A 50,093-nucleotide genomic window follows, 5' to 3' on the forward strand; every position below is an offset into this window, starting at 1 on the left:
GTTGTTAGCGATCGCTGGTTTTTGATCCTACCTCACCAAATCGCGTTGCTCCCGACGTGCTATTGGTGCAGTAGGATTTGATGTCAGAAACGGTGATTATATTGTCATTCAAGCGAAAGCAGTCATTTTATGTACAGGTGCTTGTGGCAGATTAGGATTACCTGCTTCCGGTTATCTCTACGGCACTTATGAAAATCCTACCAATGCTGGAGATGGCTATTCAATGGCTTATCATGCAGGTGCAGAACTTAGTAATATTGAATGCTTTCAAGTTAATCCTTTAATCAAAGATTACAACGGACCCGCCTGTGCCTATGTTGCTGGGCCTTTTGGCGCACATACTGCTAACGCCGAAGGAAATCGCTTCATTAGCTGTGACTATTGGAGTGGTCAAATGATGTTGGAAATCTGGAAAGAATTAAATTCTGGAAAAGGGCCAGTCCAATTGAAAATGACCCATCTTGATGAAGATACAATTGCAGAAATTGAATCCATACTTTGGGCGAATGAACGACCGAGTAGAGAACGCTTTCATCAAGGTAGAAATGAAGATTACCGCACCCACGGCGTAGAGATGCACATTTCTGAAATAGGCTTATGTAGCGGTCATAGTGCTTCTGGTGTGTGGGTAAATGAAAATGCTCAAACAACCATCCCAGGTTTATATGCAGCCGGAGACATGGCCAGCGTTCCCCATAATTATATGATTGGAGCATTTGTTTTTGGTCGCATAGCCGGAACTCATGCCATTGAATATATCCAAAATTTAGATTTTATAGAACCAGATATAGAGTTTTTAGAAACAGAAAAAGCTAGGATTTATGCACCTCTAACTCGTCCTAATGGTGTACCTCATACCCAAGTCGAATATAAATTAAGACGCTTAGTGAATGATTATCTGCAACCACCAAAAACAGGTAACAAAATTGATATTAGTTTGAAACATTTTGTTCAATATCAACAAACATTAGATGTAATGGGCGCTCGTGACCCCCATGAATTAATGCGTTGCATAGAAGTACATTTTATTCGAGATTGTGCAGAAATGGCAGCCAGAGCATCATTATATCGTCAAGAAACTCGTTGGGGACTTTATCATTACCGCTTAGATTACCCCGAAAAGAATGATGATGAGTGGTTTTGTCATGTCAACTTAAAGAAAGATGAATCAGGACAAATGATATTGTTTAAGCGTCCTGTAGATCCTTACATTGTGAATGTAAATTTACATCATGAAATTTATGATATAGCAGCGAGATAAAAATGAAATATTTATTTTGGGATTTTGATAATACACTAGGTTATCGTCAAGGAATGTGGAGTGAAACATTACATTCAATTTTAATATTGAATGGAATCCACAATATAGATTTAGAAGATATTCGACCATTATTGAAGAATCGCTTTCCTTGGCACTCGCCTGAAATTCCCCATAGTTTATTGTTTAATGAAAAAACATGGTGGGAATACATGAATGAATACTTTGCAGAAATATATGAGAGAGTAGGGATAAATAGAAATCAGGCAATAAAATATGCTTTCCAAGTCCAAAATGAATATAAGAATATTGAAAAATGGCATTTATATGATGATGTAATTCCTACTTTACAATATACAATCAAGAATAATTATAAAAATATAATTTTATCAAATCATATACCTGAGTTACACGAAATTATTAACGAATTAAATATTACAGAATACTTTGAAGAAATATATACGTCTGGAAAAATTGGACATGAAAAACCCAGCCTCAAATTTTATACTCATGTCATCAATGATTTAAAGATTGAAAAAACAGAATGTATAATGATAGGTGATAGCTACAATGCTGATATCGCTGGGGCATTACAGGCGGGTATACAAGCAATTTTAGTTAGAAAGCCTAATGATAAAAATTATAAACTTTATAGTCCAGATTTCAGAGAAATACTAAAAATAATTAGAACAGTTTCAACTATGGAAGAAAGCATTTTCGTGAATTAAAGAATTGAATGAGTTATAAAGCTATAATTTTCGATCTCGATAATACACTGTTAAATTTTGAAATATGTGAACGTCAAGCTATTCTTGGCGCCTTGGAAGCTTGTACAATATCTTTAGATTTAAATGGAATAAGTGAAAATGTTTTTCTTCAAGTCTTTGAAACTTAGAATTCCAAGTATTGGAGACAGCGAGATATCTTTTCTCCTGGTGAGCTAATCGAAATGTCTTATCGAAGTACACTTGCTCAATTAGATATACAAACAGATCAAATCAGCAATCTTAGTCAAAGTTTTTGGCATATTTTTAATCATTCTGTTGTAATGGAACCTGATATAAATGAAATGCTAACTGTTCTCGCACGCAATTATCGTTTGGCTGTAATTACGAACGGTTTTGTATCAGCACAACTACCGAGAATGCAAGCTGCTGGAATTGAGCATTTTTTTGAAGCAGTTGTAGTTTCTGAAGCAATTGGTTTTGCTAAACCATCTCCTGAGATATTCCATCATGCTTTATCTAGGTTAAATTTAACATCAGCAGAAGTTCTTTACGTTGGAGATTCTCTAAAGCACGACTATGTAGGAGCAACACAAGTCAAAATGGATTTTTGCTATTACAACCGAAAAAAACAAAATTTACTACAAGAAGTGCAACCAAAGTTTATGATAAGTGAACTCTTAAAGTTGCTGGAGTTGGTTAACTAACAGGCTTTTGATTTATTCATTTAAAGCTTAAATGGTTTTGTTTAAATTATTTTGAAGAGTTTTATCATAAATATGTCTATTTATAATTCAATTGGTCAACAATATTCCAAAACGCGCGTTCCTGATATCCGCATTGTCAATAAATTAATTGATTTACTCAATTTACCCAAAAATAGCATTATTGCTGATATTGGGGCTGGTACTGGTGGTTACAGCCTAGCGCTAGCTAATCAAGGATTTTTTGTTAATGCTATTGAACCTTCTTTGGTAATGCAAAAACAAGCATTAGAATATCCGCAAGTTAAGTGGTTCACTGGCTATGCAGAAAATTTACCTTTACCAGATAAGTCTGTTGATGGCGTTGTAAGTATCTTAGCAATTCATCACTTTACTCATCTCGAAAAAGCGTTTCAAGAAATGCAACGAATTATTAGAGATGGGACAATAGTTTTACTAAGTTTTGATATTAGATTAGCTAAGAAAATATGGCTTTATGATTATTTTCCGTTTTTGTGGGAAGATGCCTTACGATTTTTACCACTTAATGAACAGATAAACTTAATTCAGAGAAATACTAAAAGGCGTGTTGAAGCCATACCCCTTTTGTTACCATACGATTTATCTGATTTATTTGCAGCAGCAGCCTGGAGGCGACCAGAGTTATATCTTCAAACAGAAGTACGTGCGGGAATATCATCTTTTGCATTAGCAAATCAAGATTTAATTGAGCAAGGAGTACAGTTACTTACAGCAGATTTAAGTAGTGGGGAATGGACGAAAAAATATGGCGATATTCACAATTTGACAGAGATTGATATAGGCTATCGTTTTATCCGTGCAATGGTGGATAAGTAAATAATTGTAATTTAAAATTAAATTATGACAAAAAAAGTTACTGTAGGTGAGAAAATTAAAATTAGACAAGCTGATATTAAAGATGTAGAGAGAATTGCTAGTCTTTGCGAACAACTTGAATATTCTGTGACAAATCAACAAATAGAACAGCGCCTTACTAAAATTAAAAATAACGATGCTTATATTGTGTATGTTGCTACTCTAGAAGATGAATATGTAATTGGTTGGGCGCACGCTCATATTTGTGACTCAATAGTTATTTCGACTCCAGCAATTCTTTTGGGATTAGTTGTAGATAAAGATTATCGTCATAGTGGAATTGGACGTTTTTTGATGCAGCAAATTGAACAGTGGGCTTCTCTGGCTGGATGTGAGGGTGTTCTGGTACGTTCTAATATTAAACGTCAAGAGGCTCACTCGTTTTATGAAAAAATTGGTTATACGAATATCAAACAGTCGGTGACATTTTATAAAAAATTGCAACCTCGAGAGTAAATAATTTCAAAAATGATTACTGGAATTAACCACATTACTTTATCTGTCAGAGACTTAGAGGAATCTATTAATTTTTATACCAATGTGCTAGATTTTCGCTTACTAGCAAAATGGATGAAAGGTGCTTATCTTTCGGTTGGTGATATTTGGTTAGCATTAATTTTAGACCAGAAGGTTCGAGAAAGTCCTATACCTGAATATACCCATATTGGTCTGACTGTTTCTATTGAAGATTTTCCTATTCTTAGCCAACGCATTCAGCAATCAGGATCAAAAATTTGGCAAGAAAATAAAAGCGAAGGAGCTTCTTTATATTTCCTTGATCCGAATGATCATAAACTGGAAATTCATGCTTCTGATTTAAAAACCAGAATAAAAAGTGCTAAAGCATCTCCGTGGGAAGGGTTAGAATTTTTCATTTAAAGTTTATTAATTGAATTAGGGAGTAATAAATGTATGGCTTTAATCACACAAAGAATAGATGTTCCTGTCATCGTTGACGAATCAAAGTGTTTAGAAAAATGCACAGCTTGTATTGAAATTTGTCCCCTTGATGTATTAGCAAAAAATCCAGAAACAGGGAAAGCATATATGAAATATGATGAGTGCTGGTTTTGTCTCCCTTGTGAAAAAGAATGTCCCACCAATGCAATTACAGTACAAATTCCCTTTTTATTGCGATAGTTTTTCTTTTATCCTTTGTGACTCTGTGGTAAGATAATGAATGATGACCTCAAAAATTGGCTAGAAATGCTGCGATCGCCTGATGTAAATGACCGCTTAGTAGCTGTCAAAACCTTACAACATTTAGGCGATGAAGAAACAATAGATGCTTTAATTATCACTTTGAAAGATGAAAGTATCGCCGTACAAAAAATAGCGATCGCTGCCCTTTGGGAAATTGCCGATCCTGTGGCAATTCCTGCTTTAATTGAATGCCTCGGTTCAGCAGATACAAATATTCGCGCTGAAGCCGCATCAGCATTAAACGAGTTAGTTACACAAGACGAATTGTTACTTTTACTAAATAAACTCCAAAGTAATGATGTAAATATTCAATTAAATATTTTGGTGCTTTTGCGGAAGATACATGATATTCAATCTTTACCCGACATTTTACCATTTTTAGAATCAAAAAATCCTGAATTAAGAGAAGTAGCCGTTACGACACTGCGATATATCAATCAACTAGAAAAATGTCCGCAAGCTTTAAATTTAATCTTTGATGAGGAAGCAAATGTACGTCGTGCTGCTGCTTTAACTTTAGAACATTTACAAGATACACAAGTAATTACAATACTTGCTCAAGCACTTACAAATGATAGTGACTGGCAAGTTCGCCGTAATGCAGCCAAATCTCTGGCTATTCATGAAAATCAGCAAGCAATTTCAGCATTAGAAATAGCTTTAAATGATGAGCATTGGCAAGTACGCAAATCAGTAGCACAAGCTTTGCAAAAAATCCCAGATATTCAAGTTATGCCGAGATTAATTCAAGCATTAACAGATGAATATGCAGATGTCCGAAAAGAAGCTGCGATCGCACTTGGTAATTTAGCTCATCCTGATGTTATTAACCCACTGCAACAAGCTTTAGATGATCCTGACAAAGAAGTGTCCATCCAAGCGCAACGGGCAATTCAAAAGATTCAAAGAGATAGAATAGTCTCGATTGAGTAGTAAATAACTAAGGGAAAGGGCAATGAAAAATCCATTTCCTGGAATGAACCCGTATTTGGAACAGCCTGAACTTTGCTATCAAGTTCACAACCTTTAAAGACAGTGCGTAGGCGTAGCCAGCCGCAGGCATCGCCCAAAGAAGAAGCTTGGGTGAGAGGAGTTTTGCAGAGGTTCTAAATCGAAGCGATCATTCTTGGTAACTCAGTAATGCCCTGACTTTTCACGGCATGTGGAAAAGGCCATTTTGAGGGTTTTCCAAGCCCTGATTTTTCCGTTAGCTATTTTCATTAACTTAAAGCTATTGACAATTAGGCTGTGGAAAAGTCACGTTTTTTCGGGGCTTGAAGACTTCCCGTGAAAAGTCAGAGTAATGCCAACCCGATTAAAGATTTGCTAATTTCGCAATACAAATTCTTTACTCCAAATTATTAACCTGTGATCATCAGCAATATTTATTAGGTGGACTTTATCGACAAAACAACGATAATTTAAATTTAATTGCTGTGCTTCTTCTAAAACCTGCAAAAATTGAGCTAGATTTTTTGTAAATCTTCCTAACGTTAAATGGGGAATAAATGGTAAATTATTTACGTAATATTTAGCTAATATACCTGTATATAATTCATTGTGTAATTATATCATATCTACCTTTCCTTCTTTAACCATTAAAAACAGATATTCATCCCATGATTGTTGCAATCCTTTGAGACAAATAGGAAATGTTTTCCACTTACTCAAGATATTATCAATATGAATAATGAGATTGTTTTCATTAATAGACTCGATTATGGGAAATACAAGTGTAATATGTGGTTCTATTAAATAAACTTGTGGATCATATTTCTGCCTTATTTGATTGATATTCTTTGTGTTAATATTGGGGTAATGTACGATTGCGTAAGACATATTGATAAATTATTAAAGGTTATACAGCAAATTTCAACTTCTCTACTTCGCATAGCGTGTCGAAGACAGAGGCTACGCGAAGTAGAGGTACAGGAATTCCCTTTTAACATCCAGAAGATATGACTACAGCCCATCAGCAAGAAGTCGTCCAATTACTCAAACAGGTTATCGAACCTACCTTAAATAATGACATCCTTAGTTTAGGAATGGTACGAAACTTACGCATAGTTGATGACTATATTTACTTACGTTTATATATTGGTTCTCATCAGCACCAATTACAGCCAGAAATTCAATCTAAATTGTCATTTATATCTTGGTGTAAAAAAACTTATATTCAAATTTGTACAATTCCCGGTGTTAAAACAACTCTTGCAATTTCTAGTGGTAAAGGTGGTGTGGGCAAATCTACAACAGCCGTTAATATAGCCGCAGCTTTAAAATTACAAGGTGCAAAAGTAGGATTATTAGATGCTGATGTTTATGGCCCCAATGTTCCCCAGATGTTGGGTTTAGGAAAAGCTGATATTCAAGTGATTAATACTCCCACAGGTGATAAGTTTTTACCTTTAGAAGTTCAGGGAATAAAAATAATTTCAGTGGGTTTACTTGCAGAAGCAAATCGTCCTTTGGCATGGCGGGGGCCTGTATTGCATAAAATTATCACGCAATTTTTGCAAGATGTGGAATGGGGTGAATTAGATTATTTATTGATAGATTTACCTCCAGGTACAGGTGATGCTCAAATTACAATTATCCAAGAAAGCCCAATTTGTGGAGTCATTTTAGTGACAACTCCTCAACAAGTGGCTGTTGCAGATGTACGACGTAATATATATATGTTTCGCCAAGTGGGTGTTCCCGTCCTTGGTATCATTGAAAATATGAGTTATTTAATTTGCGGTGATTGTGGTTTACGCACACCGATTTTCGGTAGCGGTGGCGGCGAACAACTGGCGGCAGAATTACTTGCGCCTTTGTTGGGACAAATTCCCATTGATCCCCGCATTTGTAGCGGTAGTGATACTGGAAATCCGATTGTAATGAGTGAATACACTTCACCAGCAAGGGAGGTTTTTACACAAATAGCTATTTCATTAAATAGTACTTTTATGCTACACGATGAGTCAACGCGGCTTGACTAAGCTTAGTATTTTACTTTTTGGGGTGCAACTGCATTGCAATCAATGTACAGAATTTGTTTCCTCACATTGCCTATAACCTCAGCTACTTGCCTTGCTGCTTCTGTTGCGGCGGGGACTAGAACTTATAGCACTACATCAGATTCAATTACCAGTTCTGTGAGAGAACCTACATCTTGGATGTTGCCTGCGGCGGCTAATTGCCGAGTTCGTTGACTGCGATCATCTAGGGCGGCAATGGTCTTCAATCCATTTTGATTGAGAACAGATGCGTAGACGCGTTCGCAAAGCGTTGCCGCAGGCTAGCAGCTTGTCGTCAGACATCGCCTGCCCCATGTCACCTGGACTTAAAATACCAACAGTTTGGATTTGCATGGGAAAATTTATTTTTACCTGTATTCAGCTTTTAATTAATTCCCTGATTTTGGTGATTGAGTTATAAGGTAAACTACGGTAGTTTGATAAAATTACCGTAGTTAATCTAAGTAGGAACCTACCATACATCATTCTCTAGAAGCAAGCTAAAGACTGTATTTCTTCATTTATCATGCCGCCAAAGAAGATATTTTAAAGTTACTTACAAAAAATAAAACATGACTCATAAGCAATGGACAGAAGTTGATCGTTACATCACTGATTTGCTTGTGCCTCCTAATACTGTATTAAATGCTAGGGAGTGCGTCGTTTTCACGAATTGCTCAGTGCTGAAACGCCTGTGAGTGCCACAGCAATCCAGACTGTGGGTAGCAAAGGCTATGACGGTTTTGCGATCGCTGTTGTGACATCTGACAATTAGCAACCTTCTCCAAACTCCTTAACTAAGCCGTAGTTTCAATAAATCTATTCAAACCGAAATATGTCAGACATTGCTGATTTTTCTGCTTCTCAACTGTTATCGCTATATCGCGATCACCAGTTATCACCAGTTGCCGCAACCAAAGCTGCCCTAGAACGGATCAATACTTACAATAGCTCAGTTAACGCCTTTGCGATCATAGATGAAAACACTGCTCTGGCTGAAGCCCAAGCCTCAGAAGTGCGTTGGCTAAATGGAAATCCCCGTGGTTTAGTGGATGGTATACCTTTTACCGTCAAGGATTTACTATTAACCAAGGGTTTACCAACGCGCCGAGGGAGTAAAGCGACAATCTCCCATCAACCTTGGGAAGAAAATGCACCTGCGGTGGCTCGTCTGCGGGAACAAGGAGCAGTTTTATTAGGAAAAACCACAACCTCTGAATTTGGTTGGAAGGGTGTCACCGACAGTCCACTGACTGGTATCACCCGCAATCCTTGGAATACAGATTTGACTCCCGGAGGAAGTAGCGGTGGTGCTGCTGTTGCTGCTGCATTGGGCATGGGAACACTGCATCTCGGTACAGATGGTGGTGGATCGTCAAGAACACCGGCGGCGTTAACAGGTGTGTTTGGTTTAAAACCGACTTTTGGACGTGTTTCTGGCTACCCATCAGCCCATACTGGATCATTGTTTCATATTGGCGTTTTGGTTCGCACCGTCACTGATGCCGCACTCACATTAAATGTCATCGCCCATTCTGATGTGCGTGATTGGTATGCTTTACCAGATGACAAACAAGACTATACTTCTGATTTAGACAAGGGTGTAGCCGGATTGAGAATTGCTTACAGTCACAACTTTGGCTATGCTGAGGTTGATGCAGAAGTAGCTGCTTTAGTTAAAGCCGCAGTTGATGTCTTTGTTAAACTCGGTGCGATTGTCGAAGAAGTCGATCCAGGTTTTGTGAATCCTCGCCCTATTTTTCAAACCTTTTGGCAAGCTGGTGCAGCTAAGTTATTGCGTGGCTTTAGTCCAGAACAACAAGCTGTAATTGAAGAAGGTTTGCAAGCTACAGCCAAAGAAGGCGATCGCCTCACCTTAGTAGAATATCTCAGCGCCCAAGATGCCCGTGAAGCATTGGGACGTCAAATGCAAATATTTCATCAAAGCTATGACTTATTACTTACTCCCACCTTACCGATAGTTGCTTTTCCTGTTGGACAAAATCGGCCTCAATCATCTATTGATCATCAGCACCGAGATTGGACACCTTTTACATATCCTTTCAACCTTACACAACAACCTGCTGCATCTTTACCTTGTGGCTTCACCAAAAACGGTTTGCCTGTTGGTATACAAATTGTCGCTGCAAAATATAAAGATTTACTGGTATTGCAAGCAGCTAAAGCTTATGAAAGTGTTTTTCCTTTCATCATGCCGTTAGGAGCAAGTGATTGAGGCGAACAACGTAGTTTCCAATGTGTAATTCAATACCTCTGCCAATTTACTAGGGTTCAACGCCGATGGAAACGGGATGAATACGTCCATGATAAGTTAGCTAATCTTAAATATTTATTTATCGGAAATGCAAAAATACATCCATTTATGAGTTCCTACCTGGAATTAGGTGATATTACACCTATCGTAACAAATTTTCCTAAATTGGAAGTTTTGCAAATACGAGGTGGTTGATGTTTACATATCAGATATAAACCTTTACGACATGAATGTTTAAAAACCCTATTGATGTTTCAATAAATTATCTCTCTAGAAATCTGATTGAGGAATTATCTCAACTAGATTGTCAAGTAATTACAAATTCACAGGCTAACGACGAAAACGAGGAATCTGAATTTGGCGATCGCTATACCTGTTTATACGAATAAACAATACATTAGATAAAGTAGTTTTTAATTTTCAATGGTGCGTTATACCAATTCTCTAAAATAAGGCAACAAATGTAAGCAGGGATTGCCTTGCTGCATCTAACGTTTCTCAATTGCGTTAGCGAGTCCGCGAGCGTCATTGTGTAGCTTGCTTCTCGCTTTTGGCGAGTATTGCGAATTGCGAATTGGTATAACTGGATGTTTCCAAGTTTCTTGTTTACAATTTTCATACAGTTCTACAAATTTGCGCCGACCAACTTCACTTAACCAGACTTGCGTCCCACGAATTTTAAAATCTGCCAAAACATCCCATTGACCTTGATTGACTGAAGCCATTACTGTCATATCTACCAAAGGCACGCGGAAAATTTCAAGCAAATCCAGTGCTAACGGTGCAGCTTGCGTAGGCGCAGCCCGCCTTAAGCATTGCGGTTGATGGTAAAAACCTAAAGCAGCTTCTAAACCAACAACTAGAATACTGTTTATTACATCCTTGAGTAAAAGTGCATAGCCAAAACTCAGCAGTGGATTGAACTTATTTTTGGGTGGGCGGCGATTTCGATCGCTAAAGCGCAGTTATTTTAAGACTTCTGGTGAAATCAAACAGGGTAAAGCACCAAAATACAGCGCTGCTAAATTTCCTTCTAGCCCTAAAAGAGATTCCAAAGATTTAGCATTATGAACTTGTTTAAGAACAGCTTAAGTTGGGGATTCTGCATCTATACCTGAATCTACCCAGACGATAAATTGAGTGTCTGTGAGCAACTCCTGGTAATCTGGTCGAGCATTGGTAGGATCGCTAATTTCCTTCTTCTTAAATCGGCGGAATGTTCTGATTATGGTTGATTTTGTAGGTTGAGTGAGAAGGGTGATCGCTAACCTAGTTCCACAATGTCAGTAGATCGAAAAGTTTTCCAGAACCCTTACCAGCCGTTCATTTGAGTTTGGGAACACAATCTGCTGGAATCCTGCCGCAATCTACTTTTCAAGGAACGGGCGTTATAGGTGGGTTAAGAGTACAGTGTAAGCAATCGCGATTATCAGCCCCAAAACTCGGCTGAAACCCTGATGATTTCGTCAACTTACAAAAGTTTTCGATCTACTGAAGGAATGTTAAGCTGAAAATTATAGCGTAAACATTTACTCCTGTCTTAAAGGTGGTGAATTTAAGAAACCACTGCTAACAAAATATGATAAGTATTTATCTAGGATTTTAACATCCATTGGTGGACAAACAATTGCAGAATCTGCCAATCCATTGAGGGTATTCTGATAGTCATAATCAACTGTATTTTGATACAACTCCATGATTGTCAAAGAATTTTGATAGACTTTTTCAGACATCATCGATAAAAGCGGATGTAAAGCATTTTCCTGAGAGTGCCTGAAACTTGCAATTAGCTGATCTTTCCACTGAGTATATGGTAACTTCTTGAGTTGATAACCATAAGAACAAATAAACTCAAAAAGCTCGATGAGTCCAATATTTTGGTCTGGTGGGGGTACTATATGGAAAGCCTTTCCTAGAGATTCTTGCTTTTTGGATAAATGGACAATTGCTCTAGCTGCATAATCCACAGGAATCAATTCTTCTTTTTGATCTATGAGTTCAGGATAACTACCAAGCTGTATGCATCCTTTAATAATTCTAGGCACGTAAGAATCTTTTGTATGAGCAACACCTGTTTTGCTATGTCCCATGAGAAATCCTGTTCTGAAAATGCTAACAGGTATTCTTCTAGACTTGGCAACCCATACAAGATTTTCGGCTACCCATTTGGTTTGAGAATAGCCAAGATCCAGAGCAACATAGTCTTGACAAGACTCGATGTTGTCATCTTCGTAAACTACTTTTTGTCCTGTAAAATGGCTAATTGCACCAAAAACAGCAATGGTAGAAATGTAATGCATTGGTTTAATTTTGCCCATACAAGCTAATCTGAGAACTTCTTGAGTTCCGAGAACATTGGATTCTTTAATTACAGAGTATGGTTTAGCAAAATTGACTTGGGCAGCACTGTGATAAATAGCATCAATTTGCAGAGCCAGTTTTTCAAACTGGTTGCTAGGAAGACCCAAGTATGGCTGTTCTAAGTCTCCCGGAATCGCAATCACATGAGAGCTAAAATTTGGGTGATGGAGGGAATATTTTTCTAGGTTTTGTTGAATCTTTTCTAACCCTTCATGCTCGTTTGTGGAACGCACCAGGCAGTATATTTTTGCTTGAGTTTGATGTAGCAGTTCATCAAGTAAAAAAGCCCCCAAAAAGCCTGTAGCTCCTGTGAGAAAAACATGACGCAGTTCATTGACCTGAGCAACAGACCTTCCTTGGGCATTGATGGCGGGATCGAGTACTACCTCAGATTTTAGATCGATGGCACTGGTTAAAGCAGAAACGCCATCTCGACGCACTGTCTCTATTACCTGAGCCAGCGCTTCTATAGTGGATTTTTCAAACAAGCTTTTTAGAGGTAAATCTACTTGAAAGGTTTCTCTCACAAAAAAAATCAACTGAGATGCTAGTAGGGAATTACCGCCAAGGTCAAAGAAATTATCGTGAATCCCAACTTCTTTGATCGCCAGAACTCTGCTCCAAATTTCAGCCATTTGTTCCTCAATTGGAGTACGAGGTGCGACAAATGCTGCTTTCAAATCGCTTCTATCCATTTCAGGCTCTGGTAGACTGCGAATATCTATATTGCCGTTGTATATCCGCTTAGTTTGTCCATTGCCTAAGATTTGCCGATCGCCAGGGAATGTTAACAGGGGTAAGTTGGAAATTGTCTGGTCTGGGTTAGAGACAATACTCTGTATTAAAGTAGAAAAATGTTCCACCATCAGAGCGATCGTCTCAGCTTTAAATAGGTCAGTACTATATTCCAGGTTGCCCAATATCCCTGCTGCTGTCTCGCGCAGTTCGAGGTATAGATCGAACTTGGATGTCCCGTTATCAATTTCCAGACGGTTCATTGTCAATCCGGGAACAGTCAGCTTAGGCGTTGGGGTATTCTGAAGATTAAACATCACTGAAATCAGTGGATTTTGGTTGAAGTCCCGTTTGATCTGTAGAGCATCAACTAGCTTCTCAAACGGTAAGTCTTGGTGAGTATAACCCGATAAAGCTACTTCCCGGACTCGACCTAACAACTGCCGGAAACTTGGGGAGCCGGACAAGTTGGTTCGCAATACCAAAGTATTGAGCAAAAACCCAATTAGTCCTTCTAATTCAGAACGGTGGCGGTTGCTAATAGGAGCACCTACTAAAATGTCTTCTTGCCCTGTGTAGCGAAATAGGAGTGTCTGGAATGCTGCCAACAAGGTCATAAACAAGGTAGTACCCTCTTGGCGCGAGAAAACATGAAGGGCATCGGTTAGAGATTTGGGGATAACGACCGATTGACGCGCCCCCTGATATGTTGGCTCCAATGGTCGTGGATAATCGGTGGGCAATTCTAATATAGGTAGACTGCCGCTCAAATGTTGCTGCCAATAAGCAAGCTTATTATCTAAAATTTCACCTTGCAGCCACTGGCGTTGCCAAGCTGCAAAGTCAGCATACTGAATAGCTAAGTCAGGAAGGGGCGAAGGGTTGCCAGTGGAGAAAGCTTGATAGAGGACTGACAGTTCCTCGAACAAAAGATTTAAAGACCAATCATCACAAAGAATATGGTGCAGGTTGAGGAGGAATATATGTTCCTCTGAACTCAATTGCAGCAATGTTGTTCGCAGCAATGGCCCTTGAACTAAATCGAAAGGACGTTGGGCTTCTTCAAGGATGAGCTGGCGGACTTGAGATTCCTGGCCATCTGGAGACAGCCCTTGGAGGTTCACTACTAAGAGTTTGATGGGAAAAGTTGAGTGGATAACCTGTATGGGTTGTCCGTTCAAGCTCGAATATGTAGTTCGCAGGACTTCATGACGGTTGATAATTTCATTCAAACTCTGTTCTAATATTGTGGCGTTGAGTATACCTCTGAGGCGAAAGGCTTCCGGAACATTGTAAAAAGCATGGTTGGGTACTAACTGGTCAAGAAACCACAACCTTTCTTGCCCAAAGGAAAGTGGTAAATCGCGATGGCTACGCCCGCCGCAGGCATCGCGCCCAATGGATTGTATTGACACAACAGAATATCCTATGTCTTCCTGTTGTGCTTGTCTAATGCTGTCAGCTATTTCAGAGATGGTGGGCGCTTCAAAGAAATGCCGCATTGGTAATTCAACTTGAAAGATATCGCGGATACGGCAGAGGATCTGAAAGGCTAGTAAGGAATGTCCTCCCAACGCTAAGAAATTGTCATGAACGCCAATGTTTTTTAGACCCAATACATTAGACCAAATTTCTGCTACTCGTTTCTCAATAGGAGTGCGAGGAGCAACAAACTTCTCATTTGCATTCAAAGTTTGAACGGGTGCTGGGAGCGCCTTACGATCAACTTTTCCATTAGCTGTTAAGGGTAAAGCACTCAATTGCACAAAGCGAGAAGGGATCATGTAGTCAGGCAATTTCTGTTTAAGAAAACGGCGTAAATTACCAACATTCGTGTCTGATGATTCGGGCTTGAGAACTACGTAAGCTATTAGGCGTTGGTCACTAGGAGAAAATTCTTTAGCAATCACTACAACTTCTTGCACATCAGGATGTTGCCACAGTGCAGTTTCAATTTCTCCTAGCTCAATCCGGAAGCCGCGAATCTTTACTTGTTGGTCAATGCGCCCAATATACTCAATGTTGCCGTCTGGTAAGTAGCGAGCTAAGTCACCTGTTTTGTAGAGGTGTTGTTTTTTAACCATTTGCTTGGTGTCTCCACCAGGCTCACTAATGAATGGGTTGGGGATGAATCGTTGATCTGTCAGTTCTGGACGGTTGAGATAGCCTCTGGCTAGTCCCTCGCCGCCAATGTATAGTTCTCCAGAAACACCTGTGGGTACTATCTGCATTTGTTCGTCCAACAAAAGACAGTATGTGTTGGCGATCGGACGACCAATGGTCACGATGCTGTCACCTTTCTTCACCAAGGCAAACGTGGAATAGGTCGTATCTTCTGTAGGGCCGTATAGATTAAAGACTTTTTGAATATTGTCCAACGCATATATCTGCTGCACCAAACGATTTTGCAGAGGTTCACCTGCTAAGTTAACGGTGCGAACAGAAGCGGGTATACCTTGAATTCTCAGTAACTCTGCGATCGCAGATGGCACTGTATTGATTAAAGTGACTTCTTGAGCGGCAAGTAAGGTAGGTAAATACAAGGCATTTTCTGCCAAAATCACTTTACCACCCCAACTGAGGGGAACAAATATTTCAAAAACTGAGAGATCGAAGCAAATAGATGTTGCGGCCAGCACTCCAGCTAGATCCTCTGTTGTAAAAACTTCTCTTGCCCAATCCAACAGAGCGACTGTGCTGTGATGTTCAATAGCTACCCCTTTCGGTTTACCAGTCGAACCGGAGGTGTAAATGACATAAGACAGGTTTTTATCTGTAACTATACTGGTCAGATTCTCCTGGTTTTGTTGAGTAATTGCCTCCCTATCACTATCTAGACAAACTATATGGGCCTGATACTCTGGAAGCTTTGAAAGTAAATTTTGTTTTGTCAGTAGTATCGATAACTGTGAGTCCTTTAGCATTAAAGCTAGGCGCTCTGAAGGATAGGCTGGATCTAAGGGGACATAAGCTCCGCCTGCTTTGAGGATAGCTAATAGTCCAACAATCATTTCCAGCGATCGCTCCAGGAAAATGCCAACTAGAACCTCAGGTTTGACATTCAGGGTCTGTAGATAGTGCGCTAGTTGATTAGCTTGCTGGTTAAGTTCTTGATAAGAAACTTGTTTGTCTTCAAAAATGACCGCAATTTGCTCAGGTGTTTTTTCTACTTGATATTCAAACAACTGATGGATGCATATATCATTTACGTAAACTGCTGGATTTTCTTGCCATTCCAGAAGCAGTTGGTCTACTTCTATCTTGGGTAGACTGAGGTCTTGTTGAGAACTTTCAGTAGAATTTTTCATTACGAAACAGTATTTTTGAATCCTACTATTTTATTTGCAAATACTTAAAGTGGCTAGTCAAAATTCAAAGTTTACAGTGACTGTTATTTGTCATTATGAAAAAGTAAATTGTTATTGCCAAAAAAGACTGCGCAGCAAGATTTTTAAAAAATCTAAAATAGTAAGATTGGCAAAGTTTTCCTGACTCAAATAATATTTAACATTATTAGTTTTCGATCAGAAATGTTGAGTAGATTGCTATCAATTCAAAGCTTAGTTACTTAATATTATAACTAAACTGTTCAGTCTGGGTTTGGTGATAGGTTCTGTGACTTGAATCATAAAATGGTAGTCATTGCCACTTTATGCTTAGAAAACAGCCACTTTATCCTTTAAGTCAATACAGTTCAGTTAAGCATTTTTTCTTCTCTTTCTTCTCTTCCTTCTCTTCTCTACGAGAGGCTGCGCCCTAAGCGTTCGCGTAGCGTCTCGTAGAGAAGCTATGCCGCAGGCTTTACAAGACGCTGCGCGAATGCGTCCTACCCTGCGGGAAGCCGCTTTGCGTCTATGCGGTAGCCTCCGGCAAGCGGCTTTGCGTCTACTTTAAAAAAATTCACTTTGACAAAGAGTAAACCCTTAACCCAAGCGTATTGTCCTTTAAGTGACATTCACCTTTCCTAAAAAAGTGTAATGTTTCTACTTGGTATGAGTTTGGAGAAATGAAAAAAGTAGGCATTTCGTAAGAATTAATTGTTCAATAGATAGGGAGAACAATCTCAAATTCAGTTCCCTCAGTGGGCTGAGAACGCACAGTTAAAGTACCACGATGTTGTTGGATAATAGAGTAGCTAACAAATAACCCCAAACCTTGACCACGACCAACGGGCTTTGTGGTAAAAAACGGTTCAAAAATCCGCTCTTGCAGATTCACAGGAATCACACTATCTGTATTGGCGATCGCAATTCGTAACCATTCACGATCTATCACTCCAGTACGAATCCGAATTTCTGGGTATTTGCTGCTTTGGAGATTATCTCGAATCGCATCAATGGCATTGTTAATTATATTCAGGAAGACTTGATTCAACTGGCTAGGATAGCAAGTAACTAAAGGTAGATCGCCATACTCCTTAATGACGCGCACTTCGGGTTGATTTTCAGAAGCTTGTAAGCGATGTTGCAAAATTAACAGCGTGCTTTCAATACCACTGTGTAAATCTACAGCTTTGATTTCGGCTTCATCTAAGCGAGCAAAGTTGCGTAAACTCTGGACAATGTTGCTGATGCGCTCGCTACCAACCTTCATAGATTTTAAGGTTTGATTGGCATCTTCAAACAGAAAATCAAGCTCAATTTCTTCCTTCATCGCTTGAATAGCTGGATTAGGTTGGGGATATTCCTGCTGATAAAGTATCAGCAAACGCATCATATCTTGAATGTAATTTTCTGTATGGGTGAGATTACCCTTAATAAAATTAACTGGATTGTTAATTTCGTGAGCAATACCAGCTACCAATTGGCCGAGGGATGACATTTTTTCGCTATGAATTAATTGTCCTTGAGTTTGCTGCAATTTTTTCAAGGTCTGCTCTAAATCTTGGGCTTTTTGGTTGAGAGCTTGGGTTTTGTGTTCTACCTCTGCTTCTAGGGTGTAAGAATAGTTTTCGGTTTGTTGATACAGACGGGCATTTTCCACAGAGATAGCGGCTTGACTAGTTAGGAGTTGGAGAATCTCGATGCGATCGCTGGTAAAAGCGCCTAAAGTTAAGTTGTTCTCTAAGTACAAAATACCACTGAGTTTTCCTTGGCGACTAATGGGAGTACATAAAACAGATTTGGGCTGGTGAGTGATGATGTAGCGATCGTTGGCAAATTGCACTGAATCACTCAAGTCTTCAAATACAGCTGTCTCTTGAGTTCTTGCTACTGCATAAATCAAAGTTTGGGGAATTTCTGAGTATTGCTCCAGGGGAATTTCTAAAGTTTTTACCAGTTGTTGATCGGCTTGAGCTACAACTAACCATTGTTCCTCTTGGCGAAGAACTAAATGACCGATTTGTGCGCCGGCATTGGCGATTGTAATCTGCATCAAGGTTGCCAACAGTTTCTCTAATTCAATTTCTTGAGAGATGGCTTGTGCAGCTTTCATCACTGCTTGCAAATCTAAATATAAATTTTGGTTATTAGAGCTTTTAGTTACACTTCTCATTAAAGTTGAGGCGATGGTTAGCCCAGATGTGATGGCAAGATTAGTCGGTTGGAGAATGGCTGTTAGTAGTTGCGGATATTCTTGTTCTAAATGGGCGACTTTCGCCTTTGCACCCCAATGGGCGTAGCAGTAATAGGCTTCTTGGATATAGTCTGCGGCCATCTTCTCTTTGCCCCAAGCAAGGTAGAATTTGGCAGCCAGATCATTGCTGAGTGCTTCTTCTTGGATATAGCCGTTTTCTTTTGCCCCCTGAATGGCTTTTTCATAGTAGGTCATTGCGTCTAAATGACCCAAAATTTTTGCCCGCTCTGCTTCAACTAAATCGTATTTGTGTTGATGATTGGCAGGAGCGTGGAACGCCCACTGACTCATCAATTTCTGGTTTTCTGCAACTTTTTCTAGTGCCCATTGTTGCTCTGCCTCATTGCCATTTGAACAGGTAGCCAGCAGAGCGAGGGAGTAGTAGAAATTATGTTCCGCAAACTGCAAGAAGCCAACCATGTTTCCCCGGTATTTTTCGGCTTCTTTAGCATGGATGAGTGCCTGCTGATAGTCCTTAAAGATGAACAAAAGAATGGTCTTTGCCAGATGGAGCAGGAATAGAAGAGTTCCGTTTTGAGTTTCAATTAAAATCGGCAGCATTTTCCGCTCGTCGAAACTTTCCCCAACGAGTATTAGGGAATCTTCTGCTGCTCCCATCAAATTCAACACGAGCTGACCACAAATCTGCCCGAAGTAAATTTGATACTCTTGTTTGAATTTCAACAATAGATCGATGTATTTTTGCTGTTGCTGATTCACCTGCTCCAGTGTTTCACCAACGAAGAAAAGATAGTTACAGTAGGAGGTGGCATTGTAGCAGGCATACTCTACATCACCCACTTCTAATCCAACCTGAATAGCTTCACGTAGGGGAGCGATCGTTTTGCGAGCGGGTTCTTGCCAGTGCCGCACAAACACATCAAAAATGTTAATCACTTTTGCATACAATTTCCTGTCGTTGAAGCGCTCCAGCAATTTTAATCCTAATTGTCCAAACCGATAGCCTCTTTCAATTCCGGTTGGGCTACCACATAAAACCAGACCATAAAAGGTGTAGCCAAATGCCGAAAATGCCGAGTTGCCAAATTGAATCGATAGGTTCACTAGTGTGTAAGCAATCAGTGGTAACATATCTGGTTTAGCGTTCAGGCTGGGAGTGACCATTGCGATCGCAATTCGCATGGCTGCCAACTTGTGCGGATCGAGCATCTCTGGCAGGTTCATTAAATCCTCGATCGCTAACTCCAGTGGGGGTTCTTTAAAGAGCGGTTCACCCAAAAACTCCAGCACTTGTAGACAGATGTTGATCGCTGCCAGCATTTGATTTTGAGCAATGTAGAAATAGATCCTGATTTCATACATCTTGACCTTTTGCAGCAAATCCTGGGCGTGCTGAAGAACAATTTCTGAAAGCTGTTCTGCCTGCTCGAAATGGGCAGTCAGGTACTCAATTTCAGCCGCTTCTGTATGAAGGGCAAGGGTCAGGTCGTAATGATCTTCCCAACCGTTTTCTGGGAGCGCTGCCAATCCTGCTGTGAAGTATTTACTTGCCGTTTCATAGGCAGTTGCTGCCTTGGCTTTTTGTCCTGCTTGCAGGTTCATTTGAGCCAGTTCATTGCGTTGATCTCGATCCAATTCTTGCAACCTGGAGATTTCGTTACCATTTTGTGCATTCAACGATCCGGGAGAAGTGTTTTGAGCCGTCAATCTCAGACCGTAATTCAATTGATTGACAATTTCAAAAATTTTCCCTTCTCGCTCTGCTTCAGGCGTATTTGCCCACAGTTGTTGCCCAATTTTGAAGTGGGTAGACTGTTTTTGATCTTCTGGAATCAGACCATAGGCAGCTTGTTGGACGCGATCGTGCAAGAATTTATAAGGAACGACAATCTCACCACCGCGATCGATGTTGTCTGAGTTATTTGATTGGAAGAACTTATAGGTTTCACTAATGGGGAGAATCAGCCCTTCTTGTAACGCCGTCCATAGGTTGGTCGCCGTATCAATAGCTGATTTTTCAGAGACCATCGCCAAGGTATTCAAATCAAATTGGTTGCCAATACAAGCCGCCAGTTTCAAAACCTCCTGTGTCTCCATTGGAAGTTTCTGCAACTGCAATGCCATGAACTCTACCACTCCATCGGTCAATGCCAACTGCCGCACCGAAGCCAGGTCACATTGCCAGTAACCCAGCTCTGGCTGGAACTGAATCCAACTCTCCTCGTGCAGTGCTTTGAGAAACTGCATTGTAAAAAAGGGATTCCCTTTGGTTTTCTGATATACCAATTGTGTTAGGGGTTGAGCCAGTTCATTGGGACAACTTAACGTGTCTGCCACCAATTGATTCACCGTTATTTCCACCAAGGGTTCCAGGGTAATCGTATTGACGGTAGCTTGGGCTTGCTGAATCTGCTCCAGTGTCAGTATCAACGGATGAGTCGGAAAAACTTCATTATCTCGATAGGCACCCAGAATAAGTAAATATCCAGAACTGGCTTCACTCATCAATAATTGCAGTAAGTTCAGAGAAGCCGAATCTGCCCATTGCAAGTCATCTAGAAACATCACCAGAGGATGCTCAGGGGTGGTGAAAACCTGGATAAATTTCTGAAATAGCAAATTGAAACGATTTTGGACAGCACTACCAGATAGTTCTGGGACTGGGGGCTGTTGACCGATAATTCGCTCTAGTTCAGGAATCACATCAACGATCGCTTGTCCGTTTTCACCCACAGCCGCCAAAATTTTCGCTTTCCACGCCGCCAATTGAAAATTACTCTCACTCAGCAGTTGTCCCATCAAATCACGAAAGGCTTGCATAAAGGCACTGAACGGAATATTACGCTGGAACTGATCGTATTTGCCTTTGATGAAGTAACCGCGTTGTCTCACAATCGGTTTATGGACTTCATTGATCGCCGCAGTTTTACCGATCCCGGAAAATCCTGCTACTAGCATCATTTCTGAACTGCCATTAGCGACGCGCTCAAAAGCTTTGAGCAAGGTTGCAACTTCTGTTTCTCGCCCATAGAGTTTTTCGGGGATAATGAAGCGATCGCACACATCCCGTTGTCCCAGGACAAAAGTTTCTATTCTACCCGTTGCTTTCCATTGATTGAGACAGCATTCTAAGTCATGCTTCAAACCCAAGGCGCTCTGATACCGATCTTCGGCATTTTTCGCCATCAACTTCAATACTATCTCTGAGACGACCGCCGGAATTTGTAGATTAATGCTGTGTGGGGCAAGTGGGAGCTTGGCTAAATGACAGTGTAATAACTCCATTGGGTCATGGGACTCAAACGGTAATTGTCCGGTCAAAAGTTCGTACAATGTCACACCTAAAGCATAGAAGTCACTGCGGTAATCAATACCACGATTCATTCGTCCGGTTTGCTCTGGGGAAAGATAGGCAAGGGTTCCTTCCAAAACATTGGGATTTTGGATTTCCTGGTTTTCGCGCGGGAGGAGAGAGGCAATGCTGAAGTCAATCAGCTTGACTTGGTGCGATTCTGGATGAATCAGAATGTTAGCAGGTTTGATATCTTTGTGGATGACTCGATGCTGGCAGACATCATGGAGAATATCGGCAATTTGTCGGGCTATTTCTAAAATTTCCTGTAAAGATAGGGAATAATTTTGGGTATAATCCCGTAGGGAAATGCCGCCAAAGTCTTCCATCACTAAGGCATAGCTGTTACCGTATGCTTCTAGGCTTAATGGAGGGATTATGCCAGGAATGTTAAGATTTTTGGTAATTGTATACTGGTTACGAAACTGTAATAATTCGCTAAAGGTGGGGTAGTCTTGCCATAATAGTTTAATCACCACTGGACGCTGACTTGACTCCTGCACTGCTCGATAAACTATTGTCTGAGAACCTGCATAGAGCTGCTCAACAATGGCATAACCAGGGATATACGGCAATAGATTTGAATCGGGGATTGCTGCCAGTGTCGTCATAGCGTCAAGTTAAAATCTTTAGAAGAAGTTTATAATTTTAATATTTCCCAAAAATTTGGCAGAATAAACATTCCGTAACTTGTATACATAATTAATTAGCCACAATTAGGCAAGAATGCTACGAAATAACGGAATTCAATGCTGCTTGCACGAAGGTTGTCAATGACAGTTATATCAACAAGTATGCAAACAGTTAGGATGAGAGCAACAACCAAGTGCAGCAGTTCTAGCCCACATTGTACACCGTGAAGTGTCACAATCGGTAATTACTGAAATAAAAAGTCAAACAAGAATAAAATCAGACAAATACACCCAAAAGAGAGACTTGAGAAACCATGAATGCTAATGCTGGCAGATAAGCTTCAGCGGCAGTTCCTAAAGCTTCTAGAGTTTCACGTTGTACACCACCAATAGAAGTGCATACATAGCCAATACCAGACCACAGATCCGGCTGTCTGCTCTTCGAGAAAGTAGCGATCGTTTGTTAGATATGGGTGACATCACCAGCGTCTATCAACCAAATACTACGACCTAATTTTTGGTCAAAAATGCAACTAGTGTAGCCAAAGAAGTATTCGGGTCTTGGTTGACCATAGAGAAAGTCTTGCCAGTGAAGCATACCAGATTGAAAGTCATAGCCATTTGCGATCGCCCACACGCGTAAAGTTTAAAATAGCGATCGCATTGCCATAATCTACAGAGGAGAGTTTGTTGCTATTTTGGATGCACATACGGCGACGATAGAAGAAATTGGCTTATTGATGGGTAGGGGACACGCAGAGGATAAAATGCCAAGCCTTTATATCATCGGTGCTGCGAATGGTTCAGGAAAAACTACCGTTTCCATGAGTTTATTGCCGAAATTTTTAGACTGCTTTAAGTATGTGAATGCAGATGCAATCGCTGCTGGTTTATCCCCATTAAATCCAGAGTAGATGGCTATAGAAGCAGGAAGATTAATGCTTACACGCCTGCGGACGTTATCTAACTCTGGTAGTGATTTTGCTTTTGAAACCACATTAGCTTTAAAAGCACAAGGCGCACCTAGTCCTTATTCGCCATTAATTGCTAAAGGAGCACAGTTACCCGTTATTTTACCCCAAAGTTTAGCCCATGCAGGTATAATACTTGCGTTAATGACAGCCGTCCTCTTGTGGGTATTATTAGTGCGATCGCCTCTAGGATACCAAATTGCCGCCGTTGGTTTTAACCCCACAGCAGCCTATTATGCGCGGATTTCGGTCAAAAACACCATCATGTTAGTTATGGGGTTAGCAGGTGGTTTAGCCGGGTTGGCGGGTGCATCTGAGGTGATGGGGTTGAAGTACCGTTTATTTGAACAGGTGTCATCTGGTTATGGGTTTGATGCGATTGCTGCCTTAATTTTTGGTAGGTGGCATCCTTTAAGTAGTACTTTGGCTTGTTTTTTATTTGGTGCTACGGAAGCTTTACAGTTACGAATTCAAGCATTAGGCGTAAATATTCCTTATCAATTTTTAGTCATGTTACCATACGCGATCGCTCTATTTGCATTACTAGGATTAGCTGGTAAATCTATACCGCCGCAGGGGTTGGGTGTCCCTTACTCGCCAGAAAATCAGCAAGAAAATTAGGGGTCTAATTAGGAGTGATATCGTGTCCGGTTAAAGACTTATCATTAAGACTGCAAGGGGACAGTTTTTGCTGGGAGTAGGGAGAGAAAGGGTTTTCAGGTTTTTGCACAGATGCGGAAATTATAACTAATCAGCCGGACATGATATGATTCCCGAAAGTTACGCGGTCAGCCCCAACTCTTGGAGACGCTGTGCTTCGACTCCGCTCAACATAAATTCGCGTTGGGAGAAGTCAAAAGTCAGGCATTCACTCATTCAAAATTTAGAACCCTATAAATAAATTTAGTTGCTCTGCATCCAAATTAGCCGTTGCATAAATGCGGGATGAATTAGCGGCTGAAACTATTAATAATTCGATCAGAATATGGCGAAATCATCCCATCATTCAGCAACGCCCCAAATTATTTTTTGGTCATAATTTACCCAGTAGCTTAAAAGTAAGTCTGCGTGACATCAAACCAATCCCAATTACACATATACCGAATAGTATTGCCTTAGTTGTTGGTTCTGGAACTTTCTGCGGTGTCTGGAAGGAACCACTCAAAAAAGCTTGACCTCTCAAAGGAGCAGTTGGATCTTGATTGAGTGACTCAGTTTCATTAAAGTTAAATATGCCTGTAGCACCGCTAAACTTGCCTGCACCACCAGTGATCGTTATAGTACCAGAACCTACTAATTGGCGGTTGGTAAAGTCAAATGAAGCAGTAGCGCTACTGCTGCCAAATAATTTATCATCGCCACTGCCAAAAAACTCGTCTCTGCCGATTGGTAAGCCTTGCAAACCAAATTTTGCTGGGTCTTGAACGAACACAAGATTTCCAGTATCGGGGTCAACTCGGCTGTAGTTGTCTATGCTTAAAAAGTTAGTCAGACCATAGTCAGCATCAGGATTAAAGCCTGAGACAAACGCTTTTGATACGTCGGTTGATGGGATAGGTGTTAGAGTAACGTTTGTGTCATATACTACGTCGAATGGAAACGTAGTTTGGGCGATCGCTTTTGCCGTACTTGTACCCACGCTCACTAAAGAAAAAACTAGTGGAATAAGACACACCCGACTATATGATTGCAGTGCCATTTAGGAGCCTCCCGGATCAAAAAATATTAACTTTTACAACGAACAGAATCTTTATTTGCGAAAAGCCAGAGAGTAAGTTTTTTGGCGTGTAAACCAAAGAGGTGGAAAATTGAAATTTGATTTTTCAGCAGTTTTTCAAATATCATCTCATGCAATTCCACCGTTAACGCAGATATTTTACCCAGTTATCCATCGTGCTTCATCACTGACCATAAATGCTACCACATCAGCAATTTCTTTCTTATACGTCTTCCAGTTTAAAAAATTGGTGTCTGAAACCCTTGCTCTGCCTAGCTCAAAAAACTCAAAAACTTTATTAGGCGACAAATCTATTGTATTTGCCAACAAGTAAGCATTTTTTGATAGAGTGAAGTTTTGTCGAACGCTCTTCATCTCTATGTCGTCCCAGGTATCGCTCCCCCAATTGCTGCATCCAGACCTACCCTTCACGGCTCTTGCACCCATGCAGGATGTAACAAACCTCTGGTTTATGAAGGTGATTGCCCACTACGGCAGCCCTGACTACTTTTTCACCGAGTATTTCCGGGTGAATGATACCTCACGGCTCAATCGTAGCATTCTGACAGCAATCACCGAAAATGACACGGGTCGCCCTGTTTTTGCTCAAATGATTGGCGAAAGCATTCCAGATTTAGTAAGAACAGCGAAGGAACTCTGCAAGTATAATATTGCTGGAGTTGACTTGAACATGGGCTGTCCAGCACCTAGAATCTATCGTAAAAATGTTGGGGGTGGATTGCTGCTATTACCAGAAAAAGTGGATCGGATTTTGGGAGAACTGCGTTCTGCTGTGAACGATCGACCTTTGACAGTCAAGATGCGCTTAGGCTTTGAAAATACAGATAACTTTTACGAAATTCTAGATATGATCAATCGCCACAGCATTGATTTGCTGAGTTTGCATGGTCGCACTGTGAAAGATATGTACCACGGAGCAGTGAAATATGATTTGATCGCTGAAGCGGTGAAACGGGTTGATTGTCCAGTGCTTGCCAATGGCAATATCTACTCTGCGACAACTGCCCTGAAAGTGCTTTCTCAAACGGGCGCGGCGGGTGTGATGGTGGGACGCTGGGCGATCGGGAATCCTTGGCTTTTTAATCAAATTCGGCAGGCTTTGCGCTTCGAGACGATCACGCCCGTTCCTTTAGTAGAGGTACGCAACTATATTGATCGTTTATGGCAAACCCCTTATTCAGCAACTATGCCAGAGCGATCGCGCCTAGGCTACCTGAAAATGTTCCTCAACTACATTGCCCTAAGTGTTGACACTGAAGGTGATTTCCTGCGGCTGATGCGAAAGACGCAGACCGAGGTAGAAATGTTTAACCTCTGCGATCGTTTTCTCCTTGCTGATTTGACGAAAACTTTAGCCCTAACACCCTTAAAGAGCGTGTAACTGTGGACAACAAATCTGAGTGCGATCGCGTACTATTGAATTACCGATTTTCCCCAACTGGTTGATAATTCTATTTCCAGCAGTTCTGGTCATTAGATTTTAAATATGGGAAAGGGAACAGGGCATCTTGTACTTAGTAATCAAAGGGCATTATGCATTATTCGTATGGATTGATGCACTTGAGATGCTCACAGCCAAAAGCTTGAGTCATCATTGCAGATAGCTCTTGAGAAACTTGACTATCGAGGTTGAATTTGAGCATGATTTGGTCATAGGCTTGTCGTCCCTGCGCTATCAGCTTTGCCATTTGCTCAAACTCTACCCAAGTCAAATCACTCTCAACAAAAGCCTTAGCAAGGGTGATTACCAGTTCCTCATAATCATTGTCTTCCAGTTTTGTCATCATCCGGTGTTCTATGTGAAGCGAATCATCGAAACAGTAATACCAGGATTTCGGTTGCTGGTTAACTACCCTTCGGAAAAAATCCTGTTGTTTGGAGCGGTTAACAGCATGATCTCCTTCACTACATACCATTAAAATAGGAGCAGAAACACAGCCTTCAGCCTTTTCTAAAACCTCCTCTGCCAATTGAAGAAATATCCGTAATGCCTTAAGACAAAAACCCTTATAACCAAAATTACCAGATGCATCTTTGTTGAACCATTCAAAGTAAATTGGCAGAATTTTGATAAGTTGATCTAATAGTGAGTAACGACTAGCTAAATAAGGCGTGAACAATAAAGTGTGGTCAATCTCCTGGGGATGCTCTAAAGCTAACCAAGCAGCTAAAGTTCCACCTGTTGACAATCCACCAATTACAACTTGTTGACCTAGCGTTTTTGCAATCTGCAACCATTTGAGTAGAAATTGTTGATATATCTGAATATCTGTTGGTAGTGGTGGAGGATTTTGACGATTCCAGTTACCTGATCGTCCATGACCAGGTTGTAAAGGAATTAGAACGTTATATCCCTTGTTAAAGAAGGCTTTACCGAGCGGCTCGAACTGGTAAGGGCCTGCTGTAAAACCATGCAAAAACAAAAAAACTTTTGACGTTAAGTAAGGATGAATTAAAAATTTGGAACGACAGGCTTCGTTTTTAAGACCTAGTGTAGACTCTAATTGGTGAACTTGCTCCAGGATTTCTGCTGTATTTTGGATGCCAACTTTCATTTATTACTTATTATCTTTGCATATAATATATATATTTTACTTTATTAATTAAGTAGTTACTTGGGATCTAGCAGAGGATATATTTTTGAGTTAGCCTGTCAAAAGTGAAAAACTTTTTTAAAATTAGATGAGTTATTCAATCCAAACTAATTTTCCACAGCCAGTCTAGCAGATTTGACTGTTGGGATTGACTATCACTCCTGCCGAGCCAATTATTGTCCTACACCAACTCAACACTGAATGCTCCACTTAGAGGATATTGCCCTAGTTTTCCAAAACCTTTAACGAAGAGGCAGAGGGAAATGACCCCTGCCCTCTTCCCCTTGCCTGTTCATTCAAGACCTTTACTCCCAAAGAAATTTGTTGACAAATTTTGACCACTCACTTTTCGGATTGAAACTTTTAGCCGCACTCGGCTGTGGGTTGATTGCTGGAGTCTTCTTCGCTTTTTCGACCTTTGTAATGAACGCTCTTGCGCGAATAGCGCCGACACAGGGCATTGCTGCCATGCAATCTATCAATATCGCGGCGATCAATCCGTTGTTTATGACGGTGCTATTCGGAACGGCTGCGGCTTGCGTTTTTCTATTTATCTTCTCACTGTTAAGGTGGCATCAACCTAGTGCTGTCTACTTGCTCGTCGGCAGCCTGCTTTATCTCGTTGGCACGTTAGGCGTGACTATTGTTTTCAATGTGCCACTCAACGAGGCGCTGGCCAGAGTCGAGCCGGGTAGCCCCATCGAACTCTCTTTATGGTCTAGCTACCTTGCCAACTGGACAATATGGAATCATATTCGGACGGGGACGGCGCTTGCGGCTGCGGCATCATTCACTATCGCGCTCTGCGTAGTAACAAATTAAGTGATTGATATAGAGAGGTAGTTGTTAAATTGAATTTGTCTAATATTATGAATAAACAATGGGCTGTTAAACGACTTACAATCAATTTGACATCAAGTGGAGCAGACAAATTGGAAAAATACTGTTTAATGAATGGCAGACCAGCAACCGATGTGATCCGGGAATTAATTCGCTCTCTGCCAACTGAAAAAACACAAAATGCCGATTAGCAATTCATCAAATACTGAGTGAATTCCTGTTAAATGAAAAAGCTGCGGTTTAATAACCGTAGTTAATTAATTCAAGTATCGAATCGACTGTGAAACTTTGACTGCTTCTTGGGGAGTAATGTTACTGCAATTGGACAATTCTGGTATTACTCCCGTACCAACAAATCTGTAAAAGGGGCAATTTTGCTCCCCCAACCACTGCGATAGCAATGTTGGTTGTTTGGCATTACCGTATAATCCTTGCTCCAAAACGCTTTTTCCAAATATCGGAGAATTTATTGGGTAACTGCGCGACCCAGAAGGCAAGTCGCCAATACCACCAGACGTTGACTCAATCGCAAAGCATTTATCTGCACTTAAATTTTGGTAAACAACTAAATAACGCAAGCTGTCAACATTTTCGCGCCCAGCCGAGACTAATACTGTGTCGGCATTGAAATTTGAGGGTACGTAACTTGGTAATGCTACTTTTAACCCTAGCGAACGCAAAACTTTTAACTGAGTCGGTGTTAATTTTATGACCAAATTGGTTTGTGAAGGTTTGGGTTGAGCAATTACCGCAGCCATAGAAGCGATAATACAGGCAACAACGCAAGAAGAAGCAAGTTTAACTGGGTATTTCAATGTTTTCATAGTTAATAATTATACAAAAATGTTTTAGAAAGTGCGAATTCCTTGATATGTCAATATTGATAAGTAAACCCCATCCAAGTTGAAACCTATAGTTTTGTAAGAAATTGATGTAACCTAATTGAGAGGAAAAATTAGGTGAGTGGAAAGATGTTAAAAGTAGAGTGAATAGTTACAGATTTTAGTGCGAAGCAATGTACCAAACATCAGGTTAATTGCTAGGGCAAAGGAATCGATAAAAAGAAAATTTACAAAGCGACCAATCATTAGTCCCTCTTGAGCTATAGTTTTGCATCATTGTATCAAGTGATATTTGTTCTCTGACTACACATGCCACAATCTCTTTTCCTGAAATGCATGCATACCTTGCGATTTACTCTTCTCATGGCATTTTCAGTTTTATTTGGGAGCAATCCTTTCTACCCTTGGACAGTAGTACTGTCCAAGAGCCACCACCGTTTGTTTGAGAATTTATCAGAAAACAATAGCTCAAAAGTTTATACAGTAATATTTTCAGACTATCTTGCCTAAGAGTGTTAGCCTCGTAAACAAATTATGTTTGATTGTTGAACAAGAGATTCTATTGGCACAATCAGCACGCGCTCGTTGCGCCTTACCGCTTGAGCTTGCATTATGAATGCATCTTGCGGAGTAGGTTTCAAAACACACCTTAGTTAGAGTTTCTGTGCCAGATTGCCGTGATACTATACGGCTTATTCCTGTTGTTGCTTGTAGGAGACAATTATGGAAATCCCAGTGTTGATTACTGCTGAGTCTATCGATTGGAAGATATATTTATCCTCAAAACCCTAATGTTATAGGGAGGTAATAACAGGCTTCAACTAGATGATATCTCTGCATTTAATCGGGAAATGTTGAATCTGTTTGTACAATTCACCCCGACGGCATCTGACTCAGATTAATCAGCTTTGTTTGTAATTTGTGATTTCAACTCGTCATCAGCATTAGCGATCACTACGGTTCTGCATTCTAATATACAGCTTGATCTAAGGAAAAGATTAATTATGTCCAACTTCAAAATACTCTCTACTGGTTTAGTTGCGATCGCTTTATCTTTAGCGACTGGTTGCACACCAACTAATCAACAAAGTCAAAATACATCAGAAGCTCCACCGGCTCAGTCTGTGCAAACGACTGAGAGTCCATCACCAACTACATCATCAACTACATTACCAACTACATCACCAACTGCATCACCAGCTACACCAGGGCAAAATACCCTCAGTTCTTCAGACAGACAGTTCATGACTGAAGCCGCTCAAGGTGGTTTAGCAGAAGTTCAGTTAGGAAAAGTGGCATCACAACGTGGAGCTAGCGATGCAGTAAAACAGTATGGACAGCGTATGGTTCAAGATCATACTCAGGTAAACGATCAACTCAAACAGTTGGCGACTCAAAAAGGTGTGACGCTACCAACTACTCTAGATAGCAAAAATAAGCAAGTCGAGCAACGCTTATCTAAACTTTCTGATACTAAGTTTGATCGCCAATATATAAATCACATGCTTCAAGATCATGAAAAAGATGTTTCCGCATTTCAAACTGAAGCCCAACAGGGACAAGATCCAGACGTGAAAGCATTTGCGGCTCAAGTGCTACCAACCCTCCAAGAACACTTAAAACAGGTTCGCTCCCTTGCCAATCCTGGAAGTTCAACTAGCACGCCAACTCCAACTAGTACCCCGTAATAAGTAATCTGGCAAAATTATTTACACAAGGGCAATAGGCAATAGCTGTTGACTATTGGCTCCTTGCTTATTGCCTAACATGATGTGTAATCAATTTTGCTTAACTACCAGGACTTACGCAAACAATAGCCAAAACCCTTATTTATTTTAACGTGGATGCAAAGCGGCTTAAGGCAGGGTATTGCCTCAGAGCGCGTGTAATTAATTTTGCATAAATCCTAACTACCATTTCAGTGGAGGCAGAGAGAGTAATTTATATCATTAATTTTGTGAAATGCTATAAGTCCAAAATTTTATCATTAAGGAACCACGATGCCTGATTTGTCTAAAGGAGAATTTTCTCGTCGTCAAATTCTGACTACAGCTGGATTAGGAGCCATTTCAGCCGCCGCACTTGGTAGTATGGGTGAACAAGTTGCTGCCCAGCAACCGACTGAGCAAGCCACCCCACGCGGAGGCTCTCTGCCACCTCAGATTCAGTTTCCGCCCATCTCGGAAAAGACTGAGGTCGATACGGGTGGGCCTCCGACTGCACTGCCTCCAGAGCGACGCTTGGGATTTGCGATCGTTGGACTGGGCAGACTGGCATTGGAAGAAATCATGCCTGCGTTTGCAGAATGTAAACTAGCAAAGCCAACTGCATTAGTTAGTAGTGATGCTACCAAAGCCAATCAAGTTGCACAGCAGTATGGCATCAAACCACAAAATGTTTACAACTATCAGAATTATGACAATCTCCGCAACAATCCCGACGTTGATGTGATTTATATTGTACTGCCCAACAGTATGCACCGGGAATATACGGTACGTGGTGCTAAAGCAGGAAAGCACATTCTATGTGAGAAGCCGATGGCAACCACAGTAGAAGATTGTCAGCAGATGATTGATGCGTGCAAACAAGCGAATCGCAAGCTGATGATTGCTTATCGCTGCCAATATGAGCCGCACCATCGCGCCATGATTCAGATGATTCGCAGCAAAGAATTAGGAACTGTGAAGGTGATTCAGGCAGATAACGGACAAAACCAGGGAGGTGACTTAAACCAGTGGCGATTGAAACGCGCCTTAGCTGGAGGTGGATCTTTACCAGATGTCGGAATTTATTGCTTGAATGCAACTCGCTATTTGACGGGAGAGGAACCGATCGCAATTAGCGCCCAAATCTTCAGCACTCCTGGCGATCCGCGCTTCAAAGAAGTAGAAGAAAGTGTCACCTTCCAGCTGCGGTTTCCCAGTGGGATACTAGGGATTTGCTCCACTAGCTACGGTTTTCACGAAGGGCGTCGGTTTCGCGTCTTCGGCTCTGATGCTTGGGGACAACTCGATCCGGCGTTCTCCTACAACGGTTTGCGGATGATGGTTTCACGCAAATCACCAACAAACAGCATGGCAGAAAACATTAGCGAAGTCCGGATAGGTGAGAAGAACCAGTTCGCTTTAGAAATTGATCACATGGCAGATTGTGTGATTCAGAATAAACAACCCCATACGCCTGGTGAAGAAGGTTTGCAAGACCAAAAACTGATCGCGTTGATTTACGAAGCTGCACAAACAGGCAAAACGATCGCTCTACCTCGTGTGTCGGGATTGGATACGACTCGTGGCCCTGTTCCTCGAATACTGAAGTAAAATACGTGCATACCGCAGCTATGACAACCTCTGCTTGGAGTCCGCTTTGTAAATCTTTGTTGTGCGATCGCTCGATTGTCTCATTTGTCTCCAACATTGGCGGTTGGATAGAGGACACGGCGGGAGCTTGGCTAATTTCCAGTCAGCTAAAAGTTGATCAATTTTGGTCGTCATAACGATCGCTGCTGTATAATATCATGTCCGGTCAAAGACTTATCATTTAGACCTGGGGCATAGGCATCTATCATGAATTTGATTTACTTTCTTTTGCGTTCTTCATGGGGAATGGTAGCGATCGCGATCGCTACTGGATTTTTGAGTGGCGGTAGTAGTGCTGGCTTGATTGCCTTAATTAGCCATGCTGCAAGTAGCAGTGGTGCTTCTCGTCTCACATCTATAATTTGGGGTTTTGCGGGACTGGCGATAGTTGTATTAATTACCAGTATCATTTCTCAAGTGATGCTGATTCACCTTTCCCAAAATGCAGTTTTGCAATTACGGATGCGTTTGAGTCGGCAAATTCTCACTTCTGAGTTGACTCATCTAGAACGGTTAGGGAATCCTCGATTATTGGCAACTCTCACAGAAGATATTCAGGCGGTTGCTAATGCTGTTTATCAGATGCCTTTCATCTTTATTAATTTAGCCATCGTCCTGGGGTGCATAGCATATATAACCTGGCTTTCTTGGTTAGTACTGGTGCTAGTTTGTGGTATTTCAATAGTAGCGATCGCTAGTTGTCAATGGCTACTCAACAGAGGAGGAAAATTGCTGGCTCTAGCTCGTGAAGATGAAGATCAACTGTTTAAACATTTTCGCACTATTACTGAAGGAGTTAAGGAACTCAAACTAAACTATAGGCGGCGTGAAGACTTTTTAGAAGAAAAACTGCAATCAACTGCTAACAACTTTCGTCATCACAATGTTAAAGGTTTAACCCTTTTTGCCACAACTTCTAGTTGGGGGCAACTCGTATTCTTTTTTGCCCTCGGTTTTGTAATGTTCGTGCTGCCTAATCTGCTCACTATCAATGCCGAAACTCTCTCTGGCTACATTTTGACCTTTACTTACTTGGTGTTACCAATGGATAACATCATCAGCAAACTTCCCCTATTAAGTCAAGCCAGTATTGCCTTACAAAAAATCGAGTCATTGGGCTTATCTCTAGCTAGTCGAACTGAAATATCCACTGTTCCACTTGCACTTAAATCTGATTGGGACAGCTTAAATTTTAAACATGTTACCCACACTTACGGTACAGTTAAAGAAGATAATAGCTTTATTTTTGGCCCCATCAACTTGACACTATATCCTCAAGAATTAGTTTTCATTGTCGGCGGTAATGGTAGCGGTAAATCTACATTAGCAAAACTAATTACTGGACTTTACATCCCTGAAAGTGGCGAAATTTGGTTTGCTGATAACCTAATTAGCGAAACAAATCGAGAATGGTATCGTCAGCATTTTTCTGTTGTATTTTCCGACTTTTATTTATTTGAAGAACTTCTCGGATTACAAAATTCTTATTTGGATGCTCAAGCTACAAAATATTTACAACAATTGCAACTAGACCATAAGGTAAAAGTTGAAAATGGTCAACTTTCTACCACTGCTCTTTCTCAAGGACAACGTAAACGACTAGCTTTACTCACAGCATACTTGGAAGATCGACCAATTTATCTATTTGATGAGTGGGCAGCCGATCAAGATCCAGTATTCAAGGAAATATTTTATACTCAACTTCTCCCAGAACTGCGATCGCGGGGTAAAACAGTGCTGGTGATTAGCCACGACGATCGCTATTTTCATTTAGCAGATCGAATTATCAAACTTGACTATGGAAAAATAGAATACGACAAAACTTAATGTACTAGCAAAGACACACTCCCTTATTCGATGTAATTTCTGCTTTAGGTTTTTCTCCAGAAGCAATTAAACAAACTTTGATTTTTTCAATTTATGCTGTTTTTCTAAATGCACTTATTCTACTAATACGATAAAATCCTCATATTTAATTTCAATTAATTGCTTTAATTCATGCAAGTATGATTCGTATTTTATAAAATATTGATAGCGATTGATACACGAAAAATTCACTGAACTGAATTTATTTATATTCACACATTTATTTAAAATATAGGTCTAATAGCCATGTTTGTATCTAACTTCTTAAGAAGTTTTCATTTGATTATCATTGATTATCTTGTAATTTTATGCATATTTTCTGTCTGCTTTTATCACTATGCAATTTATGCAGCAATAACCTTTTTTGGTCATCCCCAGCCAACGGATCTAGAGTTTCATCCACCTGTTGTTATACCCAAAAAGAGTTTCACTGCTTGCTTAATGATGAAAATTTTGTGGTTTGTCGTGCGACTAAAATTCGCTTTGGTCTTGTGTGGGGATTGATGGTAGCTACAGCCAAACTCAAAACTTAAACCAATTTTCTATGACAATATAGGACTAATAATTGATTTCTGAAAAAGCCCGGTACAGATCGAAAAGCCTAATTCCTTATTTCCTACTCCCTACTCCCCGCCCACGTAGATAATTTCAAAAATCAAATACGATTCCTATATGGTAATTCTGGTTGATGGTTTTAGTAGTTATCTTAGGAAACGTTTAGTCTAGGAGGTTGCTGATGAAACCCAAAGTTGTAATTACCCACTGGGTTCACCCGGAAATTATTACAAACTTAAGTCAATATTGTGAGGTAGTTGCAAATCCCACTAGAGAGACTTTACCGCGTGAAGAAATTCTCAAGTTGGCACAGGATGCTGAAGCTTTGATGGTTTTTATGCCAGATCGAATTGATGAGGCGTTTCTGAAAGCTTGTCCAAAATTAAAGATTATTGCCGGAGCATTGAAAGGTTACGATAATTTTGATGTTGATGCCTGTACCCGTCAAGGTGTTTGGTTCACTATCGTGCCTAGCTTATTGGCTGTGCCAACAGCTGAGTTGACCATTGGACTGATCATCGGGTTAGCCCGCCAGATGTTGCCAGGCGATCGCTTGATTCGTCAAGGCACGTTTGCAGGTTGGCGACCCCATCTATACGGTATGGGATTAGCAAACCGAACACTGGGGATTGTTGGTATGGGGAGTCTGGGACAAGCTCTGGCTCAAAGGCTTTCCAGTTTTGAAATGAACTTGATTTACACCGATGCGATGCCTTTACCCAAGGAAAAAGCAGCAGCTTGGTGCTTGTCACAGGTTTCTCTAGATACGCTATTGGCAACGAGTGATTTTATTGTACTAATGGTTCCTCTGCAACCAGAAACGTTTCATTTGATAAATGAGACATCTTTAGCACGGATGAAACCAGGGAGTTTCTTAATCAATCCGTGTCGCGGCTCAGTAGTTGATGAACAAGCGGTGAGTGATGCTTTAGCCTCTGGACATTTAGCAGGTTATGCAGCTGATGTCTTTGAACTAGAAGATTGGGCCCGTGGCGATCGCCCGTCGAAAATTCCTCCATCTCTGTTAGAGAAACAAGACCAAACGTTTTTTACTCCCCATTTAGGATCTGCGGTGGATGATTTACGATATGACATTGCTATAGAAGCATCTCAAAATATTTTACAAGCGTTACAAGGTCATTCTCCTCAAGGAGCAATCAATTGTCCAAGTTCAAATTAGTAAATTGGAGAATCATTAAGCAAAAAAACTACTAATGCTTTTTCTAGATAAACCAAATCCAAAAGATTCACCGCAAGTATCCTCCCAAACATATCACCAAACCATTCTACCTACAGCCCCACTACCAGAATCTATATTGTAGACTGCGTTTGACAGTGTAAATTAGACTAATAGGGACATCAAAACTCTGCTCAATTTTTTTAGCGTCAGCGTAGCCCACGGTAAGCATCGCTTTCTGTTTGGCTGCCTTGATACCCTAGTCGTAACGTACCAAAAGCTTTGGAGAAAGTGCCGTACTTTCTGCGCTTTCACACCCTATGTATATTTCAAAAATCAAATAGGAGTCCTATATATGGATCAGGATTTTCGCGAACTGGTATTAGTTAATCGCTGCTTAATTGATTCAGATAATCGTTCTGGATGCTTAGAAAAATAAAATATTTTTAATAAAATAAAATTCAGGTTCCGAGCTAACAAAATTTTCCATTGCTCTATCAAAGATAGTGTTTTAATATAATCATTAAATAATTGTTTAATTCGCATCAAACTGGTTCCTCTAGCAGAATCATTAAATGTTTTGGTTCCTGGATAATATCTATAGTTACCCCAAGTTTCATTGAAATATTTAACATGAGATGAGCTAAACGCTTTTAAGAGAAAATCTAGATCCATTACATAATGATCTTCTACTTTATAGAGTCCGATTTGCTGATGCAATGATTTGTGATAGAAGTAAGCAGATGGATTTACTGGAAAAGAAGCATCGATAATTCTATCTTCATTAACTCGCCTTTCTAACAGGAAATCAATCGTCCGTAATTTGCTAGGTTTATTAATATAAATTAGTTTATCTTGTTGATTACAAACATTACAGTTCCCAACAATCAAGCTAGGCTCTGGTAAAGTTTGGAAAATTTCAAAAATGCGCCTAAGAACGTTTTTTTCATAAAAATCATCAACATTTAAAACACCAATAATTTCTCCTTGTGCTATAGCAATTCCTTTATTGAGAGCATCAGATTGTCCTCGATCCTTTTCGCTAATCCATCGGATGTGGGGATATTGATTGGCTTTATCCTTAATAATGTCTATTGTCTTGTCGCTTGAACCTCCATCGACGATGATGTGCTCCACTTCTAAACAGTTTTGGTCAATTACAACTTGAATGCAAGATTCTATGAATTTCTCACCGTTATAAACTGGTGTAATTATACTAATCATTAACAAGCGCCTTTTGTGGGTATTCTAAACAAAAAATAATTTAAACGATTGATCTCTAAGTAAGTCGGCACAATAAAAGCAAACAGTGTGAAGAAAAGTAAACAAGGTTAAAACCCTCTTTCCCCTGCTCCCAGCAAGAACTGCCTTATCCCAACGATAATTATTTACACCGACCTAACTTAATCATAGAGTTCTCCATTTGCACAAGTTTATAATGCAACTGTCTTTCTACATAAGCCCTATATAATTTATACAATAGCTCTGTATGCGACAAGAACACGGCTCCGAAGAAGTCTGTTTGAAACTATACATACTTATCCACGGTTTGGCATTCACTGCTCATGAATGGAGAATTCGCTGTTCGTTGTTGTGCATAAGTCAATTGCTACCTTAAGAAGATACTTTGACATCAACTATTCTCAAGCTTTCCATCCTTTTTTTGTTTGATACGGTAAATCCAACTTATGTATGTACGGTTTACCCAACTTTTTTTATATTTTCCTTTTATTAAATTAGTTTCTAGAGAGAAGAAACAAAACAAACAAAGCTTCTCTCTCAAAACGTAGAGGTTCGATAATTGATTAAATATCTGAAACCTCTACATTCCCCTAAAACTTAGTTTAATTACTCAAAAGTCAATTAGAAAGTTAAGGAGAGATTGAGATATGGCACTCATTCGTTGGGAACCATTCCGTGAAATGGAGATTTTACGTCGTCAAATGGATCAACTCTTCTCTGAGCTTACAGCAGCCGAGCGCGGCAACTCTGAAATTTCTGCATCACCGAGAACAGCCTGGGTTCCTGCTGTTGAATTATCTGACAATGGTTCAGAGTTCGTATTAAGAGTTGAGATTCCAGGCGTGGAAGCTAAAAACCTCGATGTTCTTCATAGGTAATCCCAATGCTGCGGGCAATTTGATAGTAGGGCAGACGCGATCGCAATAATACTCCTTGTTCGGTCACGTCTGTTCCTTCAGCGATCGCAGCCTGCTGAATGTATTGCGCTAACCGCACGAGTGCCCGTTCTGAAACTAATCCATGCACCGCTTGATGGAGAAGCTGAAGGCGCTCCGTGAGGACTGCAATAATCTGCAAGGCAACTTCTGGAGTGTTTTGAATCAGTGTTAGTAAAGCAGTGCGTTCAATCGTGAGAATCTGACAATCTTGCTGTGCTACTACGGTTGCGGGGGATGAGCCATTGCCCAGTAATGTAGGCGCAGCAAATAGTTCTCGGCAGGTAACGTTCGCGAAATCGTTTCTTTGCCTGTAGAAGCGGTTTTCTTAACTTCAATTCTCCTACTGACAACAGCAAACAGTTTAGCAGGCAAGCGATCGCCCTCATGGAGAATAATTTCTCCACGCAAGTATTGCTTAACCACAGCATAAGTTTGCAACTGTGCAAGCTGGTCTAGAGCGAGTCTAAAAAAGAATGGAATTTGCTGAAGTTGTTCAACCGTGACTTGCATCTTTGAACCGCCCTAATTAAGCAGGATTGACTTTTCTTCTCCAATTTAACTTTTTGAGGTTGCAAATATGAGCTAGCTCATAGATGGATTTACAAGGATTTGGCAAACTACAAATAGTGAACAAGAGGAACTGCTCTATGTCTTTGAATATTGAATTGTTGAAATCGAGTTTTTCACAGATTAAAGAACAGGAAAGTGAGTTGTAAACTCACTTCTATAGGAATTTGTTTGCAGACTATCCAGAGGTCAAGCCACTGTTTGCCAACACCCATATGGGGGTAGATATAGCGTAGCTGACACCAGGGATAAACTAAACAGTTTAGTTTAAAGACTGACTAACATTGGAACGGGGTAAACTCACTTAAATGCTTGAAAATAGAGGACTTTACGCAGCCACAGTTTCAATCGATAACCGCTCAGTCATATCCACTTGAACGTACCATAGGGGTTAACATGACCCCATGCCATTTTTATATTCAGTTGGTTACTTTCGAGTATCATCTACAAAGTCAATAAGTATGATGATTTGGAAGGTACTAGTGCTACAACTGCTAAAACAGGAGGAATAGGCATTGAGCTTATATGTAGGACAACGCTTTTATAAATAATTTAAAAATTTAATCAGTTCGTACAATGAATGATAAATATATACAGTCTGGCTGTTTGTGATTTTCCATAAAACTTGTTTGGATTGTGTTATCACTTCTACTGCTAAGCCATTTTTATTTTGATTAACTTGGAAGCCTGCACGTTTGAAAGCACGAATAGTCCATGTTATGGCAATTCCCTCACCTATCACATTAATTTCTCCTTTATAAGGTAAGTGGAGATGAAATTCTCCAGAAGCAACATCGAACTCTACACCTTCACTTTCAAAAGTATCAGCAAAAGCACCACTCAACACTAAATCTTCTGGTGCGCCAACGTGTAAAATACCATTAGTTGTTAATAGCCAAACTTTATCCGCCAGACGCAAAGCTAAATCTAAATCGTGGGTGGAAAAGAGAATTGCCTGATTGGTTTCTCGCGCTAACTGACGCAACAATTGCATAATTTCTACCCGTCGCGGTAAATCGAGAAATGCTGTTGGTTCATCAAGTAACATCACAATAGGCGACTGAGCCAAAGCACGCGCAATCATAATTTTTTGGCGTTCACCATCGCTTAATTCACTAACTTGGCGTGGTGCTAAGTGTACTGCGCCTACAGATTTTATCGCCCAATGTACTATTGCTTCATCTTCAGGTGTCAAATTTCCCCACCAGTCAGTGTAAGGATGTCGCCCCAACGTCACCAAGGTGTAGGCTGATAGCATTCCTACATCAACTTTCTCGGTAAGTACCAAACTTAGACGTTTGGCTAATTCTTGCGGTGCTAAGTTATAGACATTATCTCCCAAAAGTCGCACTTCACCTGCAATTGGGGGTTGCATTCCAGCAAGTGAGCGCAGTAATGTAGATTTACCTGCACCATTAGGGCCGAGTAAACAAACCAGTTCCCCTGCTTGCAAAGATACAGAAATATCCGATGCAACACACCGCACATTTTTTCGGGATGTTTTATAGCCGATACTCAAACTATGAGTTGTTAAAATTGCATCATTCATGACGGAAAAGATTTTTGGGAATTACGCCGCAGAATTACCCAAGTCACAACAGGAGTTCCAATTAGAGCAGTGACAGCATTTAAAGGCAAAACCATCTGACTTACCCAAAGTTGGGAAAATAAATCTGCAAACAATGCTAGGATTGCACCCATGATTGTTACACTAGGGATTAATATCCGATGGTCGGAAGTATTGAACAGACTACGACACAGATGGGGAATTGCTACACCTAAAAATGCGATGGGGCCGCAAAAAGCAGTAATTGCTCCAGCTAATATAGATGCACTAGTAATAATAGAAAATCTGGTTTTTTGTACTGTTAAACCTAAACTACGTGCATAAGATTCACCAAGTAAAAGTGCATTTAGAGATTTTGATTGCAATATTGCTCCTAATAAACTCAAAACTATCACAGGAATTAAAACAACTAACTGTCTCCAAGTCACCCCAGCAAAACTACCAAAAGTCCACATAATATAACTTTGAATGCGTTCTTTTGAGCTAAACTGCAACAAAATACTTACTATTGCACTAGTAGCATAACCAAACAATAAACCTAAAATTAATAGTGTCATCGTATCTTGCACTCGGTGAGACACAAATAACATCATCCCTAACACTGATGCTGCGCCTAGACTTGCAGCTATAACTAAACCAAAATCACTAATGATTCCCAAATCTGCTAATAATGTTGGTGTCGTAGCACTTGCTGTCAGCACAACTAACGCTACACCTAAACTTGCACCAGAACTAATACCCAATACAAAAGGTCCCGCTAAGGGATTTTTAAATAGGGTTTGCATTTGCAAGCCACTTACACCTAAAGCTGCACCCGCTAAAGTTGCAGTTAAAGCTTTAGGTAGGCGGAATTTGAGAATAATATGAGTCCACGTTACTTTCTCTGGTTCTTGTCTGAGCAAAATTTTAACTACTTCATTAAGAGGAATATCAACTGAACCTAAAGCCAAGTCTAATAAAAAAGCCAAGATTAAACTTATAAGTATAATTAAAAAAATAATGGTTTTGAAAACCGGACTTTTTTGGGTTAGTAAGGGAGTTTTAAGTTTATATTTTTTGCTTAACATTATTAATTAATTTGGTGGTAATAAAATAACTGATGGTTAGGTAATATCTCTGGATGCAGTATTTTAATTAAGTCAGATAAAACTATATCTGGGTTACTAATTCCGCCTTCCCAATAATCATTACCTCCACTTTCATTAACACGGGCATTATTATTGTAAAGATTGCCTGTTTTCACAGCCTTAAAATCAGTATGGCGATTATCCTCTACGACTAAATCCTTTAAATTATTCCAAGATTGGCTAAAATTCAACCAGTAGTCAGCATTGGCTGCACGTTCCAAAACAACTTCAAAAGATAAAGGTAAACTACCAGAGGATTTATCATCACTCCAGAGATAGTTTGCTCCTGCGTCAGCCAGATATTTAGCTACGTAACTTTTACCTCCAGGCATATACCAAGTTCCTTTAAAATTGAATCCTATAAATACAGTTGGACGATTTTTTACAGATTTAGCTTTTTGAGCTACTCGTTCATATTTATTGGTAATTTCACTAAATATTTTTTCTGCTTGTTCGTCTTTATTAAAAAACAGAGCAGTAAATTTTAACCATTCGCTTCTTCCCAGTGGTGTGTCTTCCATATATTCAGAATTTATCCCCACTTTCAAACCCGCCTCTGTGAGTTTACTATAACTATCAGTTTGGGAATTTCCAGTACTAAAAGTTGTTATCAAGTCGGGATTTAATTCTAGTACTTTCTCTATATCCACATTTGAATTATCACCTACTTGTGCTAATTTTCCGGCTTTGATTCTCTCGACTACATCAGGAGTATTGACTTGTTTACTATTACTAATACCAATCAGTTTATTAACTACACCTAATTTGGCTAGGTGGGGTAAATAAGTAGTAGATAGAGAAACTATGGAATTAATGGGAACTGTAATTACCCGTGCTTGATTAAATTCTTTTGGCGTGGGAGTTCCACATTGAACTAAAACATATTGAAACTTTGTGTTGGCATTCTGCCAAGGATTTTTTATAGTGACGATTTTGTAGTGTTTATGATACTCTACTGCCAAGCCTGTTGCATGAGTAATCTTAATTTTATTCGGGAAGTAATCAGTATTGGGATCATATTTTTGAATACAACCGTTATTATTGGTATTTGTAGATATGTTAATTGCCGTACTATGGCAAGCAATTACTAAAGTCGCAATGAGAAAAAACTGATATAAAAAAATAATTTTGGAATTAGGCAATTTGACAAAATTCATATTATCTAATTTTTTGTCTATCGGTGGATAATTGATGATAGTTTGACTACCCAATGAGAAGGAGAATCTCCCTTAACTATGATATTTTGGGGAGAGATAGTATAACTAGATGCTAATTCAATTACAAGTCGGGTTGTCTGGGGGTCAAGCTGTGCTATCCGAATTTCTCGAATCGCTGAACCATAATTTTGTTTGGTTTTAGGATAGCCCAAAATAGTTCCCGATAAATCAATAACAAGTCTTTTAGGATTATCAATTAAAAAAACTCTCGGTTGAATACCTGAGTCAGTGGTTAGGTCAAGCTGATTGTGAGTGGGGTCAAAGTGCCAAGATTCTAATCGAGTTGCTTTTGCCGGAGAGGATAGCAGCAAAATACTAATTAAGCTCAGTAAAAACCAGCGTAATTTCATACAGTATGGTGAGGATCTTGTTGAATTTACTTACAGAGATTTTCTTAGATAGTAAATCACATCAGAACTGATTGAAAATCATAAGTAAGAAAATCTCAGATGTCAATAATTTTGGATAATCAATAAAAACTTATTTAGTAAAGATAGATGGAATTTCCTGACAGTCAGTATAATTTCATTCACACCCATTTTCAAACGGGTGGACAAAGCTTTCTCAAATTACTATAGAAGCACCCATGAAACTGAGATTTTATTATTGAGAATTAGTTGATTGAGAATTAGTCTGTATGTTTTTATCTGTACAAGGTGTGATTTTCTCTGTTGGTGAAAGGTATTCTCCTTCAACTCCGATAGTAATTCCCCTTGTCTAACGTAAGGCATTTATCGCTTTCGGACAGTCACAACCAAATTTAGCGTTAGCGATAGCTTACCGAAGGTATCGCAGCATCACTTTCCTCATCTGTCATGTTTAGTTATATCACCTTTTGATTATCAGCCTGAGTATTATCAGCTTTTGCCATAAATAGGCGATTAAAAGTTGCTAAATGAGCATTTCCAGTACAGTTTTGACGTTGACAATTTAAAGTAGCTGTATGAGCATCATTTGTGGCAGCATTCTCAGGTAATTTCTCCTGATTGAGATTATTTGCTTTTGCCGATTTATCAAAGAACAAATTCAGTAGCAAAGAACTAACAAACGTTGAGCTTGCAAATAAAATTATAGGTAGTTTTTTCACTACTTTCTCCCAAATATGCTACTATGTAACTGCACAACTTTAACACCTTCAAATTTCAATGTCAGTCTATTTTTACATTAAAATTAAATTTTAATCATTCTATCAACAAATGTTAATACATTCAGGAGTAATAATGAGAATTGGTTAATGATTTTTTATAGCAACTAAAAAACATTGATTAGCTATAGATAAATGGAAATAGGATAATATAGATAAAATATAATTATCCCCTCTCGGAATAAATAATTTTCATTTTTTTAATATTCTGGGATTTAAGTCTTTAGCCTTGCTATTAAAACTCTATATATCGCAATTGAAATAAAGCAGTAAAACTAGAAAGCATTTTTTTATTTTGGATAAGTTCATTGTGTTTTTGTTCCTATTGAGAGGGTATACTGAGGCTGGAATTCTGCCCATTCTTTGCATATAGTTTTGTAACATTGCTGTGGTGTAATTGGTAAATTAGTTAAATAGAAAAACCCAGCCTGATTTCCGTATTCCAATAAAAATACAACATCGTTATGCGGATTATACTTGTCTACAGCTTCGAGAATATGAGCATTCATGAAGTGTCTTTGCAACAGTACGGTATCGGGTGCTGCTAACCAAGCATTTAAGAAAGCTGCGAGATTTTTACGTGGGATAAAATGCGCTTTAAATGTTTCACCAGCTATACCTAAATGAGGATAATTGGTGCTGCAAATTACCACACCGCGTTCTCCTCCTAAATAACCAACCCAAGCGTTGTAACCAATTGCCAATAAATTAGTAGCGATAAAATATTGTTGCCAATCTTGAGTGTTTATTTCTGTAGTCATCTTAAATTAACCTCATGAATTGATAACTGCCAAAGTTGGATAGAATAACACAGATGGCTCTCAAAAATAGTGCGTGCTGCTAACCCTTCAGCAATTGGCTTTTCTAGCCAGCGCTTAAACACCCAACGACCGAGTGCGTGTAATGGAGGGAAAGCGATCGCCACCAAATCTGCAATATATTTAATAGTAGTTAGCCCAAAAGTACGGAATTTCTCAACACACAAATCAATTGTTGGTGCAACTTGGGTGGAGATGTCCTCAGTCTTGATTAACTTGAACCCAGCCTTTATTAAAGCTGCTTGTAGTTCACTGGCGACATGACAATTGGAAAAGATACCCTTTTGGTATTCAGCATTAGAACGCATCATATCGGCAAGCAGCAGGTAGCCATTACTACTTAGGAAACGAGCTGCACCCTCAGCTAAATCATTAATAGCAATATACTGGCTGCTTTCGCTTAACAGAATTAAGTCGTAGGAGTTTGAGGAGTGAAAATCTTCAAATCTCATTAAGTAAAAAGGGACTTGAGAGTTGGTATTTTTAATAAACCTCTGTTGCTGAAGTGCATCAGGTGCTAATCCCTCAACAGTAAAACCGCGAACGTCCAAGTATGCTGCGTTACCACCAATCCCACAGCCTACGTCAAGCACAGTTTTTACAGTCTCTGGAATAAAACTCAAAAGTTTAGCTGTATAGGCTTCTTGAGCCGCACGCAGGCGAGTTAGAGTCAATTCCTCACCCGCAATAGGTAGTGGTTCCCAATACCCGTAATGGAGATAAGAGGAATTTGTGAGTCCCATGTAATAATCTATCGCTGCATTTTGGTAACGAGTTGGTTTCGGAATATTGCTTGATTTGGGCTTGAGCATTTAGGAATAAAGTAAGTTTTAGAGCATTAGGATTGGCTGAAATTCTGACCAACGTTTACAAACTTGTTCGTAGCAATCGGGTGGAGTAATTTTTAGTTGGTGTAAAAAATTAACCTCAATCTGAGGTTCAGCCTTTAGCACCAGAAGAATATCTTGATGGGGATTGTATGTTGCGATCGCTGGGAAAATTGATGAAATCATGGATGAACAGATTGATTGTGATATAAATCCGCCATCCTGAAATGATCGCAAGTAAAACCTAATCAGATCGCAGGGGAGAAATTGGAGGGTGAAGGGAACTGTATTAACACTTGTATTTGTCGGGTGAGTAACTTTAGTATCCACATCACAAATAACAACTCCCCGCCCAAATGACTGAAATCCTTTCCATCCTGTGTAACCGATTACCAGTATATTGTTATGGATAAAGCTGTTTTGCCAGTAGCCAAAATTTCCTTGCCAAACACTATTGGATGGTCGCATTGACTTCCTCTCCTAAAACAATTGACTCAATGCGAACCTGCTCAAGCTCTCGTCCAATCAATACTAATCGCGTTTGACGGGGTTCCTGGGGTTGCCAAGGACGATCATAAAAGTAGTCAAATCGATTACCGACACCCTGTAATACCAGACGCATGGCTTTATTTGGAACTGCTACAAATCCCTTAATTCGATAAATTTCTTGCTGTTGCACCAATGTTTGCAAGCGTTTTACTAGGACAGTCGGCTCAAATGCTTGGTCTAGGAGTAGTTGCACTGCATTAATCCCTTCATCATGTTCGTGTTCAGCTTCGTTGTCGTGGTGGCTAGGGCGACTATCTAAGTTATCTTCTACCGCAGCGTTGAAACCGAGTAACAAATCGCCACTAATTTTTCCATCCTGACAAGGAATGACTTTTACACCAGGGGATAAGTTCTGCTTTAGCCAATCCTGCACCCTAACTTGCGTTTGTTCATCAACGCGATCGCTCTTAGTTAGCAATACTAGGTCAGCACAAGCGAGCTGATCTTCAAACAGTTCCTCAATGGGTGTTTCGTGTTCTATGCTAGAGTCGGCTTGTCGCTGGGCTAAAAGGGCTGCTAAATCACCTACATATTGATTAATTGCCAAGGCTTCGCAATCCACCACAGTGATTACGCCGTCTACTGTAGCGCCTGTGCGAATCTCTGGCCAGCGAAATGCTTGTACCAATGGTTTTGGTAATGCTAGTCCAGAAGTTTCAATCAACATACAGTCAAGGCTGGCGCGTCGCTTCAGTAATTCCTGCATTGTTGGGAGGAATTCTTCTTGTACTGTGCAGCACAAGCAACCGTTGGTCAGTTCAACAATATTACTGTTGGGGTCTTCTTCATCGTCACAAACTCGGCAGTCACGTAAAAGTTCCCCATCAATTCCGATTTCGCCAAATTCATTCACTAAAACAGCAATGCGTCGTCCCTGATTGTTTTGCAGTAAATGGCGAATTAACGTTGTTTTGCCTGCGCCGAGAAATCCTGTAATGACTGTAACGGGAATTTTTTGCATATAAAGCGTGTCGTTTGTTGATTAAGGGAGCAATTACAAGAAAGAAGTTTTAACCGGAGATATCATGCAGTGTTGCCAGTGTTAAAATCCAGATGTTTATGTTCTGCAACGCCGCCGAGGATCAGTGGTCAGAAGCTAGATGTTTAACGTTATCGTTGCCATTAGTCGCTTCCTGGGCAGATATAGGGTCAAGTTGTGGCTGGCGACCCCACAGCCCTAAATCACGAAAAATTTTGCTGGTCATCGGCGACAGGGCATAAGCTCTCGTAGGCGTTGGCGTAGCCTCTCGCAGAGAAGCCCGCCGTAGGCATCGCTCTGTTGCTTGCTGCTGTTGTTGTGCTTCCACTACTAAAATTCGCAAACCTGACGATTGCAGTCCACAGGCTAGCGTCAAACCCGAAATACCGCCGCCGACAATAACTACATCGCAGTCCGCCAAAGATGGATTTGGTGATGGGGTCATAACTTGAAACTCATTCATTGGTGATCGTGCGTAGGCGCAGCCCGCCGCAGGCATCGCTACCCAACTAAGCTTGAGGGAGTTCCCTTAACAAGGTTTCTATCCATCAATTCTGTACGTGAGTGCGATAGCGTCCGCTCTGCGGAAGCGCTGCTGCTTTCAGCAGATCGCACAGCGCGGAACATTCCAAATCGGCACAGTCCTGTACCAAATGCCAGACGCATCAGCAATAAAGTCGGTACTTCGCGCACAGACTTGATGAAACCAGACAGTCCAAAACGCAGAAATCCGCTTGGTCGAACCACCCCTTGCCAAATCGAATCTAACCAAGAAGGAAGGGTTTCTTGCGTCCAGTCTGCTGTAATCACCTCCCCTTCAACTAAGGAAGTCGCTACCAAAAGCTCGGAGAATCCCTTAATGCTAGAAAAAGCTGGATGAGACCACTGATTTAGGAGTTGCCGCATCACTGGTTTCTCCCAAAAATTTAGCGGTTTTTGGCGGTCATCCCTTTGATTCCAATCAGCAACAACCAATACTCCACCAGGTTTTAGCACCCGCATTAATTCTCTGGCAAAAACAGCTTTATCAGGCATGTGGGGACCTGCTTCGATTGACCAAACCACATCAAAGCTGGCATCTGCATACGACAATGCCATTGCATCATCGACTGCAAAGTGGGCGTTTAGTTCTTGGGGTGTTAACTCCTGGGCGCGTTTCACCTGCTGGGGGCTGATTGTAATTCCTGTGACAGCAAACCCATAATCTCGCGCTAAAATGCGACTGCTGCCCCCGATACCACAGCCAACATCTAAGACGGTAGTACCATTCGGCAATTTATCTAGACCACCCCATTTAACCATGTAATGTACAAAATCAGATTTAGCAGCCAAAAAATCTTTTCGTCGTGGCGGCAAACCGTAGTGACCGAGGTGAATGTGTTCTCCCCAGTAAAACTCTAGGATGCTGTCAAGCGTCCATTGGTCGTAGGAATTGGCGACTGTGGCTGAGGATTGATACTTACGAGCAGTTAGGAAATAAACCGCAATTCCAATTAGCAAAACTAGAAGAGAACCAATTGCAAAATAAAGTAATAGAGTTGACATTGTTGTGAAAGCTTTCTATGTAGCTAACTGTTGATAGATTTGGGTGTGTTTATGGTTCATCCCGAATTATCCGAGCGATGGCAATAGTAATCTTCCTATACGTTGAACTTGCGATATTTTGCCAACCTCGAATCATTTTCCTGGGATTTAGAAAGGGTTTTTGCTTATCTTCTCTAAAACCCGTTTGTTTGACAAAAGGATGAACAGCAGTAGGAATCTGACCAGCTCGGTGAAGATAAAATTTCGGCATGATGATTAACCGAGTCAGAATTTAACGAAAATACACTGAAGTATATGGCGTGCATATACAGCACTTTCAAGTTAGTGCAATATCTTGTCGAAAATTGCTCAGATTTCTAAGTTTAAATAATTACCTGACTACTGACAAAGTAATTACTAATTGAAATTTAATATTAATTATCTATTTCGTGGAAAGCCGCCATTTGTAGCGTTTTAATATGCGCTGCTTTCAAAATATCAGACCTGACCGAAGAACAGACAGGATACAAGCCCCTAAATTTATTTATGGAGACTGGAATTTGGAATTTGGAATTTGGAATTTGGAATTCCCCGTTCGCGTAGCGTCTCGCAAAGAAGGGGTTGACGCTCATCATGTAATAAACCATCCGTGCCTCGCAGATGTACAAAATTTACAAGTCAACTTCGGCGGGCATTCTGACTCACAAGGCAAGCCTTGATTACAGTTGCGGGACAGCGCCGGATTCACACCGGACTTTCCCCCTTACGTCTGATGGCTGACCCCCATCAGAACCGAGATTCCTTTGCATATTAACACAACTGTGATTTGCTTGCGTAAAAATCAATGGTCGATCTATACTGGCATTCGTCATGAATCGGGGCAAGTTCAATTCTTTCCCAAAACTTGCTCTGGATTTTTATTAGACTTGTCGCTAAATAAGATTTAAAAAATGATGAAATGGACTTCTCAACT

43 protein-coding genes, 5 pseudogenes and 1 riboswitch are annotated in these 50,093 nt (G+C 40.2%); of the genes and pseudogenes, 23 read left to right on the top strand and 25 right to left on the bottom strand.

Annotated features, from left to right (window positions below; genetic code table 11):
• Positions 1-55: 55 nt before the first annotated feature.
• The 9 genes and pseudogenes from ACFE90_RS06100 to ACFE90_RS06140 form a co-directional block, all read left to right on the top strand.
• A pseudogene (locus tag ACFE90_RS06100) lies at positions 56-1,261 on the top strand (fumarate reductase/succinate dehydrogenase flavoprotein subunit); the annotation flags it as partial.
• 2 nt (positions 1,262-1,263) lie between these two features.
• Positions 1,264-1,986, top strand: coding sequence for an HAD family hydrolase (locus tag ACFE90_RS06105; protein WP_375498691.1), 723 nt, complete (start codon positions 1,264-1,266; stop codon positions 1,984-1,986).
• Positions 1,987-2,207: 221 nt separating this feature from the next.
• Positions 2,208-2,690 carry an HAD family hydrolase gene (locus tag ACFE90_RS06110; RefSeq protein ID WP_375498693.1) on the top strand — a complete coding sequence of 161 codons (483 nt, stop codon included), beginning with the start codon at positions 2,208-2,210 and terminating at the stop codon, positions 2,688-2,690.
• 72 nt (positions 2,691-2,762) lie between these two features.
• Complete coding sequence (locus ACFE90_RS06115; RefSeq protein WP_375498695.1) at positions 2,763-3,545, top strand: class I SAM-dependent methyltransferase; 783 nt, start codon at positions 2,763-2,765, stop codon at positions 3,543-3,545.
• A 24-nt stretch (positions 3,546-3,569) separates the two neighbouring features.
• Positions 3,570-4,040 (top strand): GNAT family N-acetyltransferase, encoded by a 471-nt coding sequence (locus ACFE90_RS06120; RefSeq protein ID WP_375498697.1) that lies wholly within the window; start codon positions 3,570-3,572, stop codon positions 4,038-4,040.
• Positions 4,041-4,052: 12 nt separating this feature from the next.
• Positions 4,053-4,463 (top strand): VOC family protein, encoded by a 411-nt coding sequence (locus ACFE90_RS06125; RefSeq protein WP_375498699.1) that lies wholly within the window; start codon positions 4,053-4,055, stop codon positions 4,461-4,463.
• A 33-nt stretch (positions 4,464-4,496) separates the two neighbouring features.
• Positions 4,497-4,724, top strand: a complete 228-nt coding sequence (locus ACFE90_RS06130) for a ferredoxin family protein (RefSeq protein WP_375498701.1) — start codon at positions 4,497-4,499, stop codon at positions 4,722-4,724.
• A 36-nt stretch (positions 4,725-4,760) separates the two neighbouring features.
• Entirely contained in the window at positions 4,761-5,720 is a 960-nt protein-coding gene (locus ACFE90_RS06135; protein WP_375498703.1) for a HEAT repeat domain-containing protein, read from the top strand.
• A 22-nt stretch (positions 5,721-5,742) separates the two neighbouring features.
• Positions 5,743-5,817, top strand: coding sequence for a DUF4058 family protein (locus ACFE90_RS06140; RefSeq protein WP_375498773.1), 75 nt, complete (start codon positions 5,743-5,745; stop codon positions 5,815-5,817).
• 296 nt (positions 5,818-6,113) lie between these two features.
• Here ACFE90_RS06140 and ACFE90_RS06145 read toward each other — a convergent pair.
• Positions 6,114-6,626: pseudogene (locus ACFE90_RS06145) on the bottom strand (2'-5' RNA ligase family protein).
• A 119-nt stretch (positions 6,627-6,745) separates the two neighbouring features.
• On the opposite strand from ACFE90_RS06145, the gene ACFE90_RS06150 reads away from it, so the two are divergent.
• Positions 6,746-7,771, top strand: coding sequence for a P-loop NTPase (locus ACFE90_RS06150; RefSeq protein WP_375498705.1), 1,026 nt, complete (start codon positions 6,746-6,748; stop codon positions 7,769-7,771).
• A 122-nt stretch (positions 7,772-7,893) separates the two neighbouring features.
• On the opposite strand, the gene ACFE90_RS06155 is transcribed toward ACFE90_RS06150, so the two are convergent.
• Positions 7,894-8,016, bottom strand: a complete 123-nt coding sequence (locus tag ACFE90_RS06155; protein ID WP_375498707.1) for a hypothetical protein — start codon at positions 8,014-8,016, stop codon at positions 7,894-7,896.
• Positions 8,017-8,624: 608 nt separating this feature from the next.
• On the opposite strand from ACFE90_RS06155, the gene ACFE90_RS06160 reads away from it, so the two are divergent.
• Positions 8,625-10,025 (top strand): amidase, encoded by a 1,401-nt coding sequence (locus ACFE90_RS06160; protein WP_375498709.1) that lies wholly within the window; start codon positions 8,625-8,627, stop codon positions 10,023-10,025.
• A gap of 269 nt (positions 10,026-10,294) precedes the next feature.
• The gene (locus ACFE90_RS06165; RefSeq protein WP_375498711.1) at positions 10,295-10,453 is read left to right on the top strand and encodes a hypothetical protein; all 159 of its coding nucleotides are present in this window, start codon (positions 10,295-10,297) and stop codon (positions 10,451-10,453) included.
• Between the two features lie 99 nt (positions 10,454-10,552).
• On the opposite strand, the pseudogene cas1 reads toward ACFE90_RS06165, so the two are convergent.
• The 4 genes and pseudogenes from cas1 to ACFE90_RS06185 form a co-directional block, all read right to left on the bottom strand.
• Positions 10,553-11,137: pseudogene (cas1, locus tag ACFE90_RS06170) on the bottom strand (CRISPR-associated endonuclease Cas1); the annotation flags it as partial.
• A gap of 456 nt (positions 11,138-11,593) precedes the next feature.
• Entirely contained in the window at positions 11,594-16,468 is a 4,875-nt protein-coding gene (locus tag ACFE90_RS06175) for an amino acid adenylation domain-containing protein (protein WP_375498713.1), read from the bottom strand.
• 733 nt (positions 16,469-17,201) lie between these two features.
• Positions 17,202-22,661 (bottom strand): AAA family ATPase, encoded by a 5,460-nt coding sequence (locus ACFE90_RS06180; protein ID WP_375498715.1) that lies wholly within the window; start codon positions 22,659-22,661, stop codon positions 17,202-17,204.
• Between the two features lie 298 nt (positions 22,662-22,959).
• Positions 22,960-23,319, bottom strand: a pseudogene (locus ACFE90_RS06185) (DUF1702 family protein).
• Positions 23,320-23,380: 61 nt separating this feature from the next.
• Between ACFE90_RS06185 and ACFE90_RS06190 the strand changes: the two are divergent.
• The gene (locus ACFE90_RS06190) at positions 23,381-23,596 is read left to right on the top strand and encodes a hypothetical protein (protein ID WP_375498717.1); all 216 of its coding nucleotides are present in this window, start codon (positions 23,381-23,383) and stop codon (positions 23,594-23,596) included.
• A gap of 90 nt (positions 23,597-23,686) precedes the next feature.
• Positions 23,687-24,274 (top strand): annotated as a pseudogene (locus tag ACFE90_RS06195) (ABC transporter permease); the annotation flags it as partial.
• A gap of 412 nt (positions 24,275-24,686) precedes the next feature.
• Here the strand turns inward: ACFE90_RS06195 and ACFE90_RS06200 are convergent.
• A complete protein-coding gene (locus tag ACFE90_RS06200) occupies positions 24,687-25,352 on the bottom strand; it encodes a hypothetical protein (protein ID WP_375498719.1) in 666 nt (221 codons plus the stop codon).
• Between the two features lie 177 nt (positions 25,353-25,529).
• A complete protein-coding gene (locus tag ACFE90_RS06205; RefSeq protein ID WP_375498721.1) occupies positions 25,530-25,745 on the bottom strand; it encodes a hypothetical protein in 216 nt (71 codons plus the stop codon).
• Between the two features lie 4 nt (positions 25,746-25,749).
• On the opposite strand from ACFE90_RS06205, the gene ACFE90_RS06210 reads away from it, so the two are divergent.
• The gene (locus ACFE90_RS06210; protein WP_375498723.1) at positions 25,750-26,772 is read left to right on the top strand and encodes a tRNA-dihydrouridine synthase family protein; all 1,023 of its coding nucleotides are present in this window, start codon (positions 25,750-25,752) and stop codon (positions 26,770-26,772) included.
• Between the two features lie 157 nt (positions 26,773-26,929).
• On the opposite strand, the gene ACFE90_RS06215 is transcribed toward ACFE90_RS06210, so the two are convergent.
• A complete protein-coding gene (locus ACFE90_RS06215; protein ID WP_375498725.1) occupies positions 26,930-27,946 on the bottom strand; it encodes an alpha/beta hydrolase in 1,017 nt (338 codons plus the stop codon).
• A 363-nt stretch (positions 27,947-28,309) separates the two neighbouring features.
• On the opposite strand from ACFE90_RS06215, the gene ACFE90_RS06220 reads away from it, so the two are divergent.
• Positions 28,310-28,807: a DUF1772 domain-containing protein gene (locus ACFE90_RS06220; RefSeq protein WP_375498727.1), complete on the top strand. Its 498-nt coding sequence runs from the start codon at positions 28,310-28,312 to the stop codon at positions 28,805-28,807.
• A gap of 47 nt (positions 28,808-28,854) precedes the next feature.
• The gene (locus ACFE90_RS06225) at positions 28,855-29,016 is read left to right on the top strand and encodes a CopG family transcriptional regulator (RefSeq protein ID WP_375498729.1); all 162 of its coding nucleotides are present in this window, start codon (positions 28,855-28,857) and stop codon (positions 29,014-29,016) included.
• Between the two features lie 66 nt (positions 29,017-29,082).
• Here ACFE90_RS06225 and ACFE90_RS06230 read toward each other — a convergent pair whose 3' ends face one another.
• A complete protein-coding gene (locus ACFE90_RS06230) occupies positions 29,083-29,649 on the bottom strand; it encodes a hypothetical protein (protein ID WP_375498731.1) in 567 nt (188 codons plus the stop codon).
• Between the two features lie 1,022 nt (positions 29,650-30,671).
• Here ACFE90_RS06230 and ACFE90_RS06235 point away from each other — a divergent pair.
• The 5 genes from ACFE90_RS06235 to ACFE90_RS06255 all read left to right on the top strand — a co-directional run bounded on the left by ACFE90_RS06235 (position 30,672) and on the right by ACFE90_RS06255 (position 36,624).
• Entirely contained in the window at positions 30,672-31,355 is a 684-nt protein-coding gene (locus ACFE90_RS06235) for a DUF4142 domain-containing protein (protein WP_375498733.1), read from the top strand.
• 312 nt (positions 31,356-31,667) lie between these two features.
• The gene (locus tag ACFE90_RS06240) at positions 31,668-32,984 is read left to right on the top strand and encodes a Gfo/Idh/MocA family protein (RefSeq protein WP_375498735.1); all 1,317 of its coding nucleotides are present in this window, start codon (positions 31,668-31,670) and stop codon (positions 32,982-32,984) included.
• Between the two features lie 5 nt (positions 32,985-32,989).
• Positions 32,990-33,160, top strand: a complete 171-nt coding sequence (locus tag ACFE90_RS06245; RefSeq protein ID WP_375498737.1) for a hypothetical protein — start codon at positions 32,990-32,992, stop codon at positions 33,158-33,160.
• 70 nt (positions 33,161-33,230) lie between these two features.
• A complete protein-coding gene (locus tag ACFE90_RS06250; protein WP_375498739.1) occupies positions 33,231-34,850 on the top strand; it encodes a cyclic peptide export ABC transporter in 1,620 nt (539 codons plus the stop codon).
• Positions 34,851-35,625: 775 nt separating this feature from the next.
• Positions 35,626-36,624 carry a phosphonate dehydrogenase gene (locus tag ACFE90_RS06255; protein WP_375498741.1) on the top strand — a complete coding sequence of 333 codons (999 nt, stop codon included), beginning with the start codon at positions 35,626-35,628 and terminating at the stop codon, positions 36,622-36,624.
• Between the two features lie 357 nt (positions 36,625-36,981).
• On the opposite strand, the gene ACFE90_RS06260 is transcribed toward ACFE90_RS06255, so the two are convergent.
• Positions 36,982-37,845 (bottom strand): glycosyltransferase family 2 protein, encoded by an 864-nt coding sequence (locus ACFE90_RS06260; RefSeq protein ID WP_375498743.1) that lies wholly within the window; start codon positions 37,843-37,845, stop codon positions 36,982-36,984.
• 665 nt (positions 37,846-38,510) lie between these two features.
• On the opposite strand from ACFE90_RS06260, the gene ACFE90_RS06265 reads away from it, so the two are divergent.
• Entirely contained in the window at positions 38,511-38,741 is a 231-nt protein-coding gene (locus ACFE90_RS06265) for a hypothetical protein (protein WP_375498745.1), read from the top strand.
• On the opposite strand, the gene ACFE90_RS06270 is transcribed toward ACFE90_RS06265, so the two are convergent.
• The 14 genes from ACFE90_RS06270 to ACFE90_RS06335 all read right to left on the bottom strand — a co-directional run bounded on the left by ACFE90_RS06270 (position 38,713) and on the right by ACFE90_RS06335 (position 49,391).
• Positions 38,713-39,051, bottom strand: a complete 339-nt coding sequence (locus ACFE90_RS06270; RefSeq protein WP_375498775.1) for a Crp/Fnr family transcriptional regulator — start codon at positions 39,049-39,051, stop codon at positions 38,713-38,715. The genes ACFE90_RS06265 and ACFE90_RS06270 overlap by 29 nt on opposite strands.
• A complete protein-coding gene (locus ACFE90_RS06275) occupies positions 39,021-39,311 on the bottom strand; it encodes a hypothetical protein (protein WP_375498747.1) in 291 nt (96 codons plus the stop codon). The genes ACFE90_RS06270 and ACFE90_RS06275 overlap by 31 nt, the downstream gene beginning before the upstream one ends.
• Before the next feature lie 598 nt (positions 39,312-39,909).
• Positions 39,910-40,917 (bottom strand): ABC transporter ATP-binding protein, encoded by a 1,008-nt coding sequence (locus ACFE90_RS06280; protein WP_375498749.1) that lies wholly within the window; start codon positions 40,915-40,917, stop codon positions 39,910-39,912.
• Positions 40,914-42,002, bottom strand: coding sequence for an iron chelate uptake ABC transporter family permease subunit (locus ACFE90_RS06285; RefSeq protein ID WP_375498751.1), 1,089 nt, complete (start codon positions 42,000-42,002; stop codon positions 40,914-40,916). The genes ACFE90_RS06280 and ACFE90_RS06285 overlap by 4 nt, the downstream gene beginning before the upstream one ends.
• Positions 42,003-42,004: 2 nt before the next feature.
• A complete protein-coding gene (locus ACFE90_RS06290; protein WP_375498753.1) occupies positions 42,005-43,219 on the bottom strand; it encodes an ABC transporter substrate-binding protein in 1,215 nt (404 codons plus the stop codon).
• 17 nt (positions 43,220-43,236) lie between these two features.
• Positions 43,237-43,629: an AMIN domain-containing protein gene (locus ACFE90_RS06295; protein ID WP_375498755.1), complete on the bottom strand. Its 393-nt coding sequence runs from the start codon at positions 43,627-43,629 to the stop codon at positions 43,237-43,239.
• 473 nt (positions 43,630-44,102) lie between these two features.
• Positions 44,103-44,366, bottom strand: coding sequence for a hypothetical protein (locus tag ACFE90_RS06300; protein WP_375498757.1), 264 nt, complete (start codon positions 44,364-44,366; stop codon positions 44,103-44,105).
• Between the two features lie 362 nt (positions 44,367-44,728).
• Entirely contained in the window at positions 44,729-45,184 is a 456-nt protein-coding gene (locus ACFE90_RS06305; RefSeq protein WP_375498759.1) for a hypothetical protein, read from the bottom strand.
• Complete coding sequence (locus ACFE90_RS06310; protein ID WP_375498761.1) at positions 45,181-46,053, bottom strand: class I SAM-dependent methyltransferase; 873 nt, start codon at positions 46,051-46,053, stop codon at positions 45,181-45,183. The genes ACFE90_RS06305 and ACFE90_RS06310 overlap by 4 nt, the downstream gene beginning before the upstream one ends.
• A gap of 18 nt (positions 46,054-46,071) precedes the next feature.
• The gene (locus ACFE90_RS06315; RefSeq protein ID WP_375498763.1) at positions 46,072-46,536 is read right to left on the bottom strand and encodes a hypothetical protein; all 465 of its coding nucleotides are present in this window, start codon (positions 46,534-46,536) and stop codon (positions 46,072-46,074) included.
• Positions 46,520-47,578: a cobalamin biosynthesis protein CobW gene (gene cobW / locus ACFE90_RS06320; protein ID WP_375498765.1), complete on the bottom strand. Its 1,059-nt coding sequence runs from the start codon at positions 47,576-47,578 to the stop codon at positions 46,520-46,522. The genes ACFE90_RS06315 and cobW overlap by 17 nt, the downstream gene beginning before the upstream one ends.
• A gap of 121 nt (positions 47,579-47,699) precedes the next feature.
• Positions 47,700-48,041, bottom strand: coding sequence for an FAD-dependent oxidoreductase (locus tag ACFE90_RS06325; RefSeq protein WP_375498767.1), 342 nt, complete (start codon positions 48,039-48,041; stop codon positions 47,700-47,702).
• Between the two features lie 56 nt (positions 48,042-48,097).
• The gene (locus ACFE90_RS06330; protein WP_375498769.1) at positions 48,098-49,141 is read right to left on the bottom strand and encodes a methyltransferase domain-containing protein; all 1,044 of its coding nucleotides are present in this window, start codon (positions 49,139-49,141) and stop codon (positions 48,098-48,100) included.
• A 49-nt stretch (positions 49,142-49,190) separates the two neighbouring features.
• A complete protein-coding gene (locus ACFE90_RS06335; protein WP_375498771.1) occupies positions 49,191-49,391 on the bottom strand; it encodes a hypothetical protein in 201 nt (66 codons plus the stop codon).
• A gap of 397 nt (positions 49,392-49,788) precedes the next feature.
• Positions 49,789-49,932, bottom strand: a riboswitch (cobalamin riboswitch).
• Positions 49,933-50,093 lie beyond the last annotated feature (161 nt).

It is taken from the genome of uncultured Nostoc sp. (assembly GCF_964245445.1).
Taxonomy (GTDB): domain Bacteria; phylum Cyanobacteriota; class Cyanobacteriia; order Cyanobacteriales; family Nostocaceae; genus Nostoc.

Bases quoted from the DNA above. Each gene is read 5' to 3' on its own strand.
- ACFE90_RS06105 (WP_375498691.1), top strand. From the start codon at position 1,264: ATGAAATATTTATTTTGGGATTTTGATAATACACTAGGTTATCGTCAA.
- ACFE90_RS06110 (WP_375498693.1), top strand. From the start codon at position 2,208: ATGTCTTATCGAAGTACACTTGCTCAATTAGATATACAAACAGATCAA.
- ACFE90_RS06115 (WP_375498695.1), top strand. From the start codon at position 2,763: ATGTCTATTTATAATTCAATTGGTCAACAATATTCCAAAACGCGCGTT.
- ACFE90_RS06120 (WP_375498697.1), top strand. From the start codon at position 3,570: ATGACAAAAAAAGTTACTGTAGGTGAGAAAATTAAAATTAGACAAGCT.
- ACFE90_RS06125 (WP_375498699.1), top strand. From the start codon at position 4,053: ATGATTACTGGAATTAACCACATTACTTTATCTGTCAGAGACTTAGAG.
- ACFE90_RS06130 (WP_375498701.1), top strand. From the start codon at position 4,497: ATGGCTTTAATCACACAAAGAATAGATGTTCCTGTCATCGTTGACGAA.
- ACFE90_RS06135 (WP_375498703.1), top strand. From the start codon at position 4,761: ATGAATGATGACCTCAAAAATTGGCTAGAAATGCTGCGATCGCCTGAT.
- ACFE90_RS06150 (WP_375498705.1), top strand. From the start codon at position 6,746: ATGACTACAGCCCATCAGCAAGAAGTCGTCCAATTACTCAAACAGGTT.
- ACFE90_RS06160 (WP_375498709.1), top strand. From the start codon at position 8,625: ATGTCAGACATTGCTGATTTTTCTGCTTCTCAACTGTTATCGCTATAT.
- ACFE90_RS06165 (WP_375498711.1), top strand. From the start codon at position 10,295: ATGTTTAAAAACCCTATTGATGTTTCAATAAATTATCTCTCTAGAAAT.
- ACFE90_RS06175 (WP_375498713.1), bottom strand. From the start codon at position 16,468: ATGAAAAATTCTACTGAAAGTTCTCAACAAGACCTCAGTCTACCCAAG.
- ACFE90_RS06180 (WP_375498715.1), bottom strand. From the start codon at position 22,661: ATGACGACACTGGCAGCAATCCCCGATTCAAATCTATTGCCGTATATC.
- ACFE90_RS06200 (WP_375498719.1), bottom strand. From the start codon at position 25,352: ATGGCACTGCAATCATATAGTCGGGTGTGTCTTATTCCACTAGTTTTT.
- ACFE90_RS06205 (WP_375498721.1), bottom strand. From the start codon at position 25,745: ATGAAGAGCGTTCGACAAAACTTCACTCTATCAAAAAATGCTTACTTG.
- ACFE90_RS06210 (WP_375498723.1), top strand. From the start codon at position 25,750: ATGTCGTCCCAGGTATCGCTCCCCCAATTGCTGCATCCAGACCTACCC.
- ACFE90_RS06215 (WP_375498725.1), bottom strand. From the start codon at position 27,946: ATGAAAGTTGGCATCCAAAATACAGCAGAAATCCTGGAGCAAGTTCAC.
- ACFE90_RS06225 (WP_375498729.1), top strand. From the start codon at position 28,855: ATGAATAAACAATGGGCTGTTAAACGACTTACAATCAATTTGACATCA.
- ACFE90_RS06230 (WP_375498731.1), bottom strand. From the start codon at position 29,649: ATGAAAACATTGAAATACCCAGTTAAACTTGCTTCTTCTTGCGTTGTT.
- ACFE90_RS06235 (WP_375498733.1), top strand. From the start codon at position 30,672: ATGTCCAACTTCAAAATACTCTCTACTGGTTTAGTTGCGATCGCTTTA.
- ACFE90_RS06240 (WP_375498735.1), top strand. From the start codon at position 31,668: ATGCCTGATTTGTCTAAAGGAGAATTTTCTCGTCGTCAAATTCTGACT.
- ACFE90_RS06250 (WP_375498739.1), top strand. From the start codon at position 33,231: ATGAATTTGATTTACTTTCTTTTGCGTTCTTCATGGGGAATGGTAGCG.
- ACFE90_RS06255 (WP_375498741.1), top strand. From the start codon at position 35,626: ATGAAACCCAAAGTTGTAATTACCCACTGGGTTCACCCGGAAATTATT.
- ACFE90_RS06260 (WP_375498743.1), bottom strand. From the start codon at position 37,845: ATGATTAGTATAATTACACCAGTTTATAACGGTGAGAAATTCATAGAA.
- ACFE90_RS06265 (WP_375498745.1), top strand. From the start codon at position 38,511: ATGGCACTCATTCGTTGGGAACCATTCCGTGAAATGGAGATTTTACGT.
- ACFE90_RS06275 (WP_375498747.1), bottom strand. From the start codon at position 39,311: ATGCAAGTCACGGTTGAACAACTTCAGCAAATTCCATTCTTTTTTAGA.
- ACFE90_RS06280 (WP_375498749.1), bottom strand. From the start codon at position 40,917: ATGAATGATGCAATTTTAACAACTCATAGTTTGAGTATCGGCTATAAA.
- ACFE90_RS06285 (WP_375498751.1), bottom strand. From the start codon at position 42,002: ATGTTAAGCAAAAAATATAAACTTAAAACTCCCTTACTAACCCAAAAA.
- ACFE90_RS06290 (WP_375498753.1), bottom strand. From the start codon at position 43,219: ATGAATTTTGTCAAATTGCCTAATTCCAAAATTATTTTTTTATATCAG.
- ACFE90_RS06295 (WP_375498755.1), bottom strand. From the start codon at position 43,629: ATGAAATTACGCTGGTTTTTACTGAGCTTAATTAGTATTTTGCTGCTA.
- ACFE90_RS06305 (WP_375498759.1), bottom strand. From the start codon at position 45,184: ATGACTACAGAAATAAACACTCAAGATTGGCAACAATATTTTATCGCT.
- ACFE90_RS06310 (WP_375498761.1), bottom strand. From the start codon at position 46,053: ATGCTCAAGCCCAAATCAAGCAATATTCCGAAACCAACTCGTTACCAA.
- ACFE90_RS06315 (WP_375498763.1), bottom strand. From the start codon at position 46,536: ATGCGACCATCCAATAGTGTTTGGCAAGGAAATTTTGGCTACTGGCAA.
- cobW (WP_375498765.1), bottom strand. From the start codon at position 47,578: ATGCAAAAAATTCCCGTTACAGTCATTACAGGATTTCTCGGCGCAGGC.
- ACFE90_RS06325 (WP_375498767.1), bottom strand. From the start codon at position 48,041: ATGACCCCATCACCAAATCCATCTTTGGCGGACTGCGATGTAGTTATT.
- ACFE90_RS06330 (WP_375498769.1), bottom strand. From the start codon at position 49,141: ATGTCAACTCTATTACTTTATTTTGCAATTGGTTCTCTTCTAGTTTTG.
- ACFE90_RS06335 (WP_375498771.1), bottom strand. From the start codon at position 49,391: ATGCCGAAATTTTATCTTCACCGAGCTGGTCAGATTCCTACTGCTGTT.